Origin of the sequence: Paraburkholderia sediminicola (assembly GCF_046030555.1) — a bacterium.
Classification (GTDB): domain Bacteria; phylum Pseudomonadota; class Gammaproteobacteria; order Burkholderiales; family Burkholderiaceae; genus Paraburkholderia; species Paraburkholderia sediminicola_E.
Genome location: NZ_JAQQCH010000014.1, coordinates 173,015 through 223,205, shown reverse-complemented (window position 1 = coordinate 223,205; position 50,191 = coordinate 173,015). Strand labels below are relative to the sequence as shown.

Sequence of the window (50,191 nt, the reverse complement as noted above, 5' to 3'; positions counted from 1 at the left end):
CGCCCCGCACAGGGGCGACGCTAATAAACCAATAACAATTCAAGCAAAGGCCAACGCCATAAAAACACAGACACCAAGCGCCGCGCAGGCAAAAAAACCTAAATCACATTAACCCACAAACCACAGCGGCAACCACCGAGCCGCCAACCAGCAATACACCTACAACACGCCGCTTATTCAACTCGGTCCACAGCAAAACGCCAGTCAAAGAAAGCAAAATCATCCCGCCAGCAATCGTATCAATCAACAAAACCCACCCAACACTCAACCCCACACCACGATGCAAATTATTCATCGTCGTGAGAAACGAATTCTGCGTGCGTTTCACCGCAACAAACCCATTCCCAACCCAGTACTCGGCCTGCACATTCTGAGTAGGCCCAAACATCCCAACTTGCCAGAATTCCGGCTGCATCGTGCTGCGATCGCCCCACGCCACCGGATGCGCCGGCTCGCGCTTCACCCGCCCCGGCTTGCCGTCGATCTTCAACTCATCCTTGAGCCAATTCGCCATATCCATCGGCGACTTCAGCTTCCCTTGCGGCACGGAAATCTGCATCTGCTCGACCTGCGGCTCACCTGACGACACCTTCAACGGTCCGCCCCGATGGTTCAGCAAAAAACCAGTCGCACCAAACATCAGCCCAAGCACCGCACCCCACAGGCCAACCCATCCGTGCACCTTGCGCAACCACTTGATGAAATTAGACCGCCGCGAACGCCGGCGTCGCGCCGCCTGCTCGGCGTCATCCATCAGATGATGACCGCGCTCCGGCGTATGAGCGGTGTATTGCGTACCGCCACCAGCAGCAGGTTTCATATCGATCGAATCAGGCGCGTTCACATCCAGGCTCCAGGTGCAGCAAGTTAAACCCTCGCCAACGAGCGACAACGAAGCGTTCGCTCATATCAGCGGTCATGGAAAGTTTGAAAGGAAGGGCCGGACAAACCCGGCTTGCGGTCCAGGCCGTCCGGCTGAGAGGCTGGCTGGCAGTCACAGAGGAGGAGAAATGTGACAGAAAGCTGGCGGCGCCTTTCAATTGAGAATGGATATCATTACACAATTATGGCATTTGCTCAATCGCAATGCGTGACATCCGCTTGACATCCAGGCGGCGCAAACCGACTCTAGCTGGCGATCCCGTCAACGTTACCGTTCGGATACCTGCCTGCCATGCGCCTCGCTTCTTTGGTTTGTCTTGCCTCTCTCGGCTGGCTTGCCAGCATCCACGCGGCGAGCGCGAGCATCGCGGCCAAACTGGACGATCCCTATACCAACGAAGGCGAAACGCAGACCTTCACCGTTAACGCCGACGGCTCCTTCTCCAAGCTCGATTCGATGACGCTGCGCGTGAACAACGAAGCAGGCGTCGCGCGGGTGGCGCAGCAATACGTCTGGTTTAACCGCAATATGGCGGACGTGCAGATCATCGAGGCCTATACGATCACCGCCGACGGCGTGCGTCATGACGTGCAGCCCGAGCAAATCCGCGACGTGCAGGAAGCCCGCTCGTTCGACGCGCCGATGTTTCAGGACATCCAGGAAAAGGTGATCGTGTTCCCGGCCGTCGAACCCGGCTCGCGCGTGCACCTCACCTATCGCAAGACGCAAAAGCAACCGATCGTGCCGGGCGAGTTCAGCGACTTCACGCCGCCCGATCTCGCGCCGACCCACAACTTCCATCTCGTCTACGATCTGCCCGCCGACAAACCGCTCTATGCCGATGCGCGCGGGTTCACCGCGCTGCAGCCGGTGACGCGTAACGGTCGCACACGCTACGAATATCGTTACGACAAGGCGCATTTCAGCCGGCTGGAGCGCGGCTCGATTGCCTACGTGTCGTATGGCGACCGCTTGATGGTCTCGACCTTTCCCGACTACGCCGCTTTCGCCGCCAGCTACAGGGCATCCGCTGCCGACCCGAACGCGCATGACGCCGCCGTCACTCGTCTCGCACAAAACCTCACGGCACATGACCGGACACCGCGCGACAAAGCCAAAACGCTGTACGACTGGGTGCGCCGCAACGTCCGCTATGTGGCGATCTATGTCGGGCGTGGCTCGGTGGTGCCGCACAGCGCAAGCGAGATCCTCGCGAACCGCTACGGCGACTGCAAGGATCACGTGGCGTTATATGGCGCGCTGCTCGACGCGGTCGGCGTCCGCAACGAGCCGGTCCTGATCAGCAGCGGCTCGATCTATACGCTGCCCAGCGTGCCGGGCTACGGTGTCATCAATCACGCCATCACGTGGCTGCCGGATTTGCAGCAATACGCCGACTCGACGGCATCGAATGTCGAATTCGGCTTTCTGCCATCGTCCGATATGAACCGGCCCACCGTTCTCGTCAATCAGGGCGTGGTCGCGCAAACGCCGGCCACTGAGTTGATGACGCGCAGCACCGACCTGTCGATCAAGGTCGAACCGGATGGCTCGGCGAGCTTCACCTATAAGCTGGAAGCATCGGGCGCCTCGGCCGAACAGGCGCGCGCGATGTTGCGCACTCAGACGCCCGCGCAACGTGAGGACTCGATCCAGGCGGAATTGCGCAGCGCCAACATGCGTGGCACCGCCACGCTGACCACCAGCGACCTCACCGTTGCGGACGGTCCGCTGGCGATCACGATGAAAGGCACGCTCGAAAGTCTCGTGGTGCCGGGCGCAGCGGCATCGATTCCGGCGCTGACGAGTCTGGCCGGTGGCTTCGCGGCGGACATCCGCTATTGGCTCGGCGAACGGCAGCGCACGCAGCCATTCGTCTGCCATAACCTGACGTTGCATGAACGGGCGCGCATTGAGTTGCCGCCGAATTTCCACGTGCTCGACATGCCGGAAGCGAAACGGACCCAGGACCGTTTCGTCGATTTTCAGTCGCAGTACACGTTTGATCCGCTCAGCAATGTCGTGACGATGACGCGCGACGGCGCAACGCATTTCGACAGCGAGGTGTGCACGCCCGACGACTTCGCCCAGATGCGCCCCGCGATCGAAGCGATCGGGCGCGACGTGCGCGCCGAAGTGATTGTCAAATCGACGCTAGTGGAATCGTCGAGCGTGGCATCGCAGGCACCGTAGGACGGCAAGGGCGTGTCCCGCGCCAGCGCTTTACCTCCGGCTCCATCGGAACAGCGACCGCTCAAACCGGCCAGAGCGGCCCTTCCTGCATCGCGCCGAGCTGCTCGCGCAATTCGAGGATGCGGTCTTCCCAATAGCGCTGCGTGTTGAACCACGGGAAAGCCGCCGGAAACGCCGGGTCGTCCCAGCGGCGCGCGAGCCACGCCTGGTAGTGAATCAGCCGCAGCGTGCGCAACGCTTCGACGAGATGCAGTTCACGCGGCTCGAAGTCGCAAAAGTCTTCGTAGCCGGCGAGCAGATCCGTCAGCGCACGCGAAGCCTCGGCGCGCTGGCCCGGCAGCAGTAGCCATAAGTCCTGCACTGCCGGCCCCATACGGCTATCGTCGAAGTCGACGAAATGCGGGCCCGCGTCAGTCCACAACACATTGCTCGGATGACAATCGCCGTGCATTCGCAACATGCGAATATCGCCGGCGCGCTCGAACGCGCGTTCGACACCTTCGAGCGCGAGATTCACGACGGTTTCCCACGCGGTCCGCACGTCGTCAGGCACGAAGCGTTGCGACAGCAGGAAATCGCGCGGCTCATAGCCGAACGTGTTGATGTCGAGCGTGGGACGCTCAGTGTAGTTTTGCGTCTGCCCAACCGCATGGATGCGGCCGATAAAACGCCCCAGCCACTCAAGCGTATCGCGCCGGTCCAGATCGGGCGCGCGGCCACCGCGGCGTTCGAAAATCGAGAAACGGAAACCGTCGAAGGTATGGAGCGTGCGGCCGTCGAAAACACGCGCGGGTACAGCCGGAATCTCGCGCGCGGCGAGGTCGGCGACAAAGGCGTGTTCTTCGAGAATGGCGGCGTCGGTCCAGCGCTCGGGACGATAGAACTTGGCGACCACGGGCGGCCCGTCTTCCACACCCACCTGGTACACGCGGTTCTCGTAGCTGTTGAGCGGCAGCATGCGGCCGTCGGTGTACACACCGACGCTGCTGAGCACGCTGTCGAGCGCGTCAAGCACGATTTCCGGCTTGAGCCGGGCGAAAGGCACGGCGCTGTTGGCGCCGTCCTGTGGGTCGAGATTGTCGTCGTTCATGCTCGCATTGTGCGCCGCGCCGCCGTCAAAGACGAGGGCGTCGGCTCACCTTGCGGCCTACGGCCACCTGCAACCACCATGAATCGGACTCAAACCAGCCTCAATGCACTTGCGCGCTCGCCGGGCGCACCTGCTCGCCCGTATCAATCAGATCTTCAAGGAAAAAGGGTTCAGTGTTCAGATGCTCCGATGTGCCGGGTTCGCCGGCATACCAGGCCACCATCGCCATGTCGCCAAGAATGCGCATGACAATCCCACGTGCGTCTTTCGGCACAGCGATATGCACCGAGCGGACAATGGAACCGATTTGCATGATGTTTCCCCGTTTCTCCTATAGCCGGCTTTATGGTTTCCGCGCCGGTCAAGGTGATGATAAAAGCGCCGCTTCGCCAATAACGTTGCGTACGCACCCAATCTGCTGCGCGTAAGACGCGTGAGAGGTTCGAGTCATTGTTCCCGTTTTGCGGGGCCATGGAAAGCGCGAACTCAAGGCTGTTTACCCGTCGTTTCGCCCTATTCCCATTACGGCGCGCCGGGCCGATGATCTGGGCGTACAGCGTCGTAACGAGACCATCATAAACCCAGCTGGGGCGATATATCAAAATCATGCACCGCCAGAACGACCCGCTCAATCCGCCTATTGTGCCCGCTGCCGTCCGCCGCGGCATGCGTCGTAACCGCTGTGCGTGCCGCGCCGGCTTTCATCAACCTCATTAACCATGTGGATCGTTCGCCTGGCGCTGCGGCGCCCCTATACCTTCATCGTGCTGGCCCTGCTTTTGCTGATCGTCGGGCCGTTGACGATCCTGCGCACGCCCACCGACATTTTCCCAAATATCGACATTCCGGTGCTGTCGGTGATCTGGTCGTACAACGGCCTGCCCGCCGACGAAATGGAAAAGCGCATCGTGCTCAACTACGAGCGTGGGCTGTCGACCGCGGTCAACGATATCGAGCATACGGAGTCGACTTCGCTGAACGGGATCGCGGTCGTGAAGATCTTTTTTCAGCCGCACGCAAACATTGATGAAGCCCTCGCCGAAGTCACCGCGCTGTCACAGACGCAATTGCGCTCGCTGCCGCCTGGCATCACGCCGCCAAATATCCTGCGCTACAACGCCTCGACGGTGCCGATCCTGCGCCTCGCGCTGTCGTCCGCCTCGCTCACCGAGCAGGAGCTGTTCGACTTCGGCAACAACTTCCTGAAGACGCAGCTAGCCACCGTGCCGGGCGCATCGGCACCCCTGCCGTATGGCGGCAAGCAGCGGCAGATCATGGTCGATATCGATTCGCGCAAGCTGCAGGAGCGCAATCTGTCGCCAATGGACGTGGTGAATGCGGTCACCGCGCAGAATCTGATCTTGCCCTCGGGCACGGCGAAAATCGGTTCGACGGAATATTCGGTGGAGATGAACGGCAGTCCGGATTCGCTCGCCGGCCTCAATAACATCCCGATCAAATCCACCGCCAACGGCACGGTCTATATCCGCGACGTCGCCCATGTGCGCGACGGTTTCCAGCCGCAAACCAACATCGTGCGCGTGAACGGCCAGCGCGCCGCCTTGCTGACCATCAACAAAAGCGGCAACACGTCCACGCTCGAAATCGTCGACCGCATCAAGAAGATGATGCCGACGCTGCGCAATCTCGTGCCCGCTTCGCTGAACATCGATCCAGTCGCAGATCAGTCGCTGTTCGTGCGCGCCTCCGTGCAAGGCGTGCTGCGTGAAGCGCTGATCGCCGCATGCCTCACCGGCTTGATGATTCTGCTGTTCCTCGGCAACTGGCGCGCCACGTTGATCATCGCCGTGTCGATTCCACTGTCGATGATCACCTCGATCATTGCGCTGTCGATGCTCGGTGAAACCATCAACATCATGACGCTCGGCGGCCTCGCGCTCGCGGTCGGTATTCTGGTCGACGACGCGACCGTGGCGATCGAAAACATCAGTCATCAACTCGAGCAAGGCAAGACGCTCGAACAGGCGATTCTCGACGGCGCGCACCAGATCGCGATTCCGACACTGGTCTCGACGCTATCCATCTGTATCGTGTTCGTGCCGATGTTTCTGCTCACGGGCGTCGCGCACTACCTGTTCATTCCGCTTGCCGAAGCAGTGGTATTCGCGATGCTAGCGTCCTACTTCTTCTCGCGTACGCTTGTGCCGACGCTTGCCAAGTACCTGCTGCGGTATCACCACAAACCGGCGGACCCGCATCACGCACCCGTGCAAACACGCAATCCGTTCATGCGCGTGCACTATTCCTTCGAACGCGGCTTCGCCCGTTTTCGCGAGCGCTATCGTGTGTTTCTCGAAGCGCGGGTTGCGCGGCCGGGTCTGTTCGTGACGCTCTTTCTCATCTGCTGTGGCGCGTCGATGCTACTGATGCCGTTTCTCGGCCGCGACTTTTTCCCGCAAGTCGATGCGGGCACCATCGCGTTGCATCTGCGTGCCAAAACCGGCATGCGGGTCGAGGAAACCGCTGTGGTGACCGACCGCGTCGATACGCGGATTCGTCAGCTGATACCGGCGGGCGAGTTGCATTCGCTCATCGACAATATCGGCTTGCCTGTCTCGGGCATTAACCTCTCGTATAGCAACACCGGCACGATCGGCACCTCGGATTCGGACATACTCATCACGCTGAATCCCGATCATCATCCAAGCGCCGACTACGTACGCACCCTGCGCCGAACGCTCACCGATGAATTCCCCGGTGTGCAGTTCGCCTTCCTGCCTGCGGATATCGTTAGCCAGACGCTCAACTTCGGCATGCCCTCGCCGATCGACATTCAGATCGTCGGGCGCGAGGTAGCCGGTAATCGCGCCTTCGCCGCGCAGTTGCTGAACCGGCTGCGCACGGTACCGGGTCTCGCCGATGCGCGCATCCAGCAGCCCGCCGATTTGCCCCGCATCTTTATCGACGTGGACCGCACGCGTGCGCAGCAGGCAGGATTCTCGCAACGCGATATTGCGAGCAATCTGCTGATTACGCTGTCCGGCAGCCAGCAGACCACGCCGACGTTCTGGCTCAATCCGCGCAACGGCGTCAGCTACAACGTGATCACGGAAGCGCCGCAATACACGATCGATTCCCTGCAATCGCTCGCGAACATTCCGCTGAACGCGAACGGCCGCAGCAATATTCTCGGCTCGCTCGCCACGATGAAACGCGAAGCGGGCAACGCGGTGCTCACTCACTACAACGCGCAAACCACCATCGACATCTTCGGCACCGCCGACGGCCGCGATCTCGGCGGCGTATCCGACGACATCAGCAAGATCATCGACGACGCCAAAGCCGATCTCCCCAAAAGCTCGACTATCGAAGTGCGCGGCCAGGTGCAGACAATGAACGATTCGTTCTCGGGTCTGTTCGCCGGCTTGGTATTTGCGATCCTGCTGGTGTATCTGCTGATCGTGGTGAATTTCCAGTCGTGGCTCGATCCCTTCATTATCATCACGGCGCTGCCGGGCGCGTTGGCGGGCATCGTGTGGATGCTGTTTCTCACACACACCACACTGTCGATTCCAGCGCTCACGGGTGCGATCATGTGTATCGGCATCGCCACCGCGAACTCGATTCTCGTGATCAGCTTCGCACGCGAACAGCTGCTCGAACACGGCGACGCGACACGCGCGGCGATCGAAGCGGGCTTCACGCGCTTCCGTCCGGTGCTGATGACGGCGCTCGCGATGGTGATCGGCATGGTGCCGATGGCAATCGGTCTCGGCGAAGGCGGCGAGCAGAATGCGCCGCTTGGGCGCGCGGTGATCGGCGGTTTGACGGTCGGCACGCTGGCTACGCTAATCTTCGTGCCGGTGGTGTTCTCGATGATCTACCGCCGGCTCGCGGCACGGCGTCAGCGGGCAGCCGAGCATGTGGTGCAACGACCATGACGACCAGCACACAACAAACAACACGAAGCACAAGAGGCAGCGTCGACTGCCCAGGCAATCTGATAGGGGATGGTTGATGGAAGGAAAACGTCCAGACGGCTCCAACACTGCGCTCAATCCGTCGAAAGGAAAGCGCTCGCGCTGGATCATCGCGGCAGTGGCCGTGGTCGTCGTTCTGCTCGCGGCGCAAGGCATCTGGTCGCGCCATGACGCACATGCGGCACTCGAGCGCGACGCCGAGCACGCCAGCCAGACGAGCGTCGAAGTCGTGCATCCGCAGAAATCGACAGCGGGACTCGACCTCGTGCTGCCCGGGAACGTGCAGGCGTTTCTCGACACGCCGATTTACGCACGCACCAACGGCTATCTGAAGAAGTGGTACGCGGACATCGGCGCGCACGTCAAGAACGGCCAGTTGCTCGCGGAAATCGACACGCCCGAAGTGGACGATCAACTGCGCGCCGCCCGCGCCGATCTGGCGAATGCCGACGCCAACTACGCGCTCGCGAAAAGCACCGCCGACCGCTGGACCGAGATGCTTAAAAGCAAATCCGTCTCGAAGCAGGAAACCGACGAGAAGGTCGGCGACATGCTCGCGAAGAAAGGCACGCTGGACGCCGCGCGCTTCAACGTGGCACGCCTCGAGAAGACGCAATCGTTCCAGAAGGTCTATGCGCCGTTCGACGGCATCGTGACGGCGCGCAATGTCGATGTCGGAGCGTTGATCGATGCGGGCAGTTCCGGCGGCCCGGCGAAGGAACTGTTCCATGTCGCTCAGGCGGACAGATTGCGTGTGTATGTGAACGTGCCGCAGGCCTACGCTCAACAGGTTCACGCGCAGCAGACGGCGTTTCTGACGCTGACCGAGACACCGTCCAAACATTACCCAGGGAGCGTGGCACGCACCGCGGGCGCCGTCGACCCACAACAACGGACCATGCTCGTCGAAGTCGATGTCGACAATCGCAACGGCGATCTGCTGCCGGGCGCGTACGCGCAGGTACATTTCGCTTTGGGCTCGGGCGCCGCATCGTTTACGCTGCCCGGCAACGCATTGCTGTTTCGCCCGGACGGCGTGAAAGTAGCCACCGTGGATCCACAGCACAAAGTGAAGCTGCTGCCGGTTTCGCTCGGAACTGACTTCGGCACGCGTGTGGCCATCGCATCCGGTTTGCAAGGCGATGAGCAGGTGATTCTGAATCCACAGGATTCAATCGTGGACGGTGCGCCGGTGCGGATCGTGCCGGGCAAAGCGGCGGGTGCTTCGGGTGCGGCGGGTGCAGCGGGTGCAGCCGCGGGTGGCGGCGGTGCGGCAGGCGCTTCGGGCGCAGCCGCGGCTAGTGCGCCTCCTGCGCACGTCGCCAGTCTGCAAACGGTGAGGGACGCATTGTGAACGCGCCGGCATTCCGTCGCCGTTTTGCGCCGCGGGTCACGCTTGTCTCGTTGCTTGCCGCAACGCTGGCGTATACGCTCACTGCCTGCACCGTCGGCCCCGACTACGTCAAGCCGCCTGCCACCACCGCCGCGACCTACAAGGAACTCGAGGGCACCGGCTGGAAGCCCGCGCAACCCGCCGACACCCTCTCGCGCGGCGCGTGGTGGAACGTCTACGCGGACCCGTCGCTCGACGCACTCGAACTGCAGGTTGCCAGCGCGAATCAGAACGTGCAGGCCGCCGAGGCGCGCTTTCGCGCCGCCCGCGCGACAGTCGCCCAATACCGCTCGAACTTTTTTCCTGTCGTCAGCGCGAACGGCGACTATTCACGCGCGCGGACATCGGAAAATGTGCTTCACAAGTCGACCGCCGGTCTCACGCTGAACGACTATCTCGTGCAAGCCGACGCGTCGTGGGAACCGGACTTGTGGGGCCGCGTGTCACGCAGCGTCGAAGGTGCGAAAGCGGAGGCACAGGCAAGCGCCGCCGACGCGCAGGCCGCACTCCTCTCGATGCAGGCCGAACTGGCAACGGACTACTTCGAACTCCGCGGTCTCGATCAGGAGCGTCAACTGCTCGACGACACGATCAAGGCCTACAAGGAAGCACTCGATCTGACGCAACACCGCTACGCCGGCGGCATCGCCACCGACGCCGATGTCGCTCAGGCGCAGACGCAGTTGAACACCACGCAGGCGCAAGCACTCGACCTCGGCGTGCAGCGCGCGCAACTCGAACACGCGATCGCGATCCTGATCGGCCAGACACCTTCGACATTTTCCCTACCGGTTGCACCGCTCGCCGCGGTGCCGGTGGTCGCGGCAGCGGGCGTGCCATCCGCCTTGCTCGAACGACGACCCGATATCGCGTCGGCGGAGCGGCACGTTGCCGACATGAACGCGCAGATCGGCGTGGCGACGGCAGCCTTCTTTCCGAGCCTGATTTTGTCGGTGACGGGTGGACTCGAAGCGACCAACTACAGCCAATGGCTGCTGGCGCCGAGCCGTCTGTGGTCGCTCGGGCCGGCACTGGCCGGCACGCTGCTCGACTTCGGCGGACGTGCGTCGGTGAAAGAACAGGCTCGCGCGCACTATGACGAAAGTGTCGCGCAATACCGCCAAACAGTGCTGACCGCGTTCGGCCAGGTCGAAGACAACCTCGCCGCATTGCGCGTGCTGGAACAGGAAGCCGCCGCACAGGACGACGCCGTGACCGCTGCGCAGCGTTCGCTATCTGTCGTGTCGAACCGCTACAAAAACGGCGCGATCACGTATCTCGACGTCGTGGTCGCGCAAACCACCGCGCTTACCAACGAACGGAACGCAGTGTCGATCGCGCGCCGCCGGATGGCTGCGAGCGTCGCGTTGATCAAGGCATTGGGCGGTGGTTGGGACACGTCCGCGCTACCGACCGACGAACAGATCGTGCATCCCGCAGCGCCTGCGAGCGAGGCTGCGGCGCATGGTTAGTGGTTGGGCCGTTCGGCGTTCGGCGTTCGGCGTTCGGCGTTCGGCGTTCGGCGTTCGGCGTTCGGCGTTCGGACGTTATTCCCAAACGAATGCGGAAGCCACGGCGAGCATGCCACCTGCGCACATCATAGCGACGCCTCGCTGCCCGCCGCAGCTACCCATCGAGCTTTTTCAGCGTATCCTTAACTCCTTTGAGTACTTTGCGCTCCCCAAGGAGATTTTTTCGTGACCGCATCGCCGGAATCCCACCGGACTGCTACTTCAGCTGTTCCCGCGTCATCCGCTTCTTTCACATCCACTGCCGTGCCTGACGTCCCCAACACCCCCTATCTCGAACGCGGCACGCGCGCCTATTGGCGAGCCAGCATCGCGCTGCTGTTCGCCGGTTATGCCACCTTCTCACTGCTGTATTGCGTACAGCCGTTGCTGCCTGCGTTTTCTACGGCGTTCGACGTGACGCCGGCACAGAGCAGCTTGTCGCTCTCGCTGACCACAGCCGCGCTCGCGCTCGCCGTGTTCGTCGCCGGTTTCGTCTCGGAGGGCTGGAGCCGTCACAAACTGATGACCGCGTCGCTCACGTTGTCGGCGCTATTGACGATCGGTGTGTCGATCGCGCCGCACTGGCATCAATTGCTCGTGTTGCGCACGCTCGAAGGACTCGCGCTCGGTGGCGTGCCCGCCGTCGCGATGGCGTACCTCGCGGAAGAAGTGCACCCCGACGGACTGGGTCTGGCGATGGGGCTGTATGTCGGCGGTACGGCGATCGGCGGGATGGCCGGGCGCGTGATTACCGGTGTCGTCGCGGATCTGTTTTCGTGGCGCGTGGCAATCGGCACGATCGGCGTGCTCGGCATTCTCGCGATGCTCGCGTTTCGTGCGTTGCTGCCGCCGTCGCGCCATTTCGTACCGCGTCGCGGGCTTGGCTTTGCCCATCACCGCAGTGCACTACTGATGCAGTTCACGCGACCCGGCTTGCCTCTGCTGTTTTTGCTCGGTTTCGTGCTGATGGGCAGCTTCGTCACGCTGTACAACTACATCGGTTACCGGCTGCTCGCACCGCCTTACCTGTTGAATCAGACGGAGATCGGCGCGATTTTCGTCGTCTATCTGACGGGCGTGGTCGCGTCGCCCTGGTCGGGCCGCATGGCCGACACTTTCGGCCGGGCGCGCGTGCTGACCGCCAGCCTGCTACTGATGATGCTCGGCCTCGCTCTCACGATGCTCCATCCAATCGCCGCAATTGCAATCGGGATCGCGTGCGTGACGTTCGGCTTCTTCGCCGGACACTCGGTGGCGAGCGGCTGGGTCGGGCGCCTCGCGAAAGAAGCCAAGGGGCAAGCGGCCGCGCTGTATCTGCTTGCGTATTACATCGGCTCGAGCGTGGTCGGCTCTTACGGCGGCCATGTGTGGGCCGGTTATGGCTGGAATGGTATTGCTGGACTTGTAGGCGTGCTACTCGTCATCGGTATCGTTGCGGCCATGCGCTTGCGTCAGCGCGAACAGACCGCCGGATGAGAGGACGCGGCTGATCCGCTTCGGGAAAACTGAAGTTGGATGCAGCATCGAATCCGGCTTGTATCGGCGTACCTCGCGTGAGGCAGGAACAATCCGTAGCGCATCGATCAGACTTAAAAAGTAAGGCCCGTGTAAGCAAATACTTCATTTTTAACGGCATTTTTGCTGCGCCGCGCCAATCGCGACCGCCCTTGCAGCATTGGGTTCAGCAGTCTACGAAGACGCGCTGCAGCGCCGCAAAGCATTGTTATGTTGATCTAACCGTCGCCTATACTCGAATCGAGCGTGGCAGTGTATGACTCCAGAAATAGAGCCACTGTCCTCGCCTGTACTACATAAGGAGACGGGTATGACGACCTATTTCACGATCGGCGATTTCATTCTGGTCATTCCGATGGCGCTGGCTGGCGCTCTATTTGTCGGCGCGCTCCCCTGCAAGACGGAATTTCGGCACAACGTGCTACGCGTGCTTGGCGCGCTTATCGGCGTAGTGTTCGCGGTCGTGCTGGTCGAAGGCTTGCCGGCGCTGGTGTAGCGGGGGCCTGACGCAGACGCTCCGGACGCTTCGCCAGTGGTTTGGTTGACTGATCACAGCGCTTCGGCCGCTGCGATGTCTGTTCTCGCCATTGATCTGGACAGCGCTCACGGTCGGACCGCTACTGTTCGCGACCTGATCTGTGCGCATGCGCACCCAAGCTACCGGTCGCAAAAAACCGCGCACCGCTTGAACACGCCAAAGAAAAAGCCGCCTCACCGGCGGCTTTTCTACATCTACTTCCAGGGCACAAAAGAGCCGCCGAATCAGATCGCCTGATCCGTCGACGGTTTTTCCCAGAGGTTAATGCCACCTTCGGTCGCGTAGCGGTCGATCTCCGCCAGTTCTTCCTTCGAGAACGCGAGATTCTTCAGCGCACCGACATTCTCGCGCACCTGTTCCGCTCGGCTCGCGCCGATCAGCACGGACGTGACGCGCGGATCGCGCAGTGTCCAAGCCAGCGCCATCTGCGCGAGGCTTTGCCCGCGGCGCTGTGCGATGTCGTTGAGCTTGCGCACATGCTCAATGTTTTGCGGGCTCAGATGCTCCTGCTTCAACGAACCGCCGCCCGGCTTGTTGACGCGCGCGTCCTCCGGCACACCGTTCAGATACTTGTCGGTGAGCAAACCCTGCGCGAGCGGCGTGAACGCGATGGCGCCGGCGCCAACTTTCTCGAGCGTGTCCAGCAGCTCATGCTCGATCCAGCGGTTGAGCATGTTGTACGCCGGCTGATGAATCAGCAGCGGCACCTTGTACTCGGCGAGCAGCTTGGCCATTTCGAGCGTCTTGGTCGCCGAGTACGACGAAATACCGATGTACAGCGCCTTGCCCTGCTGCACGGCGCTCGCCAGTGCACCCGCGGTTTCTTCGAGCGGCGTATCGGCATCGAAGCGATGCGAATAGAAGATATCGACGTAGTCGAGACCCATGCGCTGCAGGCTCTGATCGAGACTCGCCAGGACGTATTTACGCGAACCACCACCTTGGCCGTACGGACCCGGCCACATGTCCCAACCCGCTTTCGACGAGATCAGAAGTTCGTCGCGATACGGTTTGAAGTCGTCTTTAAAGAGCCGGCCAAAGTTGGTTTCAGCGCTGCCGTACGGGGGGCCGTAGTTGTTGGCGAGGTCGAAGTGCGTGATGCCCAGGTCGAAGGCCGCGCGCAGGATATCGCGCTGCGTGGAAATCGGCGTGGTATCGCCGAAGTTGTGCCACAGGCCCAGCGACAGCGCCGGCAGTTTGAGACCCGACTTGCCGCAGACGCGGTATTGCATGTCCGAATAGCGTTCTGAAGCTGCTTCGTAAGCCATTGCTAGTGTCCTTGATGTTGAAGTCGCCCGGCGATCACGGGCGTGAGGAGATCACGTGCTGCGGGAGGCGTGCAGGTTATTGTTCAGATATGGGTGAGGCCAGACCGCTATGGTAGCCAATTGGCGTGATGCCTGCAGACGCCCAGTATGCGGGATGGACGATTGCTTGCGGCTCCCCTACACTTTGGCCGATCAAAGCTTATCGAAAGGACAGGTTCATGACGAAGGCGATTTCAATCGCGCTGATTGTCGGCGGTATCGTGTTGTTGTATTTCGGTGGACAGGCGTTCAACTCGGTCAGCAGCGAGGTGTCTCGCGTGTTTACCGGATCGCCGACCAACAAGGCGATCACGCTGATCGTTGCCGGCGCTATCGCCACGATTGCCGGTCTGACCGGCGTGGCTGTTTCCGGGCGCAAGCGATAGAGCGCTGGTTGCCTACGCGGCGCGAGACCAACGAACATCCGCGCCGCGCAAGGCAAAGCATCTAAAAGGCAATTTCTGGCTTAGCCGCCGAGCGGGAGCCCGGCAGGGGCACATTGCTCGCCCCGTGATAGGTAAACACCAAAGAGAATTTCACCTGATCGCTGATGTTCTTGCCAGCAGAATGCAGCGTGTTGCAGTGAAAGAACACGACGTCCCCGGCTTTGAGTTCGGGCGAGACCGCCGTGCGAATCCATGCCTGATTCTCTTCCAGATCGGAGCGGAAAAACTTGGCCTCGTCGAACCGGTCGGAAGTGAAGGCGGCGCTGTGCGACTTCGGCACCAACCATAACGCGCCGTTATCGACCGTCTCCGAACCGACCGCAAGCCACACGGACACCAGATCGTCACGCTCGAACGACCAATACCTCACGTCACGATGCCAGCCGGTCAAGCTGCCATAAGCAGGGTGCTTGGTCATCATGCAATTGTGATGCGCCCGCGATAAGCGCGGCTCCTCACCGAAGTACAACTCCATCCAGCCGCGAATTTCCGGCGCGGTCGCCCACTGCGCAAAATGCGGATGGCGCCCATAGGCATCCAGCAGCCGCCGAACCGTATGGCCACCCGGCGCATACTTCGACTCAGGCGCACCTGGATAGCGAAGATCCGCTTCGAACTCGATCGGCGCGACCGCTTCCTTCAACTGCCGCTCCGCAATCTGCTTCAGCTCGCCGCAACGCTCGGGCGACACCAATCCAGGCACAACGACAAATCCTTGCTCCCGCAACGTTTGAATCTGCTCTTTCTTCGAGTGAAGTGACATGGTGTTCCGTTACTTTCGACTGACTGATGCTCGATTGTAAAACGGGCGCGATCGGACTGTGCGCTGTTTCACCTTTCGAGAAACCAGGCTTTACGCACTACTTTCACGCGATATGGCGCTTCGCAAGGCACCCTGTCAGGGCAAGCACGCACGACAATCGCCCGCAAAGGGCGCGACCCCGTCAACGTGCACGCCGCTTTACCCCGTAAAAACCCGTATTCGCAGGGTAAAAACCGACTTTCTGACGTCACGAATCGCGTGTAGCCTGCACACATGTTGATCGCTACTCCCGCACTTGTGCGGCGCGCATGCGCCGCTGTGACCGGCTCCGCCGTCCTCCGTGCCCTTTTCCATCGAATTCCAGGCTTTCGCGCCGTCCATCGCGACACCGCCATTGGCACATTTGGTGCTCTTTCTGGCGCACACTCCGTCGCGCGACACGTTGCCTACTTGTGAAGCCATGCATACTCTTCTGAGCACCCGTCTTACCCGCGCCGCATTGAAAGCGGCGCGTCCGGCACGCCGCCATGTCGTGCGCGCACTGCGTCATCATGCCACCCGCACTCGCGCATTAGGCGAACAGTGGCGCGAAGCCAAAGCGGTCGACGGCATTCGCACGTGGTTCCACACCTTTTTCTCCGCGCTGCGCCTGCAAGGCAGTTCGCGCCGTTTTTCGCTGCGCACGCTGCTGCGCAAACCGACGCCGCTGCGTCTCACCGCTACGCGCAATGCGCCGGTCGCCGCTCCCCAGAGCACGAGCCGCCGCCCGCGCCGTATGTCGACGAACGGCAGCACCGGCTGGTTTGCGTTCGCATTTGCGAGCCGCTGAGTAAGTGGCTAAGCGGGTGGCTGAATAAGCGATTGAATAGGCGGCTGAATGAGTCGCGGCACACCGCAAAGGCAATAAAAAAACCCCGCCCGGCTTACGCCGGCGGGGTTTTTTGCTAAAGCGGACTGCGCGCTTATTCTGCGAGCGCGGCGACCGGTTCGGTGCCTGCTGCTTCGGCGAGCACCAGCGCCTTGTCCGTGGCTTCCCACGTGAATTCCGGCTCTTCGCGGCCGAAGTGACCGTAGGCCGCGCTCTTCTCGTAGATCGGACGCAGCAGGTCGAGCATCTGGATGATGCCCTTCGGACGCAGATCGAAGTGCTCCAGCACCAGCTTCGTGATGACTGCATCCGACACGCGGCCCGTGCCGAACGTGTTGACCATGACCGACGTCGGCTGGGCAACGCCGATCGCGTACGACACCTGAATCAGGCAGCGCGACGCCAAACCGGCAGCCACGATGTTCTTCGCGACATAACGGCCGGCATACGCTGCCGAACGGTCGACCTTCGACGGATCCTTGCCCGAGAACGCGCCGCCGCCGTGCGGCGCAGCGCCGCCGTACGTATCGACGATGATCTTGCGGCCCGTCAGACCGCAATCGCCTTGCGGGCCGCCGATCACGAACCGGCCGGTCGGGTTCACCAGAAACTTGATGTCGCCCTTGATCAGGTCAGCCGGCAGCGTCGGCTTGATGACTTCTTCGATCACGGCTTCGCGCAGCACGGCCAGATCGATGTCCGGCGAATGCTGCGTGGACAGCACGACGGTGTCGATCGAATGCGGCTTGCCGTCGACATAACGCACGGTGACCTGCGACTTCGCATCCGGACGCAGCCAGGGCAGACGGCCGTCGCGGCGCAGATTCGCCTGACGCTCCACCAGACGGTGCGACAGATGGATCGGCAGCGGCATCAGTTCCGGCGTTTCTTCACACGCGTAACCGAACATCAGACCCTGGTCACCGGCGCCCTGATCGAGGTTGTTGTCGTGCGCGCGGTCCACGCCCTGGGCGATGTCCGGCGATTGCTTGTCGTATGCCACCAGCACCGCGCAGCCGCGGTAGTCGATACCGTAATCGGTGTTGTCGTAGCCGATGCGCTTGATCGTATTGCGTGCGACCTGGATGTAATCGACGTTCGCGGTGGTGGTGATTTCACCGGCCAGCACGACGAGACCCGTGTTGCACAGCGTTTCGGCTGCGACACGCGAGTATTTGTCCTGGGTCAGGATGGCGTCGAGGATGGCGTCCGAGATCTGATCCGCGACTTTGTCGGGATGGCCTTCGGACACGGATTCGGAAGTGAAGAGATAATCGTTTGCCACGTTGCAGACTCCTGTTTTGTGGTTACGGTTGAGTTTCACGTAGCCAGCTTCGGGAGCCTTGAAGCGGCGACGCTTTAGCGGATTACCTTACCGGCAGGGGCATATCCCATGGATCGCACCCGCCAGCTTCGCCCCGCAAGTTGTCTATTAACTCGGCGAAGCCCTTATTATAGCGACTTCCTTTGATTGTCACAGAGTGATCACCCGTGGTGTATTTCGACCCGTTTCCAGGTTCCTTGAGCAAAGCGTCGCTCGACGCCCTATACGGAGGGGCGGCATGCTGAGTCGTCTTGGTGCCCATCTGGCCATTGGGCTGCTGAAGTTTTTGGCTTTGTTACCGTACGGTTTCGTTGCCCGACTGGGCGACGGACTGGGCTGGCTGCTCTATCAGGTCCCCAGCAGCCGCAAGCGCATCGTCCACATCAACCTGAGCTTGTGTTTTCCCGAGTGGAGCGCCGAGGACCGCAAAGAGATCGCGCAGAAACACTTCCGCCACGCGATCCGCAGTTATGTCGAGCGCAGCGTCCAGTGGTTCTGGTCTGCAGAGAAGCTGGAAAAGATCGTGCAGGTGGATAGCGAAATCGATCTGCTGGACCCCAACATGCCGCCCACCCTGTTGCTTGGCGCGCATTTCGTCGGTATCGAGGCGGGCTCCGTGTTCATCAATCACGCGCTGCGCCGGCAGTGCGGAGCGCTCTACCAGCCGATGTCCAACAAGGTGCTCGACGACGTGGCGATAGCCGCGCGCGGGCGCTTCGGCGCGGACATGGCAAGCCGCGCCGATAGTGCGCGCATCGTGCTGCGCTGGTTGCGGGCCCGCAAGCCGGTCATGCTCGGCGCCGACATGGACTACGGCATGCGCAACTCGACGTTCGTGCCGTTCTTCGGCGTACCGGCGTGCACGCTGACGGCCGTCGGGCGGCTCGCCGGGGTCGGCCATGCGCAGGTGGTGCCGTTCATCGGCGAAGTGCTGCCGAACTACAAGGGCTACCGGCTAAAGGTCTTCAAGCCGTGGGACAACTACCCCACTGGCAACGACGAAGCCGACGCGCGCCGCATGAACGCCTTCCTCGAAGAGCAGATTCCGCTGATCCCCGAGCAGTACTACTGGGTGCACAAGCGCTTCAAGACCCGTCCGCCGGGCGAGCCGAGCGTGTATTAAGCGAACTTCGAAAAAAGCGCGGGAACGCGGAAATAATGGTGCGTTCAGCCCACCTGCAGGCGCGTCACTTACAATAGCGCGATGAAACTGAAATTCACCAAAATGCACGGCGCGGGTAACGACTTCGTCGTGCTCGACGGCTACACCCAACCGGTCGACCTGGCACCGGCGCAGGTGCGCGCGCTCGCGGACCGGCATTTCGGCGTCGGCGCCGACCAGTTGCTGCTGGTCGAGAAGCCCACCGTCGACGGCGTTGATTTCAGATATCGCATCTTCAATTGCGACGGCGGCGAGGTCGAGCACTGCGGCAACGGCGCGCGCTGCTTCGTCAAGTTCGTGCGCGACCGTGGCCTGACCGACAAGCGCAGCGTGCGCGTGCAAGTGCAGAACGGCACCATTTTGCTGACCATGCAGGAAAACGGCGAAGTGCTGGTTGACATGGGCACGCCCGTGTTTGAACCGGAGCGCGTACCGTTCGCCAACAAAGGCCTCGAAGGTCGCCGCGAGGGCGCGGACACGCTCTGGCCGCTCGACGTGAACGGTGTGACGCGTTGGATTTCGATGGTGTCGATGGGCAATCCGCACGCGGTGCAGGTGGTCGACGACGTCGAAGAGTTTCCGGTACTCGTCGAAGGCCCGGTGATCGAACGGCACGCGCGCTTCCCGCAGCGAGTGAACGCGGGCTTCATGCAGATCGTCGGCCGTAGCGAGGTCAAGCTGCGCGTCTACGAACGCGGCGCCGGCGAAACGCTGGCGTGCGGCACGGGCGCATGTGCGGCAGTCGCTGCCGGCATTCGCCGCGGACTGCTGGATGCGCCGGTGCTGGTGCACACGCACGGCGGCAAGCTGACCATCACGTGGGACTGCACGCAAGGCGGCGCACCGCTGCTAATGGCCGGCCCTGCGGCAACCGTCTTCGAAGGCGAGATCGAACTGGCCGACTGACCCGCGCCAGCGTAATACCCGATTCAGCGGCCGAGCGATCGGCCCAGGAAGTACCAGACACGTGGCCCGAAAAGGCCGATGAAGATGCCGGTGAATAGGCCAATAGGCCGGTGAAAGAGCCGGACCAGGCGGCTCTTTCACCGGCCGACCGAACTCATGACCGATGCGCCGCCCGAAGGCGTCGCCCCGTAGTCCTTTAGCCGAAACCATGAACGATCGCGAAGTCGCCGAATATCTGCTCGCCAACCCCGAATTCTTCGCCGAAAACGCGGAAATGCTCGCGACGATCCGGCTTGCGAACCCGCACGGCAAAGCCGCGGTGTCGCTGCAGGAGCGTCAGATGGAAATGCTGCGCGACAAGAACAAGCACCTCGAACGGCGTCTGGCCGAGCTGCTGCGCTACGGTCACGAAAACGACAGCATTGCCTCGAAATTCAATCGCTGGACCATCCGCGTGATGGCCGAGCGCGATCCTTATGCGCTGCCCCGCACGATTTCCAACGGTTTGCGCGATATCTTCGATGTGCCGCAAGCCGCGCTGCGCGTATGGGACGTCTCCGAGCCCTATTCACAGGCTGAGTTCGCGCGCCATGTCGGCGAGGAAGTGCGAATCTTCGCGAATAGCCTCACCACACCGTACTGTGGCGCGAACACCGGCTTCGAAGCGGCGCAGTGGCTGACGCCGGCGGTATCGGCCGTGAGCGACGATGAGTCCGCAGGCAGCACGAGCGAGTCCGCGCACGCCACCGAATCGATTGCGTTGCTCGCGCTGCGCGACCCCGAAGGGAAGGAAGAAGCGCCCACCTTCGGCCTGCTGGTGATGGGTTCGGCCGACGCGCGCCGCTTCCATGACGGCATGGCGACCGATTTCCTGACGCAGATCGGCGCGTTGGCAAGCGCGGCGCTGAGCCGCCTGCTGCCGCGCTGAGCCACGCGATCCACGAAAATCCATCGTGACCGAAGCCGACCCGATCGCCGCCTATCTGTCGAATCTCGAACATGAGCGGCGGCTGTCGGCGCATACGTTGCGCGGCTACACCCACGAACTTGAGGAGCTCAAGCTGTTGGCCAAAGGTCGGCCGCTTGAAAGCCTCACCGCTGTCGATATTCGCGGCGCGGTTTCGCGGGCGCATGCCGGTGGCCTGACGGCGCGCTCGATCAGTCATCGGCTGTCGTCCTGGCGCGCGTTCTACCGTTGGTTCGCGGGCCGCGTCGATCTGCCGGCCAACCCGGTCGCCACCGTACGGGCGCCGAAGCAGCCGAAAGCGCTGCCAAAAGCACTTTCCGTCGACGACGCCACGCGCCTGATGGAGAGCCCGCCCGCCGCGACGCCCGAAGGTTTGCGCGACCATGCGATCCTCGAACTGTTCTACTCGTCAGGCTTGCGGCTGTCCGAACTGGTCGGCCTCGACGCCCGTTTTGCCGACGCCGGTGGCTACCGTTCCGCGGGCTGGCTCAAGCTCGATTCCGCCGAAGTCGAAGTGCTCGGCAAGGGCAACCGGCGCCGCATCGTGCCGGTTGGCAGCAAGGCGCTCGTCGCCCTGAACGCGTGGCTCGCGGTGCGCGACCAGATGGTCAAGCACGATTCGCATCCGTTGTTTCTGTCGGCGCGCGGCAATCGCCTGTCGCCGAATGTCGTGCGCGAGCGTGTGAAGCGCGCGGCGCTGGTCGCGGGCATTCCCGCCAATGTGCACCCACACGTGCTGCGGCATTCGTTCGCCACGCACGTGCTGCAGTCGAGCGGCGATCTGCGGGCTGTGCAGGAACTGCTCGGGCACGCCAGCATCACCGCCACACAGGTCTACACCGCGCTCGATTTCCAGCATCTCGCGCACGTCTACGATCAGGCGCATCCGCGCGCCAAAAAACGCGACTGATTCCGCTCTTTGCGGCTTGCGGTCTCCACCTTCGCTTCACCTGCCGCGCGACTCTGTTTCCGCGCGGCCTCTTGCTCCAGCTGACACCCTGATGAATACCGTTACGCTCAAACCGTCGAAAGAAAAATCGCTGCTGCGCCGCCATCCGTGGGTCTATGCCAACGTGATCGATCGCGTCGACGGCAATCCCGCGCCCGGCGCGACCGTGCTGGTGCGCGCGCACGACGGCCGCTTCCTCTCCCGCGCGGCCTACAGCCCGCATTCGCAGATTCGCGCACGCGTGTGGAGCTTCGACGAAATGGAGCCGATCGATCACGCGTTCTTCAAGCGCCGCGTGCAGCGGGCACTCGCGCATCGTCAGACGATGGTGCACAACACCGGCGCCGTACGATTGATTTTCGGCGAAGCGGATGGCCTGCCCGGTCTGATCGTCGATCATTACGTGGCCGAGGACGAAGGTCAGCGCAGCCAGCTGGTATGCCAGTTCATGGCGACCGGCGTCGAAGCATGGAAGGAAGCGATCGTCGCCGCCCTGACCGACGCGACCGGCTGCCCGAACGTCTACGAGCGTTCGGACGTGTCGATCCGCCAGAAGGAAGGGCTCGAGCAGATCACCGGCGTACTGGCGGGGGAAGCGCCCTCGGAAGCGCTGATCTCGAACGAAAACGGCGTGAGATATCACGTCGACGTGCGCAATGGCCACAAAACCGGCTTCTACGTCGACCAGCGCGACAACCGCCTGCTGGTGCAGCAGCTCGCGCAGGATCGCGACGTGCTGAACTGCTTCTGCTACACCGGCGGCTTTTCGCTCGCCGCCTTGAAAGGAGGCGCCAAACGTGTTGTGTCGATCGATTCGTCGGGCGAAGCCCTGGCGCTCGCGCAACAGAACGTGACAGCCAACGGTTTCGACGCCGAGCGCGCCACCTGGCTCGACGCAGACGCGTTCAAAACCCTGCGCCGTCTGTACGACGAGGGCGAGCGCTTCGACCTGATCGTGCTCGATCCACCGAAATTCGCGCCGTCGCGTGAACACGTGGACCGCGCCTCGCGCGCCTATAAGGACATCAACCTGACTGGCCTTAAGCTGCTGCGCCCCGGCGGCCTGCTGTTCACCTATTCATGCTCCGGCGCGATCGACTCCGAACTGTTCCAGAAGATCGTGTCCGGCGCGGCGGCCGATGCGCGCGTCGATGCGCGGATTCTCAAGCGCCTCGGCGCCGGGGTTGACCACCCGTTGCTTACCGCATTCCCGGAAGGCGAATACCTGAAAGGCCTGCTGTTGCAAATCGCCTGATCGCCCATAGCTTCGAGGGTATATCCCTTGCGCCGCGGAGGGGTTCGCCCCCGCGGCCAGCGCCGGATTCACAGATATGTTTCAATATCCGGCTAGCTCGGGCCGCGCGCCATCAGGCTGCCGCGCCCGGCAAAGCGGATTCGCAGACGCATTCGCTGCAGAGAATGGGCGGCACATTTCGCGCTGTAAATTCGATTATGCACAGACTTACGTAAAGGCGACCAACATGATCCCAGTCACCATCCTGACCGGCTTTCTCGGCAGCGGCAAAACCACCCTGCTCAAGCGCATCCTGAACGAAAAGCACGGCATGAAGATCGCCGTGATCGAGAACGAGTTCGGCGAAGAGAACATCGACAACGAAATCCTCGTGCAGGACACGAGCGAGCAGATCATCCAGATGAGCAACGGCTGCATCTGCTGCACGATCCGCGGCGACCTTTCACGCGTGCTGGGCGATCTGGCGGCCAAGAAGCAGTCCGGCGAGCTGGATTTCGACCGTGTCGTGATCGAAACCACCGGTCTCGCCAATCCGGGCCCGGTCGCACAGACGTTCTTCATGGACGACCAGATCGCCAACGAATTCCTGCTCGACGCGATCATCACGCTGGTCGACGCGAAGCACGCGAACCATCAGCTCGACGAGCATGAAGTGGTGCAGCGCCAGGTGGGCTTCGCCGATCGCCTGTTCATCACGAAGTCCGATACGGTCGACGAAAAGCACGTGGACGATCTGCGCCATCGCCTGTTGCACATGAATCCGCGGGCGGCGATCAAGATCGTCAATTTCGGTGAAGCGGACATCAAGGAAATCTTCGACCTGCGCGGCTTCAACCTGAATTCGAAGCTCGAAATCGATCCGGACTTCCTCGCTGAAGACGAACATGCGCACAGCCACGCTCACGCGCATGACGAGCACGGCCACACCCATGCGGAGCACGACGATCACGAGAATTGCGATCACGACCATGGCAAATGCGACCACGAAGGTCACGACCACGCGCATCACCATCACGCGCACCATGACGACAAGATCAAATCGTTCGTCTACCGCAGCGACCGCCCGTTCGATCCGAACAAGCTCGAGGACTTCCTCGGCGGCATTCTGCAGATCTATGGCGAGCGCCTGCTGCGCTACAAAGGCGTGCTGTATATGAAGGGCGTCGACCGGAAGGTGGTGTTCCAGGGCGTACATCAGATGATGGGCAGCGATCTGGCCGCGAAATGGCAGCCGATCGAGAAGAAGACCAACAAGATGGTGTTTATCGGCATCGAACTGCCGCAAGACCTGATCACCGACGGCCTGGACGCCTGTCTGGCGTAAGCGTCACGCCTTGCCATGCTGTGGACGTGACGCGGCACGCGGCGTGCTGCAGCGCCCTTGCCACGAACGCGCAGCCTGTGGGCACGAGGCAATCGTCTGCAGAATACGTGGAAGACCGGCCGAAAGCCCGCTGAAATGTCGGGCGTGTGAAAAGCACGTGAAAACCCTGCTGTATTAAACCGTGCACGACCATCGCTTTTTGGTCGTGCGCGCGTTATATTTTCGGGATATCAGTGCGCCGCCAGGGGATTTTCACCAGTTGCGGTGCTGGATTGTGATTCAGTTACAATACGTGCCCACTGGAGAATGACAACGAATTGCCCGGTCAGCGCGTATTCCGCGCCGGGCCTGAAACGGCGCCGGAAAATCTTATCCGGAAATCACGCCGACAATGCCGGCTGGCACAGCAGACAAGGCGCGCTGCCGGCAAGCAATGCCTCAGGAGCATTTGAGAAACGGTTTCCAGAGGAGTTCGGCCCCGCATTGGCGTAGCGACGCCCGGCGCGTGGGCGCAAGGCGCTTCGGCGTCACCGACAGCCCATCGTCCGTGCCCGCCCAGCGCTCCGCGTCCTCGTGGCGCTTTTGCGGGCAATACGAAAGTGCGGGCACTATGTAAGAGTTTTGCCTCACATTGAAGAAGCAAGCCAGATGACGACGAAACGACTCTTGACTGAAGCCGAAATCCTGAAGATGAGCGACAAGGATTACATGAATGCGGATCAGCTCGCCTTCTTCAAGAACAAGCTCGAACAGCTGCAGGCGGACATTCTCCGCAATGCCGGCCAGACGACCGAGAACCTGCGCGAAACAGTAATCGTGCCGGACCCGGCCGACCGTGCAACGATCGAGGAAGAGCATGCGCTGGAACTGCGCACGCGCGACCGCGAGCGCAAGTTGCTGAAGAAGGTGCAGCAATCGATCGCGCGCATCGATTCGGGCGATTACGGCTGGTGCGAAGAAACCGGTGAGCCGATTGGTGTTCCGCGTCTGCTCGCACGGCCTACGGCAACCCTGTCGCTCGAAGCGCAGGAACGCCGCGAACTGCGCCAAAAGCTGTTCGGCGACTGACCGCCTACGGCGCGGCTTCGGCTCCGCGCCCTTTTAAGCTGCTTCGTCGAGAGGCGCACGGTGATCTGTGCGCCTTTTTTCTTTTGTGCGACGCTTTTCGGGCTTTGCCGGGAAACCGCTCTGAGCGCCCGTTTGCGGCAGCTCGAGGGCGCGCCCAGTTGCGCCGACAGCCTCCGGGTGGTTCATATCCCGACGGCGGCCCACCTCAGCGTTGCTCCCGCTCCTCCGTTCTGAACCCCGTGTTTTTGTCTTATGCCATTTGCCGGCTCTTGATATGACCGCGCACGCCCTAAAATAAGTCGAACATGCGTTACACGAGCGCGCGCCGACCGGTTCATCGTTGCGCGCCGTCCGCGTCCAGGATTCATGCGGTGGTCCACGCCATCGCGTCCTACCCGTTTTGCAAAGAGGAACGCATATGGAGCAATTTCACGGCACGACGATCGTTTCCGTGCGCCGCGGCGACAAGGTCGCGCTTGGCGGCGACGGCCAGGTCACGCTGGGTAACATTGTCATGAAAGGCGGGGCGAAGAAAGTCCGGCGTATCTATAACGGCAAGGTGATGGTCGGCTTCGCCGGCGGCACGGCCGACGCCTTCTCGCTGCTCGACCGCTTCGAAGCGAAGCTGGAAAAACACCAAGGCAATCTGACCCGCGCCGCCGTCGAACTCGCCAAAGACTGGCGCACCGACCGCATGCTGCGTCGCCTCGAAGCGATGCTGATCGCCGCGGACGCCACCACCACCCTCGTCATCACCGGCAACGGTGACGTGCTCGATCCGGAAGGCGGCATCTGCGCGATCGGTTCGGGCGGCGCTTACGCGCAAGCCGCCGCAAAGGCGCTGGTTGACAACACCGAGATGTCCCCGCGCGAGATCGTGGAGAAGTCGCTGGAAATTGCCGGCGACATGTGCATCTATACGAACCATAACCGCGTCATCGAGACGATCGAGTAAGGACCCACGATGAGCACCATGACCCCTGCCGAGATCGTCTCGGAACTCGACAAACACATCATCGGCCAAGGCCGCGCAAAGAAAGCAGTGGCCGTGGCGCTGCGCAACCGCTGGCGCCGTCAGCAGGTTGAAGACCCGCTTCGCCAGGAAATCACGCCGAAGAACATTTTGATGATCGGACCGACCGGCGTCGGCAAAACCGAAATCGCGCGGCGTCTGGCGAAACTGGCCGACGCACCGTTCATCAAGATCGAAGCCACCAAATTCACTGAAGTCGGCTACGTTGGCCGCGATGTCGATAGCATCGTGCGCGATCTGATGGAGATCTCCATCAAGCAGACGCGCGAAACGGAAATGCGCAAAGTGCGAACCAAGGCTGAAGATCAGGCCGAAGACCGCATTCTCGATATCCTGCTGCCGAGCGCGCGTCCGGTCGGTTTCGGCGCGAGCTCGAGCGCCGCGGATACCGTCGACGAAGGCAGCACTACACGTCAAACATTCCGCAAGCGTCTGCGCGAGGGCCTGCTCGACGATAAGGAAATCGAGCTCGACGTCGAACAGCCGCAAGTCGGCATGGACATTATGGGTCCGCCGGGCATGGAAGACATGACCGAGCAGATCCGTTCGATGTTCGCGAACATCGGCGGCGGCAAGAAAACGCGCCGCAAGCTGAAGGTGAAGGAAGCGCTCAAGGTCCTCACCGACGAAGAAGCCGGCAAGATGCTCAACGACGAAGAGGTGAAGGCCAAAGCCGTGCAGAACGTCGAGCAGAACGGTATCGTATTCCTCGACGAAATCGACAAGATCGCGTCGCGCAGTGAAGCAGGCGGTGGCGAAGTATCGCGTCAGGGCGTGCAGCGCGATCTGTTGCCGCTCGTGGAAGGCACCACGATCAATACCAAGTACGGCATGGTGAAAACCGATCACATTCTGTTCATCGCGAGCGGTGCGTTTCATCTGGCCAAGCCGAGCGATCTGATTCCGGAACTGCAAGGCCGCTTCCCGATTCGGGTCGAACTGGATTCGCTGTCGGTGGGCGATTTCGAATCGATTCTGGTGTCGACGGACGCGAGCCTCGTCAAACAATACCAGGCACTGCTGGCCACCGAAGACGTGCACCTCGAATTCGCCGACGACGGCATTCGCCGTATGGCCGAAATCGCGTACTCGGTCAACGAGAAGACCGAAAACATCGGCGCACGCCGCCTGTACACGGTGATCGAAAAACTGCTCGAAGATGTCTCGTTCGCAGCGGGCAATCACTCGGGCAAGACCGTGCAGATCGACGCGGCATATGTCGATCGCGCGTTGAACGAAGTAGCGGAAGACGAGGATCTGTCGCGCTACGTGCTGTGATGCGGACACCAGCGTCGATGCTGACGCCGCGTTAAGGCCGCGCGTCTCGCACGTGGCCGATCATACTTAAGGCGTAAAAAAACGGGCTGTCTTGCGAAAGACAGCCCGTTTTGCTTGATGGCCCGCAGTGCACAAACAGGTCCCAAGCAGGTCCAGTGCTTACTGTTTGACCGGCCGTTTCGCCAGCTTGCGTTGCAGCGTGCGACGATGCATGTTCAATGCGCGCGCAGTAGCCGAAATATTGCCGCCGTGCTCCGCAAGCACGCGTTGAATGTGCTCCCATTCCAGGCGCGCAACCGACAACGGCGTGGGATGCTCGATCGCCTCTTCAGCTTGCAGCGAGCTCGCTTCGCTTTGCAGCGCCGACAAGATTGTCTCCACGTTGGCGGGCTTCGCCAGGTAGTTGTCCGCGCCGTCTTTCACCGCCTGCACCGCCGTGGCGATGCTGGCATAACCAGTCAACACCAGCATGCGCGCGTCAGGCTGTAAATCACGCAAGGGGGCGACGAGCGTCAGACCGGAGTCGTTGCCGAGATGCAGGTCTACCGTGATCTGGTTGAACTTCTGCTGGTTCGCCAACTTGATCGCCTCGTCCGCATTGTGCGCTTCGGCCACCGTATAACCGCGCCGCGTCAAACCACGGGCGAGGATGCCGGAGAACACCTCATCGTCGTCGATCACCAGAAAATTCATATCGCTCATGCCTGTTTCTCCGTGTTGGATGGCGTAGTGCCTTGACGGCCCGCACCTGGTAATTTGCGCGCTGCAAGCGGCAGTCTCAACACTGCGCGCGTGCCACGCAGTTTGCTCTCGCTGACATCGGTCAGTTCGATCGATCCCTTCAGACGTGCCGCCGCTGAAAATGCCAGATAGAGGCCCACGCCGTGTCCGCCTTGCGTGCTGTCGACCGGCATTGCACCGAGCGACCCGCGCAGCGCGGCCGGAATACCGGGGCCTGCGTCGCATACTTCGAATACGATCTGGTCGGCGCGAGCCGCAAGCGTGCACGACAGCGTTACGTGATCGCGACTCGCACGCGCGGCGTTGTCGAGCAGAATCGTGAGAATCTGACTGACGGCAACCGTGTCGTCAAGACTGACTCCCGCAGGCGGCTCACCGATCCGCTGGAACTTCACATGCGGATGACGCAAGCGCCATTGCTCGCCAAACGATTCGAGCCATTCGTTGACCGTTTGCCGGTTGGTCGCTGTCGACGCGCGGCTGCGTAGCCGCGCAAGCGCCGACGTACACAGCGTCATTTGCTGTTCGAGCAACTCCAGATCGGCGCTGTATGGCGCAAGCCCTTTGTCGGTTCGCGCGGCATCGCGTAATTCTTCGGACAACATTGCAATTGTAGACAGCGGCGTGCCGATTTCGTGCGCGACAGTGGCAGCCTGCACGCCGAGTGCAACGGCGCGTTCGTCATGAAGCAAGCGCTGCTGCGCCTCTCCGAGCGCTGCGTCACGTAGTCGCAGAGCGCGTGACATACGCGCGACGAACCACGCAATCAGGCCGACGCTGACCATGAAGTTCACCCACATGCCGGCACGGTAGTAGTCGAACAGGTTCGCCGGATTGTCGAGATTCAGTGGCACGGAATCGAAACCGAGCACGGCATAGCAGGCCACGGCGAACGCGGCGAGCCATGCCATCAGATGCCACGGCAACACGGCCGCGGCAATCGCGAGCGATGGCAGGTATAGCGAAACGAATGGGTTGGTCGTGCCGCCGGAGAGGAACAGCAACGCCGACAACGCGCCGAGGTCGACCCAGATCTGGCCGAACAGTTCGAGATTGGACTCGGGCCGCTGCTGCGAGACGCGCCACCACGTAAGTCCGTTGAAGATAACTTCGAGGGCGATCACGAGCAACATGGCGGGCAGCGGCAAATGCACGCCGATGAAGATCTGCACGAACGCGATCGTCACCAGTTGGCCAATGATGGCGAGGCTACGTAGCCAGAACAGATGACCGAGGTTGACCCGGCCGGTGTTGGTTATACGATGCATGACTTTAATTTACCTGTTCGGACTAGTCCGACTTACCTCGCGGCCTCGCGCCGGTAACATGGAATTTTTGCGACAGCGTTGCACAGGCCGATTACGCATCACGGGTTCCTGCACCGCCCAACACCATCCATGCCGCCTACTTCCTATAGCGAGATGCCCGCCTCGTCAGCTTTCCTGACTTTTCTGCGACATGCTGCCGCAGCCCGACAAAACGGCACCGCAGAAGCAGAAGCCACGTGGCTCGATGCCGCTGCGCAACGCCATCCACTCGACGACGAGTCGATTGAATCGCTGATTGCTGCGCTGCTCGAGCAACAACGTCACAACGACGCCATCGAACTCGCCGCCATTATTGCCCAACTCGATCCCTATCGCGCGCTCGCACACTTCCGTTTCGGCTACACGCTGCAGATGGCAAGCCGGCATAGCGAAGCAATCGCGCCATATCGTCGCGCACTTGCCATCGATCCGAAGCTGCCGCAGTTACGCAACAATCTCGCTAGCGCCCTCGTGCTCACAGGCGGCGACCTTGGCGAGCAACTCGCACTACTGGAAAGTGCAGTTCATGACGAACCCGGACACGGCGACGCGTGGACCAATCTCACTCAGGCAAGCCGCGTCAATCTGAATCTGCCGCGCGCGCTCGAAGCCGGTGCGAGCGCCGTGCAATGCGCGCCGCATAGCCCTTTGGCACATAACAACTATGCGCTGGCACTGCGTGAAGCGCAACGCTGGGAAGAAGCGGAGCACGCCGCAAGAACCGCCAGTGCACTAGCGCCCAACGACGCAACCATGCGCGCCAATCTCAGCATGCTGCATCTCATGCGCGGCGATTACGCGCACGGCTGGCAAGCCCATGAAGCGCGCTGGGACGGCTCACTGGAATTGGGCGGCAACCGCCCGGCAATGCCGGCGCCGACCTGGCGAGGCGAACCGCTCGCCGGTAAAACGCTGCTGGTCTGGGGTGAACAAGGCATGGGCGATGTCCTGCAGTTCAGCCGCTATATCCCTCTGCTGGCCGATCGTGTTCATCGCGAGGGCGGCCGTCTCGTCTGGAATTCATTTCCGCAGATGGGTGCGCTGCTCGCTCGCAGCCTCAGTGATCACGTGGACGACTATTCGGCAGGCGGCGGCGTCGAATCTTTGCCGCCGTTCGACTACGAAATTCCGCTGCTTAGCCTGCCTTTGATATTCGACACGCGCGAGGAGACCATTCCCGCTGTGACTTCGTATTTGCGTGCGGATGCTGCAGCCAGTACGTCGTGGCAACAGAGGCTCGCCAGTGAAACGAGGCTCAAGGTCGGACTGACGTGGACCGGCAGCCTTGGCCATCAGCGCAATCCATTCCGTCGGGTGGGGTGGGAACGCTACGCAGAACATTTCGGCGGCATGCGAGACGTGGCGTTCTATTCGCTGCAACCGGGTGCCGGGACGGATGTCGCGGCGGCCCGGGCGGCGGGTTTGCCGATGTCGGACTACACCGCCGAATTCGTCACCTTCGATGACACAGCCGCGTTCGTCAGCGCGCTCGATCTCGTCATTACAGTTTGCACGTCCGCAGCGCATCTGAGTGGCGCGCTCGGCCAGCGCACATGGGTGCTGCTCGACGTTAATCCGCATTGGGTCTGGTTGCTCGACCGGTCCGACAGCCCGTGGTATCCGAGCGCGACACTCTACCGGCAGCCGCAGTTCGGCCAATGGGATCCGGCGCTCGAGGCTGTTGCACGTGACCTCAATATGCTTGCGGCCCGGCACCACGCGGCTTAGTTCGGCAACGTGGCCGCCAAAACCGCGCCACGTTCAAGGTGAGCCGGCTCCCGGCGCCGGCTGCACGGCTCGTGCGATCTCCGCTGCGAGACATTCAGGACACAGGCAGCGGCCGGTCGGATCGAGCCGGTCTGCCGGCATGGCGGGCATCGCTTTGCACCAGCAGTCGAACGGCACTCCGTGCATGGCGCAATCGAATGCCTGACCACAGCGCGGACAAAGCGCGCTGCTTTCGGAGCGGGAAGCTGACAATTTCATAAGGGGCCGGATGGTCTCGCTTAAGCCTGAATCAGGAAATGATGCCACGGCTGGCGGGCCGCGGCGAGTCGGCCGTTCGGCCAATTCACAGGCCTATCCGAACGACGGTAAGCTTGATTGTCGGGCGCTGCTTCCACCTGTCCATTGCGCAGTGCGCAAAGCCTGCGCCGCCCGTCACCGGCGCCGGTGTCGAAAACCCTGTTGCAGCGCGCCAGTCCTGTACAATTCGCCCTGTTTTAACTGTTCCGTGCCTGAGCCTGCCGCCATGTCCGAGCTTCCTGACCTTTCGCAGATCGCGCCCACCCTGAAGGCTGAAATCCTGGCCGAGGCGCTGCCTTACATTCGCCAGTATCACGGTAAGACCGTGGTCATCAAATACGGCGGCAACGCCATGACGGAAGAGCGGCTGAAGCAAGGCTTCGCGCGCGACGTGATTCTGCTGAAGCTGGTCGGTATCAATCCGGTCATCGTGCACGGCGGCGGTCCGCAAATCGACCAGGCGCTGAAAAAGATCGGTAAGCAGGGCACGTTCATTCAGGGTATGCGCGTCACCGACGAAGAGACGATGGAAGTCGTCGAATGGGTACTCGGCGGCGAAGTGCAGCAGGACATCGTCACGCTGATCAACCATTTTGGCGGCCACGCGGTCGGCCTGACCGGTAAAGACGGCGGCCTGATCCACGCGCGCAAGATGCAGATGCCGGATCGCGACAATCCGGGCCAGTACCTCGATATCGGCCAGGTGGGCGAAGTCGAGGCGATCAATCCCGCGGTTGTGAAAGCGCTACAGGACGACGCGTTCATTCCGGTGATTTCGCCGATCGGCTTCGGCGAAGACGGCCTGTCGTACAACATCAATGCGGATCTGGTCGCGGGCAAACTGGCGGTTGTGCTGAACGCCGAAAAGCTCGTGATCATGACCAACATCCCCGGCGTGATGGACAAGGAAGGCAATCTGCTGACCGATCTGTCGGCGCGCGAAATCGACGGCCTGTTCGCAGACGGCACGATCTCCGGCGGCATGCTGCCGAAAATTTCGTCGGCGCTGGATGCCGCGAAGAGCGGCGTACGTTCGGTACACATCATCGACGGGCGCATCGAGCACTCGGTGCTGCTGGAAATTCTCACCGAACAGCCGTTCGGCACGATGATCCGCTCGCATTGATTCCTGCCTCAAACCCGGCCCACACGGCACGCCAGCCTGGCGTGCCGTGTGGGCCGTGCAGATACACCATCACTGCGCCACGTGGTGCACAGCGCACCGCCCTCCGGCGCAAAGACACGCTCTCCTCTTTTACCGCCTTCCGCATCGCGAATCGTCGTCCGCATTCGCTGCGTGAAGCGACTGCTCGCGCCTGAACGGCGTCCTCCATCATGCGCACCCCCGCTTCCCGACGCCGTCGTCCACACATCGCAGGCGGCAGTCCGGTCTGGTTGTTCGATCTCGACAACACGCTGCACCACGCTTCGCACGCGATCTTCCCGGCGATCAATCAGGGCATGACGCAATACATCATCGACGCGCTGGGCGTCGATATCGACGAAGCCAACCGTCTGCGCACCGGCTACACGCAACGTTATGGCGCGACGCTGCTCGGTCTGGCACGCCACCATCCGCTCGACCCGAACGACTTCCTGAAAGTCGTGCACACGTTCTCCGATCTCGGTTCGATGATCCGTCACGAACGCGGCGTCGCGCGTCTCGTCGCGTCGCTGCCCGGTCGCAAGATCGTGCTGACTAACGCGCCCGAGGCCTATGCGCGCGCGGTGCTCCAAAAGCTGCGCATCGAGCGTCTGTTCGAACAGGTGATTGCCATCGAACATATGCGCGATCGCCGCAACTGGCGCGCCAAACCTGACCATGCGATGCTGCGCCGGGCGATGCGCGATGCGCACGTCTCGCTTAAAGATGTGATCCTCGTGGAAGACACGCGCTCACATCTGAAGAACTACCGGCGGCTCGGCATCCGCACCGTGTGGATCACCGGCCATTTGCCGCGCAAACCGCACGCGGACGGCATACCAACGCGTCTGCCGGGCACCGGTCGGCCGCACTATGTCGATCGCTGCATTCGTTCGTTAAAATCGCTACGACTGGGCACCCGCTCGGTTCGATTGAAGGGACAGCATTCGGGACGACAGCCATGCAGCCGATCGACAAGCCTGACGAAGCCGTAGCCGAAGACGAACCCTCCCCGTCGGCCGCCCCACGTGCGGCGCGCCTGAAGCCGGGCGAGCGTCGCGTGCACATCCTGCAGACGCTTGCCGCGATGCTGGAGGCGCCGAAGAGCGAAAAGATCACCACGGCGGCGCTCGCCGCCCGGCTCGGCGTCTCCGAAGCCGCGCTGTATCGCCATTTCGCCAGCAAGGCGCAAATGTTCGAAGGGCTCATCGAGTTCATCGAGCAGACCATCTTCGGCCTGATCAACCAGATCGCCGACAAAGAAAACAACGGCGTGCTGCAAGCCCGTGCAATCGCGCTGATGCTGCTCAACTTCCCGGCAAAGAATCCCGGCATGACGCGCGTGCTGACCTGCGAGGCGCTGGTCGGCGAGCACGAGCGACTGACCGAGCGCGTCAATCAGATGCTGGAGCGGATTGAAGCGTCGTTGAAGCAGTGTTTGCGGCTGGCCCAGATGGAGGCAAACGCAAGCACGGGTGAAAACGCAAGCCAGAGCGCGAATCCGCATGCCGCCTCGCTGCCCACCGGCTACGATCCCGCGATTCGTGCGAGTCTGCTGCTGAGCTACATCATCGGCCGCTGGCATCGATATGTTCGCAGCGGCTTTGCACGGCAGCCCGCCGAACATGCCGATGCACAACTGCTGCTGATTCTTCAGTAGTCCGCGCGGCACGCGGGTTCACGAGGAGCCCCGCCGCTGCCGCATGAAATTTTCCGCTATACTTTGCGCCAGACTTCGGCAACTCGATATTCCTGAGACCGCTGTCCAGAACACCCTGAACACCTATCACGCGCCGATTTGCTGACTCGATTGCGGGCGCGCGAACTGCCGGAAATGTTTCCTGCGGTTCACTATAAATGCGGCTAAAGAGGTCGTCAGCCGCGCACACCGTTTCTCCTTCGTGCCTCGCCGACGCCAATCTAGCCGCCCTGTTTTTGTTAAATGGCGGAATGAATGGAATCGATCGGTATCGTCGCTCCCCAAAAAATGCATTTCACCGAGCCGCTGCTCATGCAGAACGGCAGCTCGCTGGCCGGTTACGACCTGATGGTCGAGACCTACGGCACGCTCAACGCCGCGCGCAGCAATGCCGTGCTGGTGTGTCACGCGCTCAACGCGTCGCATCATGTGGCGGGCGTGTACGCCGACAATCCGAAGGACATCGGCTGGTGGGACAACATGGTCGGCCCGGGCAAGCCGCTCGACACCAATAGGTTCTTTGTGATCGGCGTGAACAACCTGGGCTCGTGCTTCGGCTCGACCGGCCCGATGAGCATCGATCCGGCGACGGGCAAGCCGTACGGCGCGACCTTTCCGGTGGTCACGGTTGAAGACTGGGTGAACGCGCAGGTGCGCGTCGCCGATGAGTTCGGCATCACGCGCTTCGCCGCGGTGATGGGCGGCAGCCTCGGCGGCATGCAGGCGCTCGCGTGGAGCATGATGTATCCGGAACGCGTGGGCCATTGCATCGTGGTGGCGTCCACGCCGAAGCTGTCCGCGCAGAACATCGCGTTCAACGAGGTGGCGCGCTCGGCGATCCTGTCGGACCCGGATTTTCACGGCGGCAACTACTACGCGCACAACGTGAAGCCGAAACGCGGCTTGCGCGTCGCGCGCATGATCGGCCACATCACGTACCTGTCGGACGACGACATGGCCGAGAAATTCGGCCGTTCGCTGCGCCGCGCGGAAGGCGCGGTGGACGCATACAACTTCAACTTCGACGTCGAATTCGAGGTGGAATCGTATCTGCGCTACCAGGGTGACAAATTCGCCGACTACTTCGACGCGAACACGTATCTGCTGATCACCCGCGCGCTCGACTATTTCGATCCGGCCAAAGCCTTCGACGGCGATCTGACCGCCGCCGTCGCGCACACCACGGCGAAATACCTGATCGCCAGTTTCTCGACCGACTGGCGTTTCGCGCCGGCCCGCTCGCGCGAACTGGTGAAGGCGCTGCTCGATCACAAGCGCACCGTGACCTACGCGGAAATCGACGCGCCGCATGGTCACGACGCCTTTCTGCTCGACGACGCGCGCTATCACAACCTGATGCGCGCCTATTACGAACGTATTGCGAACGAGGTGAACGCATGAACCAGCGAGCACTCGATTATCTGGCGCTGCGCCCGGACTTCCGCGCGATTGCCCGCTGGGTTGAACCACGCGCCACCGTGCTCGATCTGGGTTGCGGCGATGGCTCGTTGCTGTCGCTCCTGACCGAAGAACTGGACGTGCAAGGCTACGGTATCGAAATCAACGACGCAGGGGTATTGGCGTCGACGCAGAACGGCGTCAACGTGATCCAGCAGAATCTGGAAGACGGCCTGCGTCTGTTCGAAGACGGCAGCTTCGATTTCGCCGTTCTGTCACAGACGCTGCAAACCATCCACCAGACGGCCGCGATCCTGCGCGAGACAGTGCGGGTGGGCAAGGAATGCATCGTCTCGTTCCCGAATTTCGGTTACTGGGCGCACCGGCTTTCCGTGCTGCAGGGCCGCATGCCGGTGTCGAAGTCGCTGCCTTATCAGTGGCACAACACGCCGAACGTGCGGGTGCTGACGATCAAGGATTTCGAAGCGCTGGCGCCGGAAGTCGGCATCGAGATTCTCGACCGCGTGGTGCTTCACGATGGCCAGGTGGTGCGATGGGGGGTGAACTGGCGTGGTAGTCTTGCGGTCTATCGCGTCAAGAAAAGCTAACACCACTTATCCACATGTCGAACCCGCCGCACGAGGCGCCTGCACTTACCGCTCACGAAGAACATCCCGGCTGGCGCGCGTTTCTGAATACGCGCATGCTGATCTGCGTCTTTCTCGGCTTTACGTCGGGACTGCCGCTGTTCACGCTCGTCTATCTGGTGCAGGCGTGGCTACGTTCCGAAGGCGTCAATCTGAAGGAAATCGGCCTTTTTGCGCTGATTCAGTTCCCGTACACCTGGAAATTCATCTGGGCGCCGTTGATGGACCGCTACGTGCCGCGTTTTCCGGGCTGGCGCCCGGGCAGACGGCGCGGCTGGATGCTGGTCACACAGATTCTCGTTGCGGGCGCGATCGGGACACTAGGTTTCGTGTCGCCGCGCGACTCGATCTGGACAGTGGCGGCATTGACGGCCCTGGTCGCGTTCTTCGGCGCAAGCCAGGACATCGTGATCGACGCCTACCGGCGTGAATTGCTGAGCGACACACAGCAGGGTCTCGGCAACGCGGTGCATGTGAACGCATACAAGATCGCCGCGCTGGTGCCGGGTTCGCTGGCGCTGATTCTGTCCGACCATTTGCCGTGGACCACCGTTTTCATCGTCACCGCCGCATTCATGCTGCCCGGCATGATCATGACGCTGGTGGTGCGCGAACCCGAAGTACACGGCACGCCACCGAAGAATCTGCGCGAAGCGATCGTGCAGCCGTTCAGCGAATTCATCCAGCGCGATGGGTGGCGCGGCGCGCTCTTCGTGCTTGGCTTCATCTTCCTTTACAAGCTCGGCGACACGATGGCGACCACGCTGTCCACGTCGTTCTTTCTCGACATCGGCTTTTCGCGTACGCAGATCGGTGTAATCGCCAAGACCACTGCGTTCGGCGCAAGTCTGGCGGGTGGGCTCGTCGGCGGGATCTGGCTGATGAAGGTCGGCATCGGCCGCGGACTCTGGATCTTCGGCGTCCTGCAGATGGTGTCGACGCTCGGCTTTGCATGGCTCGCGCATCTCGGCCCGGCGTCGCCCGGTCTTGCCGCGATCTATGACATCGCTGTCTGGCTGAGCCAGGGCACCTCAAGGCTGCTCGCGCTGGTCGGCATCGACTGGACCGTGCAGCTCGATCCACGCTCAGTCGCACTGGCGTTGGTCTACGGCCTGGAGACCTTCGCGACCGGTCTGACGATGGCGGCCTTCACCGCGTACATCGCCAGCACCACCGATCCGCGTTACACCGCTACGCAGTTCGCGCTTTTCACGAGTCTCGCCTCCGTGCCGCGCACGTTGGCATCGGCCGCAAGCGGCTATGTGGTCGCACAGATCGGCTGGTTCGATTACTTCATCGTGTGTACCGCGCTGGGGCTGCCCGGCATGCTGCTTCTGCTGCGCATTGCGCCTTGGAGAACCCGGTCGTGACGGCGCTTCTGTCAGCGCGCGTGACGCGCCCGGAATCGAAGGTCTCCGGGATTCCTTCGGCCAAAGCCCGCCGCGCGGTGCTGCGAGTGGCGTTGGCGCTCGGTTGCGCGAGCCTGACGTTGGCGGCGCCGTTGAGCGTCTACGCGACCGCGATGCCTGCGGTCGGCACCAGTGCAGCCGCACCGGCCACCGCTGCCACGACAGTTCCGACGACGGCGGCAAAGTCGGCGACGAACACAGCGAGTCCCGAAAACGCGACATCGGCAACGGCCAGCGCGACCAGCGCCACAAAAGCCGGCAGCGCGCCTGCGGCCGCCACGCCGCCCTCTTCAACGCAGCCACCACCGCCACCGGTAACGGCCAGAACGCCTGCCGCAACCTCGGTGCCGGCAGCGGCCACAAAAGCGCCTGCCGCGACTTCGACGCCCGCCGCCAGCGCGCCCGCTGCCCCGTCTTACAGTAGTCCGAACACACAGTTGCGCTACGGCGGCTACCTCGTATTTCGTAACCTGATCCCGTCGCCCATGCTCGAGGCGCAAGCCGGCGAGGAATTCAGCCAGATCGTGTACGGCGCGGAGCATGCGGACCGCCTGTACGGCGATACCGATGCCCACGTCACTCGCGTTCGTTCGATCGTCGACAAGCTGATTCCCTATTCGCTGAAGTGGAATGAGCGCGCGAAGGGCTGGAAGTGGAATGTGGCGGTGGTGCGCTCGCCCGATATCCGCATGTATTGCCTGCCGGGCGGCAAGATCGTTGTGTATAGCGGCCTGCTCGATCGCACGCGTCTGAATGACAACGAACTCGGCATGTTGATCGGCCACGAGATTGCGCACGCATTGCGCGAGCATGCGCGTGAGCGACTCGGCGAACTCCAGTCCAGCCAGCTCGACTCATCCGGCACGATCCCGCAGCTATTCGGACTCGCCGATCTGGGCGCGGCGCCGCTCGGCATCGGTTCGCGGTTGCTGGAGATGAAGTACGAAAGCACCGACGAAACCGAGGCCGACGTAATTGGCAGCGATATCGCGTCGCGCGCCGGCTTCGATCCGCGCGCGGCGGTCACGCTATGGGACAAGCTGGCCAAGGCGACGCGCAGCAATCGTGACCAGGGCTATATCTACGTGCACCCGTACACGCCGGCGCGCCGCCAGGACATCATCAAGCGTTTGCCCGATATGCTGCCGCTCTATGCGAAGGCCATCGGCAAGAGCGTCGATGCATTGCCGGACTATGCCGGCATGGGCCGCCCGCGCCGCAAACCGATCAGCGAGTGAGTTGCGCGGGCCGCAGCGCTTGCGGCTTGCGGCCCGCCTGCGGCTCACGCGGTTCCGCTGCGGTTCTAGCCGTGCTTACTTCTTGAGCTTGTGGTCGTAATCGATCGTCAGCGGCGCATGGTCGCTGAACTTGATATCGCGGAACACGTCGGTGCGTTTCGCCTTGCTGGCGATACCCTGCGTCGCGATCTGATAGTCGATCCGCCACCCCACGTTCTTCGCATACGCCTGACCGCGGTTGCTCCACCACGTGTACTGTTCCGGCCGCTGATCGAGCGTACGGAACACGTCGACGTAACCCACTTCATCAAACAGCTTGGTGAGCCACTCGCGTTCTTCCGGCAAGCAGCCTGAATTCTTCTGGTTGCTCTTCCAGTTCTTGATGTCGATCTCTTTGTGGACGATGTTCACGTCGCCGCACACAATCACTTCGCGCTCCTTGGCCAGTTCCGCGAGATGCGGCATGAACTCGTCCATGAACCGGAACTTGGCCTGCTGGCGTTCTTCACCACTCGATCCCGACGGCACATATACCGAAATCACCGACAGTTTGCCGAAGCGCAATTCGACATAACGCCCCTCCGGATCGAATTCCTCGCTGCCGAAACCGATAATGACTTCGTCTGGCTCGTGACGCGTGTACACGCCCGCGCCGCTATAGCCCTTCTTCACCGCATGCTGGAAATACCCGGTGAAATCGTGCGGCGACATGAATTCCGGCGTCAAATCGTCCTGCGAGCATTTGATTTCCTGCACGCACAGCACGTCGGCTTTCTGTTCGCCGAACCATTCGAAAAAACCCTTCTTCGCCGCTGAGCGGATGCCATTCAGGTTGGCGGTAATCACACGCAACATGTCGTTCCTTTTATGTTCGATTCGTTTCTGGAGCAAAGGGCCGAAGGTACAGGGTCATTTGACCTTGATGCCCTTCAGCGATTCTTTGGCAGGCGGATATTCGAGCTTTAACGCTTCGAACGTGCGTAGCAACAACTCGGCAACCATCACATTGCGATGGGTCTTCGAATCGGCCGGGATGACGTACCACGGCGCGTAGTCGGTCGAAGTCGCGGCCAGCGCATCGCAGTACGCCGTCTGATATTTGTCCCACTGCTTGCGGGCTTCGAGATCGGCGACGTCGAATTTCCAGTGCTTGCTCGGATCGTCGATGCGCGCCTGCAGACGCGCACGCTGCTCGTCTTTTGAAATGTGCAGCATGCATTTGATGATGGCGGTTCCGCTGTATGCGAGCAGTTCTTCGAACTGACGAATATGGCAACAGCGTCGCTCGAATGCTTCGGCATCCAGATCGCCGAGCACGGTCGGCACCAGCAAATCTTCGTAGTGACTGCGGTTGAAGATGGTCAGTTCTCCAGCAGCGGGCGCCTGTGCATGCACGCGCCAGAGAAAATCGTGCGCCAGTTCGACGGGCGTCGGCGCCTTGAACGGCACGATGCGCAAACCGAGCGGATCAACTTCATGAAACACCGCGCGGATCGTGCCGTCCTTGCCGCTCGTGTCCATGCCTTGCAGCACCAGCAACACCCGACGTCTCTGCTGCGCGTGCAGGCACTCCTGCAGTGTATCGAGCTTCGCGCCGATCTCCGACAAACGCGCCCGGTCGGTATCTTTCGAACCGGTCGAAAAAGGCTTCGCGGCCGGGTCGAGAGCGTCGAGCGAGAATTTGCTGTTCTTCTTGCCCTCGTCGAAATACGGTACGCGGAAATCGTCGAGTTCGGGTTGCTTCGCCATTCACACTCCGTGATCTGCGTTTAAACGAGCCCGCAAAATGAAACGGGCCGTTGCCCCCACTTTCGTTTCCGGCAACAGCCCGTGATGGTAGAAGCTCGCGCTTCGACCGTGGCTTTTTCGACTGAGACTTAGCCCAGTGTCAACTCAGGACAGCTTCTTCTTCAGCAGTTCGTTCACCTGCGCCGGATTGGCCTTGCCCTTGGTCGCTTTCATCGCCTGACCGATCAGTGCGTTGAACGCCTTTTCCTTGCCCGCGCGGAATTCCTCAACCGACTTCTGGTTCGCGGCGAGCACTTCGTCGATGATCGCTTCCAGCGCGCCGGTGTCCGAAATCTGCTTCAAACCCTTCGCTTCGATGATGCGATCGGCAGCGGCTTCGTCGGTGGCCTTCTCTTCCCAGATCGCGAGGAAAATTTCCTTGGCGATCTTGTTCGAGATCGTGCCGTCAGCAATACGTTGCAGCAGCAGCGCGAGTTGCGCCGACGAAACCGGGCTGTCCGCAAAATCCACGCCTTCACGATTCAGTTGCGACGACACCTCACCCATCAGCCAGTTTGCTGCAACCTTGGCTTGAGCCGGGCCGACCTTGAGCACAACCGCTTCGTAGTACGCCGCCATGGCCTTGCTCGACGTCAGCACATTGGCGTCGTACGGCGTCAGGCCATATTGGGTGACGAAGCGCTGTTGAATCGCGACCGGCAGTTCCGGCAGTTCGCCCCTCACGCGCTCGACCCACGCTGCGTCGATCATGAGCGGCATCAGATCGGGATCGGGGAAATAGCGGTAATCGTGCGCGTCTTCCTTGCTGCGCATCGACCGCGTTTCGCGCTTGTCCGGATCGTACAGACGCGTTTCCTGCACCACCGTGCCGCCGTCTTCGATCAATTCGATCTGGCGGCGCACTTCGTACTGGATCGCTTCTTCAAGGAAGCGGAACGAGTTCAGGTTCTTGATCTCGGCACGCGTGCCGAATTCCGCCTGACCGACCGGGCGCACCGACACGTTCGCGTCGCAACGGAACGAGCCTTCCTGCATGTTGCCGTCGCAGATGCCGAGCCAGGTGACCAGCGTGTGCAGCGTCTTCGCATACGCGACCGCCTCAGCCGCGCTGCGCATTTCCGGCTCAGTGACGATTTCGAGCAGCGGTGTGCCGGCGCGATTCAGGTCGATGCCGGTCATGCCCGCGAAGTCTTCGTGCAGCGACTTGCCCGCGTCTTCTTCAAGGTGGGCGCGCGTCAAATTGACGACCTTCTCGTACGCTTCTTTGCCCGCCTTTTCGTTAGCCGGGACCTGAATCGTCACCTGCCCGCCCTGCACGACGGGGATTTCATACTGGCTGATCTGATAGCCCTTCGGCAGATCGGGGTAAAAGTAATTCTTGCGCGCGAAGATGCTGCGCGACGCGATGGTCGAGCCGATTGCGAGCCCGAATTGAATCGCGCGCTCGACAGCGCCGCGGTTCATCACCGGCAGCGTGCCCGGCAATGCCAGATCGACGGGGCATGCTTGCGTGTTCGGCGCAGCGCCGAATTGCGTGGGAGCACCCGAAAAAATCTTCGAAACGGTCGACAGTTGCGCGTGGGTCTCCAGACCGATCACGACTTCCCATTGCTTGGCCATGGTGTTCACACTCCTGCCGGTGCTTGACGGTGCCAGTCGGTCGCGCGCTGGAACGCGTCGGCCACTTGCAGCATCCGGGCTTCATTGAAATAGTTGCCGATGATCTGCAGACCCACCGGACGCTGCGCATTCGCGCCCGCGCCGAAACCGCACGGCACGCTCATGCCCGGCAAGCCGGCGAGGCTCACCGACAGCGTGTAGATGTCGGCCAGATACATCTGCATCGGGTCGTCGCCCTTCGCGCCGAGGTCCCATGCCACCGACGGCGCGACCGGCCCCATGATCACGTCGCACTGCTTGAACGCTTCCTGGAAGTCTTGCGCGATGATGCGGCGAATCTTTTGCGCCTGCAGGTAGTACGCGTCGTAATAGCCATGCGACAGCACATAGGCGCCCACCAGAATGCGGCGCTTCACTTCCGGACCGAAACCTTCCGCACGCGACTTCTTGTACATGTCGAGCAGATCGCGATACTCCGCCGCGCGATGGCCGAAGCGCACGCCGTCGAAACGCGACAGGTTTGACGAAGCTTCCGCCGGCGCGATCACGTAGTACACCGGGATCGACAGTTCGGTTTTCGGCAGGGAGACTTCCACCAGCGTCGCGCCCAAAGCTTCGTATTGCTTCAGCGCGGTGTCGATCGAGGCGCGCACGTCGTCGGCCAGCCCTTCGCCGAAATACTCTTTCGGCAGGCCGATACGCAAGCCGGCGAGCGGTTTGTCAGCGCCGCCGTCTTTCCACGGCTTGCCGATGTAGCGCGTGAAGTCTTCGTCTTCGCGCGTCAGGCTGGTCGAATCGCGTTCGTCGAAACCGGCCATGGCGTTGAGCAGCGTCGCGCAATCCGCGGCGTTTTGGGCCAGCGGGCCGCCCTGATCCAGCGACGACGCGAACGCGATCATCCCGTAACGGGAGACGCGGCCGTACGTCGGCTTGATGCCGGTGATACCGGAGAACGACGCCGGCTGGCGGATCGAGCCGCCGGTATCGGTGCCGGTTGCAGCGGGCGCGAGGCGCGCAGCGACCGCAGCCGCCGAGCCGCCCGATGAACCACCTGGCACAGCCTTACGATCCCACGGATTCTGCACGGGGCCAAAGTACGAATTCTCGTTGGACGAGCCCATCGCGAAGTCGTCCATATTGGTCTTGCCTACGCACACCATGCCGGCGCTCTGCAGACGCGCGACCACCGTTGCATCGAACGGACTTTCGTAGTTCGACAGCATCTTCGAGCCGGCCGTGGAGCGCCAGCCCTTGGTGACGAACACGTCCTTATGCGCGATCGGCAGGCCGACCAGCGGGCCGGCGTGGCCGGTATGCAGCAGCGCGTCCGCGGCTTTCGCCTGCGCGAGCGTGAGGTCCGGGTCGACCTGAATGAACGCATTCAGGCTGTTGGCCGCTTCGATCCGCTTCAGATACAGCTGCGCCAGTTCGACTGCGGAGCATTCCCTGGCCGCCAGTGCGGCGCGCAGTTCGGTCAAGCTTTTTTCATGCATTGCGTTTTATCCTGAGCTTTATTCGCGGGTCTTACTCGATCACCTTCGGCACCAGGTACAGGCCGTCCTGGACGGCCGGCGCCGGGCGCTGGAAAGCTTCGCGTTCGACCGTTTCGGTCACCGCGTCGTCACGCAGGCGCAGCGCGACGTCTTCGATCTGCTCGATCGGATGGGCAAGCGGGGCGATGCCGGTGGTATCGACCGCCTGCATTTGCTCGACAAGGCCGAAAAAATCGTTGAGCTGGACAAGCGTGTGCTCAGCGTCGGCGTCGGCCAGTTCGAGCCGCGCGAGGTGCGCGATGCGTTTAACATCGGTCAGGGTCAGAGCCATGCAGTCACCGGAAAATGTGGTGGACCGCCGCAGCGGGAGAAAACAATGCTGCGACAGCGGGTTACGACACTGGAGGAAGACCTCGAAAAAGGGGCCAGCGGCGGCAAAAAGTGCCTTCCGTTTCCTTCAAAACATCCAAAATTATAAGGTATCATTACGCGTTCGACCCAAACCCGGACCGACTTAACAAGGCCTTTCTGAACAATTCCCAAAGATAGTTCGGATTTTTCTGACCAGGCCTTGCTCCGGCCTCCGGTAGACTCCCTCGCAGCTTCAAGTTCCTGTGGCGCCGCTTCCGCCCGGTTGAAGCTGTTATTTTTTCCGCTGCCGCCCTCTGCGCATACGTTGCGAGGCCCGGCCCCAAGCGAGACAGGATTTTGAATGTTCGGCTTTTTGCGCAGCTACTTCTCCAACGATCTGGCGATTGACCTTGGCACTGCCAACACGCTCATCTATATGCGTGGCAAAGGTATCGTTCTTGATGAACCGTCGGTGGTCTCGATCCGCCAGGAAGGCGGTCCCAACGGTAAGAAAACCATTCAGGCAGTCGGCAAGGAAGCCAAGCAGATGCTTGGTAAGGTGCCGGGCAACATCGAGGCGATCCGCCCGATGAAAGACGGCGTGATCGCCGATTTCACCGTCACCGAACAGATGATCAAGCAGTTCATCAAAACTGCTCACGAATCGCGCATGTTCTCGCCGTCACCACGCATCATCATTTGCGTGCCGTGCGGTTCGACCCAGGTCGAGCGTCGCGCCATCAAGGAAGCGGCGCACGGTGCAGGCGCTTCGCAGGTTTACCTCATTGAAGAACCCATGGCAGCCGCAATCGGCGCCGGCCTGCCGGTGTCGGAAGCAACCGGCTCGATGGTCGTCGACATTGGCGGCGGCACGACTGAAGTCGGCGTGATCTCGCTCGGCGGCATTGTGTACAAGGGTTCGGTGCGCGTAGGCGGCGACAAGTTCGACGAAGCTATCGTCAACTACATCCGCCGCAACTACGGCATGCTGATCGGCGAGCAAACCGCCGAAGCCATCAAGAAAGAAATCGGCTCCGCGTTCCCGGGTTCCGAAGTCAAGGAAATGGAAGTGAAGGGCCGCAACCTGTCGGAAGGCATTCCGCGCAGCTTCACAATCTCCAGCAACGAAATCCTCGAAGCCCTCACCGATCCGCTGAACCAGATCGTGTCGTCGGTGAAGATCGCGCTCGAACAAACGCCGCCGGAACTGGGTGCGGATATCGCCGAGCGCGGCATGATGCTCACGGGTGGTGGCGCACTGCTGCGCGATCTGGACCGCCTGCTCGCCGAAGAAACCGGCCTGCCGGTGCTCGTCGCCGAAGACCCGCTGACCTGCGTTGTGCGCGGCTCGGGCATGGCGCTCGAACGCATGGACAAGCTGGGCAGCATCTTCTCGTACGAGTAAGCGAGCCCGTCTCCATGTCAGTAACGCGGATCAGGCAAACGGCCCCTCGTGGGCCGGTTTGCCGTTGGCTGGGCCTGCCAGCCTCCGCGCGCTGAACGCGCGCCCCCCGCGCGCCGCCGTCTCACCCAACCGCTCACGCCCCCGGCGACCATGGAATACAGTCCGCCGCCCCTGTTCAAGCAAGGCCCGTCCGCTCTCGCACGGCTGGTGTTTTTCGTCGTGCTGGCGCTCGCCCTGCTGATCTCCGATGCACGCTTCAAAACGCTCGAAATCGTGCGCGGCGTGCTCGGCGCGGGTCTTTATCCGTTGCAACGCGCAGCCCTCGTGCCGCGCGACATCTTCATGGGCGCTGCCGACCTGGCCGTGACCAGCGCCACGCTGCGCAGCGAGAATGACAAGTTGCGCACCAAAGACCTTCAGCTCTCGCAGCAAGCCAATACGGCCGCCGAACTGGCTGCCGAAAACACCCATTTGCGCGCGCTGCTGCAACTCTCGCAGCGCTCGACCACAGAATCACTGCCCGCTGAGATCCAGTACGACACGCGCGATCCGTTCACGCAGAAGGTCGTGATCGGCCGCGGTGCCCAGCAAGGCGTCCAGGACGGTTCACCGGTCGTCAATGAAGACGGCGTAATCGGTCAGGTGACGCGCGTGTTCCCGCTGCAAGCCGAGGTAACGCTACTCACCGACAAAGACCAGGCCGTGCCCGTGCAAATCGTGCGCACCGGCTTGCGCAGCGTAATTTACGGCACGCCGAAGGGCGATACGCTCGATCTGCGCTTTGTGCCGATCAGCGCCGATGTGCAAACCGGCGACGAACTGGTCACGAGCGGGCTCGACGGCGTTTACCCACCAGGGTTGCCGGTCGCCAAGGTCGTGCGGGTCGACAAACAGGCCGACACAGCGTTCGCTCGCGTGATCTGCTTGCCGGTTGCACCCGTGCGCGGCGCGCGTCAGTTGCTGGTGCTGCACTATGTGAATAACGTGCCACCGCGCCCGGCGGAAGAGCCCGATGCGGCCACGTCCGCGAAAGACGCGAAAGCGAAGAAGGGCGGCAAACCCACGGACAGCAAGGCCGCGGCGGATAAATCCGCTGCCAAGCCGGCTGAAAAGCCGGCCGCCAAACCCGCCGAGAAAACGCCCGCCAAGCCCGCCGCCGCGGAGAAGAAAGCCACCGCCGAGAAGAAACCGGCCGCGGACAAGAGCGCGAAGCCGCACGCCACGCCGGGGACCCAGCCATGAACCGCCCGCAATACATCCTGCAGCCGGTCAATCCGTACTTCATCGCGTTCAGCCTCGCCGCGGCGTTCTTGCTGAACCTGATGCCGTGGGGGCGTCTCGCCGGCGTGCCGGACTTCGTGGCGCTCGTGCTGCTGTTCTGGAACGTGCACCAGCCACGCAAAGTCGGCATGGGCATCGCATTCTTTCTCGGCCTGCTGATGGACGTGCACAACGCCAGCCTGCTCGGCGAGCACGCGCTGGCGTATACGTTGTTGTCGTATGGCGCGATTACGATCCATCGCCGCGTGCTGTGGATGTCGCTCGGCGTACAGACCTTCGCGGTGATGCCGCTGCTGGTCGTTGCGCAGCTGGTGCCGTTCGTGATCCGTCTGCTGACGGGCGCGGCGTTTCCAGGCTGGAGTTACCTGATCGACGGCTTCGTCGAAGCCGCGCTGTGGCCGGTCGCCAGCATGCTGCTGTTGATGCCGCAGCGCCGCCCTGCCGATCCGGACGATACGCGGCCGATTTAATCACGCATCGAGCGCACCGGCCGTTCGTTCCGATGGAATCCACGTACCCGGCCCGCTCGACGCGCATCGCTGTTCATGCCTCCCGGCTCCGGCCGGATTGGGCGCACACTCATGACGGCCGTCACGCGGCCTTTTGCAGAATCGCATGACCGAATTCAAGGACACTCAGCAACAGCTCTCGAAGTTCCGCCTGCGGGTCGCGGCGGCGGGCGTGTTCGTGTTCGTCTGTTTCGGGCTGATCGGCTTCCGTTTCCTGGTCCTGCAGGTCTGGCACTACAGCAAGTACTCGCTGCAAGCCGACGAAAACCGCATCTCGGTCGCACCGATCGTGCCGAACCGGGGCATCATCACCGACCGTAACGGGGTGGTGCTGGCCAAGAACTACTCGGCCTACACGCTCGAAATCACACCGTCGAAGCTGAACGACACGCTCGAAAACGTCATCGACAATCTGGCTTCCGTGGTCTCGATCGACGCTCGCGACCGCCGCCGCTTCAAAAAGCTGCAGGAAGACTCGAAGAATTTCGAGAGCCTGCCGATCCGCACCCGTCTCACCGACGACGAAGTCGCGCGCTTTACCGCACAACGCTTCCGCTTTCCGGGCGTGGAAGTGCGCGCGCGCCTGTTCCGCCAATACCCGCTCGGACCGACCGCTGCGCACGTGATTGGCTATATCGGCCGGATTTCGCAGCGCGATCAGGACCGTATCGACGACGCCAGCGATCAGAACGACAGCGATCCAGACCACTACGATCCGCGCCTCGACGCGAACAACTACAAGGGCACCGACTACATCGGCAAAATCGGCGTCGAGCAGAGCTATGAGACGGAACTGCACGGCCAGACCGGTTTTGAGGAAGTCGAAGTAACCGCGGGCGGCCGGCCCGTGCGCACGCTGTCGCGCACCCAGGCAACGCCGGGCAATAACCTCGAACTGTCGATCGACATCGGCCTGCAGCAGGTCGCCGAACAGGCGTTTGCGGGCCGCCGCGGGGCGCTGGTCGCGATCGAACCGGCAACCGGCGACGTGCTCGCGTTCGTGTCGGCGCCAAGCTTCGATCCGAATTCGTTTGTCGACGGCATCGATCAGCAGACCTGGGACGAGCTCAATAACTCGCCGGACCACCCGCTCCTGAACCGCCCGCTACACGGCACCTATCCACCGGGCTCGACTTACAAGCCGTTTATGGCGCTCGCCGCCCTGACGCTGCATAAGCGCACACCGGGCTGGGGCTTCCAGGATCCGGGCTCGTACACGTTCGGCGGCCATACGTTCCGTAACGACGTGCGCTCCGGCCAGGGCTGGGTCGACATGAACCGCGCGATCGTGGTGTCGAACGACACGTATTTCTACATGCTCGCGCACGATCTCGGCGTCAACGCGATCGCCGGCTTCATGAAGCCATGGGGCTTCGGCCAGATCACCGGCATCGACATTTCGGGCGAAGCGCGCGGCATCCTGCCTTCGACCGACTGGAAGCGCAAGGCGTACCGCAAGCCCGAACAGCAGCGCTGGTATGAAGGCGAAACGATCAGTCTGGGCATCGGTCAGGGCTATAACTCGTACACCATTCTGCAACTCGCCCACGCCACGGCCACGCTCGCGAACAACGGCGTCGTGATGAAGCCGCACCTCGTGCGCGACATCGAAAATCCGATCACGAAAGATACGCGCCCGGTCGTGCGCGATCCGAGCGACAAGATCGCCGTGAAGCAATCGGACATCGACATCATCAAGCGCGCGATGGAAGGTGTTGTGACCAACGGCACAGCGTCGAAGGTGTTCATCGGCGCACCGTATCAGGCAGCCGCCAAGACCGGCACGGCACAGGTGTATTCATTGCAAGGCGCCAACTACAAAGGCCACGCGGTCGCCGAACATCTGCGCGATCACGCGCTGTTCATCGCGTTCGCGCCGGCCGCACAGCCAAAGATCGCAATTGCGCTGATCGTCGAAAACGGTGGCTGGGGCGCGGAAGCGGCCGGTCCGATCGCACGTCGCGTGCTGGATTACTACCTGGTCGGCAAGAACAAGCCCGGCGCTGAAGCGGCGGCCGTCGCGGCGGCGGCCTCGGCGACGCAGGATGCGTCCGCGCCTGAAGTGGGTGGCGCACCGACGCCACAGGACGCGGCGCAACCGGTCAAGGTCGCGGCGGGCTTCACAGCACTGCCGATGCCGGGCGCCGCTTCGGCCGCGCCGGCGGCTTCTGCTGCCGCGGCTGCATCGGCCCCGGCCACTGCGTCAATGCCTGCGGCCGCGGCTGGTGCGGCCGGCGCGTCGACGGCCGTCGCGGCTTCCGCGTCCGCGCCCGGCGCTGCAAAGAACCCAGCGCCGCGTAAATCCGGCGTCCCGCACAAACCCCGCCCAGGCAGCGAACCGGTGCCTACCGCCGCCGCTCCGTCGCGGGATGACGGCATTCAGCCTACGTCGCCACGCCAGCCGGTTTCCGGCGGCATCGACGAGTAAGGAGAAAGGCATGCAATTCGACAAGCGCGCCTG

45 protein-coding genes (1 of these 45 only partly in view) are annotated in these 50,191 nt (G+C 62.0%); 31 read left to right on the top strand and 14 right to left on the bottom strand.

Annotation, left to right across the window (positions count from 1 at the left end; translation table 11 throughout):
• Nucleotides 1-103: 103 nt before the first annotated feature.
• Nucleotides 104-844, bottom strand: a complete 741-nt coding sequence (locus PQQ52_RS21135; protein WP_408215373.1) for a PepSY-associated TM helix domain-containing protein — start codon at nucleotides 842-844, stop codon at nucleotides 104-106.
• 330 nt (nucleotides 845-1,174) lie between these two features.
• Between PQQ52_RS21135 and PQQ52_RS21130 the strand changes: the two genes are divergently transcribed.
• Nucleotides 1,175-3,076 carry a DUF3857 domain-containing transglutaminase family protein gene (locus PQQ52_RS21130; protein ID WP_408215371.1) on the top strand — a complete coding sequence of 634 codons (1,902 nt, stop codon included), beginning with the start codon at nucleotides 1,175-1,177 and terminating at the stop codon, nucleotides 3,074-3,076.
• A gap of 61 nt (nucleotides 3,077-3,137) precedes the next feature.
• Here PQQ52_RS21130 and PQQ52_RS21125 read toward each other — a convergent pair whose 3' ends face one another.
• Nucleotides 3,138-4,166: a serine/threonine protein kinase gene (locus PQQ52_RS21125; protein WP_408215369.1), complete on the bottom strand. Its 1,029-nt coding sequence runs from the start codon at nucleotides 4,164-4,166 to the stop codon at nucleotides 3,138-3,140.
• 100 nt (nucleotides 4,167-4,266) lie between these two features.
• Entirely contained in the window at nucleotides 4,267-4,479 is a 213-nt protein-coding gene (locus tag PQQ52_RS21120; protein ID WP_063494501.1) for a hypothetical protein, read from the bottom strand.
• Nucleotides 4,480-4,885: 406 nt separating this feature from the next.
• On the opposite strand from PQQ52_RS21120, the gene PQQ52_RS21115 reads away from it, so the two are divergent.
• The 6 genes from PQQ52_RS21115 to PQQ52_RS21090 all read left to right on the top strand — a co-directional run bounded on the left by PQQ52_RS21115 (nucleotide 4,886) and on the right by PQQ52_RS21090 (nucleotide 13,301).
• Entirely contained in the window at nucleotides 4,886-8,068 is a 3,183-nt protein-coding gene (locus tag PQQ52_RS21115) for an efflux RND transporter permease subunit (RefSeq protein ID WP_408215366.1), read from the top strand.
• Between the two features lie 76 nt (nucleotides 8,069-8,144).
• The gene (locus tag PQQ52_RS21110; protein WP_408215364.1) at nucleotides 8,145-9,461 is read left to right on the top strand and encodes an efflux RND transporter periplasmic adaptor subunit; all 1,317 of its coding nucleotides are present in this window, start codon (nucleotides 8,145-8,147) and stop codon (nucleotides 9,459-9,461) included.
• Nucleotides 9,458-10,972 carry an efflux transporter outer membrane subunit gene (locus PQQ52_RS21105; RefSeq protein WP_408215362.1) on the top strand — a complete coding sequence of 505 codons (1,515 nt, stop codon included), beginning with the start codon at nucleotides 9,458-9,460 and terminating at the stop codon, nucleotides 10,970-10,972. The genes PQQ52_RS21110 and PQQ52_RS21105 overlap by 4 nt, the downstream gene beginning before the upstream one ends.
• Before the next feature lie 225 nt (nucleotides 10,973-11,197).
• Complete coding sequence (locus PQQ52_RS21100) at nucleotides 11,198-12,487, top strand: MFS transporter (RefSeq protein ID WP_408215360.1); 1,290 nt, start codon at nucleotides 11,198-11,200, stop codon at nucleotides 12,485-12,487.
• Nucleotides 12,488-12,836: 349 nt separating this feature from the next.
• Nucleotides 12,837-13,022: a hypothetical protein gene (locus tag PQQ52_RS21095; protein WP_179707336.1), complete on the top strand. Its 186-nt coding sequence runs from the start codon at nucleotides 12,837-12,839 to the stop codon at nucleotides 13,020-13,022.
• Between the two features lie 75 nt (nucleotides 13,023-13,097).
• A complete protein-coding gene (locus PQQ52_RS21090) occupies nucleotides 13,098-13,301 on the top strand; it encodes a hypothetical protein (protein ID WP_408215357.1) in 204 nt (67 codons plus the stop codon).
• On the opposite strand, the gene mgrA is transcribed toward PQQ52_RS21090, so the two are convergent.
• Nucleotides 13,289-14,332, bottom strand: coding sequence for an L-glyceraldehyde 3-phosphate reductase (gene mgrA / locus PQQ52_RS21085; RefSeq protein ID WP_408215354.1), 1,044 nt, complete (start codon nucleotides 14,330-14,332; stop codon nucleotides 13,289-13,291). The two genes, PQQ52_RS21090 and mgrA, sit on opposite strands and share 13 nt — an antisense overlap.
• 218 nt (nucleotides 14,333-14,550) lie before the next feature.
• On the opposite strand from mgrA, the gene PQQ52_RS21080 reads away from it, so the two are divergent.
• The gene (locus tag PQQ52_RS21080) at nucleotides 14,551-14,757 is read left to right on the top strand and encodes a DUF3185 family protein (protein ID WP_408215351.1); all 207 of its coding nucleotides are present in this window, start codon (nucleotides 14,551-14,553) and stop codon (nucleotides 14,755-14,757) included.
• Nucleotides 14,758-14,818: 61 nt separating this feature from the next.
• Here PQQ52_RS21080 and PQQ52_RS21075 read toward each other — a convergent pair whose 3' ends face one another.
• Nucleotides 14,819-15,580, bottom strand: a complete 762-nt coding sequence (locus tag PQQ52_RS21075) for a phytanoyl-CoA dioxygenase family protein (protein ID WP_408215349.1) — start codon at nucleotides 15,578-15,580, stop codon at nucleotides 14,819-14,821.
• Nucleotides 15,581-16,040: 460 nt separating this feature from the next.
• Here PQQ52_RS21075 and PQQ52_RS21070 point away from each other — a divergent pair, with 460 nt between their 5' ends.
• The gene (locus tag PQQ52_RS21070) at nucleotides 16,041-16,409 is read left to right on the top strand and encodes a hypothetical protein (RefSeq protein ID WP_408215345.1); all 369 of its coding nucleotides are present in this window, start codon (nucleotides 16,041-16,043) and stop codon (nucleotides 16,407-16,409) included.
• Between the two features lie 133 nt (nucleotides 16,410-16,542).
• Here the strand turns inward: PQQ52_RS21070 and metK are convergent, their stop codons facing one another.
• Nucleotides 16,543-17,733: a methionine adenosyltransferase gene (gene metK, locus PQQ52_RS21065; protein WP_408215342.1), complete on the bottom strand. Its 1,191-nt coding sequence runs from the start codon at nucleotides 17,731-17,733 to the stop codon at nucleotides 16,543-16,545.
• 277 nt (nucleotides 17,734-18,010) lie between these two features.
• On the opposite strand from metK, the gene PQQ52_RS21060 reads away from it, so the two are divergent.
• The 9 genes from PQQ52_RS21060 (at nucleotide 18,011) to hslU (ending at nucleotide 27,714) form a co-directional block, all read left to right on the top strand.
• The gene (locus PQQ52_RS21060) at nucleotides 18,011-18,895 is read left to right on the top strand and encodes a lipid A biosynthesis lauroyl acyltransferase (RefSeq protein ID WP_408215340.1); all 885 of its coding nucleotides are present in this window, start codon (nucleotides 18,011-18,013) and stop codon (nucleotides 18,893-18,895) included.
• Between the two features lie 81 nt (nucleotides 18,896-18,976).
• Nucleotides 18,977-19,840 (top strand): diaminopimelate epimerase, encoded by an 864-nt coding sequence (gene dapF, locus PQQ52_RS21055; RefSeq protein WP_408215337.1) that lies wholly within the window; start codon nucleotides 18,977-18,979, stop codon nucleotides 19,838-19,840.
• 208 nt (nucleotides 19,841-20,048) lie between these two features.
• A complete protein-coding gene (locus PQQ52_RS21050) occupies nucleotides 20,049-20,768 on the top strand; it encodes a DUF484 family protein (protein WP_408215334.1) in 720 nt (239 codons plus the stop codon).
• Nucleotides 20,769-20,793: 25 nt separating this feature from the next.
• The gene (gene xerC / locus PQQ52_RS21045; RefSeq protein WP_408215332.1) at nucleotides 20,794-21,717 is read left to right on the top strand and encodes a tyrosine recombinase XerC; all 924 of its coding nucleotides are present in this window, start codon (nucleotides 20,794-20,796) and stop codon (nucleotides 21,715-21,717) included.
• A 91-nt stretch (nucleotides 21,718-21,808) separates the two neighbouring features.
• A complete protein-coding gene (locus tag PQQ52_RS21040; protein ID WP_408215329.1) occupies nucleotides 21,809-23,011 on the top strand; it encodes a class I SAM-dependent rRNA methyltransferase in 1,203 nt (400 codons plus the stop codon).
• Nucleotides 23,012-23,237: 226 nt separating this feature from the next.
• Entirely contained in the window at nucleotides 23,238-24,335 is a 1,098-nt protein-coding gene (locus tag PQQ52_RS21035; RefSeq protein ID WP_408215326.1) for a CobW family GTP-binding protein, read from the top strand.
• Between the two features lie 648 nt (nucleotides 24,336-24,983).
• Entirely contained in the window at nucleotides 24,984-25,403 is a 420-nt protein-coding gene (gene dksA, locus PQQ52_RS21030) for an RNA polymerase-binding protein DksA (protein WP_408198908.1), read from the top strand.
• A 418-nt stretch (nucleotides 25,404-25,821) separates the two neighbouring features.
• Nucleotides 25,822-26,358, top strand: coding sequence for an ATP-dependent protease subunit HslV (gene hslV / locus PQQ52_RS21025; protein ID WP_097390913.1), 537 nt, complete (start codon nucleotides 25,822-25,824; stop codon nucleotides 26,356-26,358).
• A gap of 9 nt (nucleotides 26,359-26,367) precedes the next feature.
• Entirely contained in the window at nucleotides 26,368-27,714 is a 1,347-nt protein-coding gene (hslU, locus tag PQQ52_RS21020; protein WP_408215323.1) for an ATP-dependent protease ATPase subunit HslU, read from the top strand.
• A gap of 159 nt (nucleotides 27,715-27,873) precedes the next feature.
• Here hslU and PQQ52_RS21015 read toward each other — a convergent pair whose 3' ends face one another.
• Nucleotides 27,874-28,416 (bottom strand): response regulator transcription factor, encoded by a 543-nt coding sequence (locus PQQ52_RS21015; protein ID WP_408215320.1) that lies wholly within the window; start codon nucleotides 28,414-28,416, stop codon nucleotides 27,874-27,876.
• A complete protein-coding gene (locus PQQ52_RS21010; protein ID WP_408215317.1) occupies nucleotides 28,413-29,723 on the bottom strand; it encodes an ATP-binding protein in 1,311 nt (436 codons plus the stop codon). Before PQQ52_RS21010 ends, PQQ52_RS21015 begins: the two co-directional genes overlap by 4 nt.
• Nucleotides 29,724-29,852: 129 nt before the next feature.
• On the opposite strand from PQQ52_RS21010, the gene PQQ52_RS21005 reads away from it, so the two are divergent.
• Nucleotides 29,853-31,490 carry a tetratricopeptide repeat protein gene (locus PQQ52_RS21005; protein WP_408215314.1) on the top strand — a complete coding sequence of 546 codons (1,638 nt, stop codon included), beginning with the start codon at nucleotides 29,853-29,855 and terminating at the stop codon, nucleotides 31,488-31,490.
• Nucleotides 31,491-31,523: 33 nt separating this feature from the next.
• Here the strand turns inward: PQQ52_RS21005 and PQQ52_RS21000 are convergent, their stop codons facing one another.
• Complete coding sequence (locus PQQ52_RS21000; protein ID WP_408215311.1) at nucleotides 31,524-31,748, bottom strand: cysteine-rich CWC family protein; 225 nt, start codon at nucleotides 31,746-31,748, stop codon at nucleotides 31,524-31,526.
• Nucleotides 31,749-32,013: 265 nt separating this feature from the next.
• Between PQQ52_RS21000 and argB the strand changes: the two genes are divergently transcribed.
• The 7 genes from argB (at nucleotide 32,014) to PQQ52_RS20965 (ending at nucleotide 39,322) form a co-directional block, all read left to right on the top strand.
• Nucleotides 32,014-32,913, top strand: a complete 900-nt coding sequence (gene argB / locus PQQ52_RS20995) for an acetylglutamate kinase (protein WP_408215308.1) — start codon at nucleotides 32,014-32,016, stop codon at nucleotides 32,911-32,913.
• A gap of 209 nt (nucleotides 32,914-33,122) precedes the next feature.
• Entirely contained in the window at nucleotides 33,123-33,926 is an 804-nt protein-coding gene (locus PQQ52_RS20990; protein ID WP_408215305.1) for a pyrimidine 5'-nucleotidase, read from the top strand.
• Nucleotides 33,893-34,591 (top strand): nucleoid occlusion factor SlmA, encoded by a 699-nt coding sequence (gene slmA / locus PQQ52_RS20985; protein WP_408215302.1) that lies wholly within the window; start codon nucleotides 33,893-33,895, stop codon nucleotides 34,589-34,591. The genes PQQ52_RS20990 and slmA overlap by 34 nt, the downstream gene beginning before the upstream one ends.
• A gap of 294 nt (nucleotides 34,592-34,885) precedes the next feature.
• Entirely contained in the window at nucleotides 34,886-36,031 is a 1,146-nt protein-coding gene (gene metX, locus PQQ52_RS20980; protein WP_408215299.1) for a homoserine O-succinyltransferase MetX, read from the top strand.
• Nucleotides 36,028-36,636 carry a methionine biosynthesis protein MetW gene (gene metW, locus PQQ52_RS20975; RefSeq protein ID WP_325044186.1) on the top strand — a complete coding sequence of 203 codons (609 nt, stop codon included), beginning with the start codon at nucleotides 36,028-36,030 and terminating at the stop codon, nucleotides 36,634-36,636. The genes metX and metW overlap by 4 nt, the downstream gene beginning before the upstream one ends.
• 14 nt (nucleotides 36,637-36,650) lie before the next feature.
• The gene (locus PQQ52_RS20970; protein ID WP_408215296.1) at nucleotides 36,651-38,045 is read left to right on the top strand and encodes an AmpG family muropeptide MFS transporter; all 1,395 of its coding nucleotides are present in this window, start codon (nucleotides 36,651-36,653) and stop codon (nucleotides 38,043-38,045) included.
• 50 nt (nucleotides 38,046-38,095) lie between these two features.
• Complete coding sequence (locus PQQ52_RS20965) at nucleotides 38,096-39,322, top strand: M48 family metallopeptidase (RefSeq protein ID WP_408215390.1); 1,227 nt, start codon at nucleotides 38,096-38,098, stop codon at nucleotides 39,320-39,322.
• 75 nt (nucleotides 39,323-39,397) lie between these two features.
• On the opposite strand, the gene PQQ52_RS20960 is transcribed toward PQQ52_RS20965, so the two are convergent.
• The 5 genes from PQQ52_RS20960 to gatC all read right to left on the bottom strand — a co-directional run bounded on the left by PQQ52_RS20960 (nucleotide 39,398) and on the right by gatC (nucleotide 44,515).
• Nucleotides 39,398-40,177 (bottom strand): exodeoxyribonuclease III, encoded by a 780-nt coding sequence (locus PQQ52_RS20960; protein WP_408215293.1) that lies wholly within the window; start codon nucleotides 40,175-40,177, stop codon nucleotides 39,398-39,400.
• Nucleotides 40,178-40,231: 54 nt separating this feature from the next.
• Nucleotides 40,232-41,071 (bottom strand): PPK2 family polyphosphate kinase, encoded by an 840-nt coding sequence (locus PQQ52_RS20955; protein WP_408215291.1) that lies wholly within the window; start codon nucleotides 41,069-41,071, stop codon nucleotides 40,232-40,234.
• A 144-nt stretch (nucleotides 41,072-41,215) separates the two neighbouring features.
• Complete coding sequence (gatB, locus tag PQQ52_RS20950; RefSeq protein ID WP_408215288.1) at nucleotides 41,216-42,691, bottom strand: Asp-tRNA(Asn)/Glu-tRNA(Gln) amidotransferase subunit GatB; 1,476 nt, start codon at nucleotides 42,689-42,691, stop codon at nucleotides 41,216-41,218.
• Nucleotides 42,692-42,696: 5 nt separating this feature from the next.
• A complete protein-coding gene (gatA, locus tag PQQ52_RS20945) occupies nucleotides 42,697-44,184 on the bottom strand; it encodes an Asp-tRNA(Asn)/Glu-tRNA(Gln) amidotransferase subunit GatA (protein WP_408215286.1) in 1,488 nt (495 codons plus the stop codon).
• 31 nt (nucleotides 44,185-44,215) lie between these two features.
• A complete protein-coding gene (gatC, locus tag PQQ52_RS20940; RefSeq protein ID WP_095417749.1) occupies nucleotides 44,216-44,515 on the bottom strand; it encodes an Asp-tRNA(Asn)/Glu-tRNA(Gln) amidotransferase subunit GatC in 300 nt (99 codons plus the stop codon).
• Nucleotides 44,516-44,896: 381 nt separating this feature from the next.
• Here gatC and PQQ52_RS20935 point away from each other — a divergent pair, with 381 nt between their 5' ends.
• The 5 genes from PQQ52_RS20935 to rodA all read left to right on the top strand — a co-directional run.
• Nucleotides 44,897-45,940 (top strand): rod shape-determining protein, encoded by a 1,044-nt coding sequence (locus PQQ52_RS20935; RefSeq protein ID WP_004189550.1) that lies wholly within the window; start codon nucleotides 44,897-44,899, stop codon nucleotides 45,938-45,940.
• Between the two features lie 150 nt (nucleotides 45,941-46,090).
• Nucleotides 46,091-47,182, top strand: coding sequence for a rod shape-determining protein MreC (mreC, locus tag PQQ52_RS20930; protein WP_408215283.1), 1,092 nt, complete (start codon nucleotides 46,091-46,093; stop codon nucleotides 47,180-47,182).
• A complete protein-coding gene (mreD, locus tag PQQ52_RS20925; protein ID WP_097390898.1) occupies nucleotides 47,179-47,691 on the top strand; it encodes a rod shape-determining protein MreD in 513 nt (170 codons plus the stop codon). The genes mreC and mreD overlap by 4 nt, the downstream gene beginning before the upstream one ends.
• A gap of 145 nt (nucleotides 47,692-47,836) precedes the next feature.
• The gene (gene mrdA, locus PQQ52_RS20920; RefSeq protein WP_408215281.1) at nucleotides 47,837-50,158 is read left to right on the top strand and encodes a penicillin-binding protein 2; all 2,322 of its coding nucleotides are present in this window, start codon (nucleotides 47,837-47,839) and stop codon (nucleotides 50,156-50,158) included.
• 10 nt (nucleotides 50,159-50,168) lie between these two features.
• On the top strand, nucleotides 50,169-50,191 hold the beginning of the coding sequence (gene rodA / locus PQQ52_RS20915) for a rod shape-determining protein RodA (protein ID WP_408215279.1). Its footprint extends 1,126 nt past the window's final position; 23 of the gene's 1,149 nt are visible here — the first part of the coding sequence; it begins with the start codon at nucleotides 50,169-50,171; its stop codon lies beyond the right edge, outside the window.

Coding starts and splice junctions, on each gene's coding strand:
- mgrA (WP_408215354.1), bottom strand. CDS start 14,332: ATGGCTTACGAAGCAGCTTCAGAACGCTATTCGGACATGCAATACCGC.
- PQQ52_RS21050 (WP_408215334.1), top strand. CDS start 20,049: ATGAACGATCGCGAAGTCGCCGAATATCTGCTCGCCAACCCCGAATTC.
- PQQ52_RS20960 (WP_408215293.1), bottom strand. CDS start 40,177: ATGTTGCGTGTGATTACCGCCAACCTGAATGGCATCCGCTCAGCGGCG.
- dapF (WP_408215337.1), top strand. CDS start 18,977: ATGAAACTGAAATTCACCAAAATGCACGGCGCGGGTAACGACTTCGTC.
- PQQ52_RS21130 (WP_408215371.1), top strand. CDS start 1,175: ATGCGCCTCGCTTCTTTGGTTTGTCTTGCCTCTCTCGGCTGGCTTGCC.
- hslV (WP_097390913.1), top strand. CDS start 25,822: ATGGAGCAATTTCACGGCACGACGATCGTTTCCGTGCGCCGCGGCGAC.
- PQQ52_RS21060 (WP_408215340.1), top strand. CDS start 18,011: ATGCTGAGTCGTCTTGGTGCCCATCTGGCCATTGGGCTGCTGAAGTTT.
- mreC (WP_408215283.1), top strand. CDS start 46,091: ATGGAATACAGTCCGCCGCCCCTGTTCAAGCAAGGCCCGTCCGCTCTC.
- PQQ52_RS21125 (WP_408215369.1), bottom strand. CDS start 4,166: ATGAACGACGACAATCTCGACCCACAGGACGGCGCCAACAGCGCCGTG.
- PQQ52_RS21000 (WP_408215311.1), bottom strand. CDS start 31,748: ATGAAATTGTCAGCTTCCCGCTCCGAAAGCAGCGCGCTTTGTCCGCGC.
- PQQ52_RS20990 (WP_408215305.1), top strand. CDS start 33,123: ATGCGCACCCCCGCTTCCCGACGCCGTCGTCCACACATCGCAGGCGGC.
- PQQ52_RS20935 (WP_004189550.1), top strand. CDS start 44,897: ATGTTCGGCTTTTTGCGCAGCTACTTCTCCAACGATCTGGCGATTGAC.
- PQQ52_RS21095 (WP_179707336.1), top strand. CDS start 12,837: ATGACGACCTATTTCACGATCGGCGATTTCATTCTGGTCATTCCGATG.
- PQQ52_RS21080 (WP_408215351.1), top strand. CDS start 14,551: ATGACGAAGGCGATTTCAATCGCGCTGATTGTCGGCGGTATCGTGTTG.
- hslU (WP_408215323.1), top strand. CDS start 26,368: ATGAGCACCATGACCCCTGCCGAGATCGTCTCGGAACTCGACAAACAC.
- PQQ52_RS21015 (WP_408215320.1), bottom strand. CDS start 28,416: ATGAGCGATATGAATTTTCTGGTGATCGACGACGATGAGGTGTTCTCC.
- argB (WP_408215308.1), top strand. CDS start 32,014: ATGTCCGAGCTTCCTGACCTTTCGCAGATCGCGCCCACCCTGAAGGCT.
- mrdA (WP_408215281.1), top strand. CDS start 47,837: ATGACCGAATTCAAGGACACTCAGCAACAGCTCTCGAAGTTCCGCCTG.
- PQQ52_RS21120 (WP_063494501.1), bottom strand. CDS start 4,479: ATGCAAATCGGTTCCATTGTCCGCTCGGTGCATATCGCTGTGCCGAAA.
- PQQ52_RS21110 (WP_408215364.1), top strand. CDS start 8,145: ATGGAAGGAAAACGTCCAGACGGCTCCAACACTGCGCTCAATCCGTCG.
- gatB (WP_408215288.1), bottom strand. CDS start 42,691: ATGGCCAAGCAATGGGAAGTCGTGATCGGTCTGGAGACCCACGCGCAA.
- PQQ52_RS21035 (WP_408215326.1), top strand. CDS start 23,238: ATGATCCCAGTCACCATCCTGACCGGCTTTCTCGGCAGCGGCAAAACC.
- PQQ52_RS21005 (WP_408215314.1), top strand. CDS start 29,853: ATGCCGCCTACTTCCTATAGCGAGATGCCCGCCTCGTCAGCTTTCCTG.
- PQQ52_RS21010 (WP_408215317.1), bottom strand. CDS start 29,723: ATGCATCGTATAACCAACACCGGCCGGGTCAACCTCGGTCATCTGTTC.
- PQQ52_RS21090 (WP_408215357.1), top strand. CDS start 13,098: ATGTCTGTTCTCGCCATTGATCTGGACAGCGCTCACGGTCGGACCGCT.
- gatA (WP_408215286.1), bottom strand. CDS start 44,184: ATGCATGAAAAAAGCTTGACCGAACTGCGCGCCGCACTGGCGGCCAGG.
- PQQ52_RS21040 (WP_408215329.1), top strand. CDS start 21,809: ATGAATACCGTTACGCTCAAACCGTCGAAAGAAAAATCGCTGCTGCGC.
- dksA (WP_408198908.1), top strand. CDS start 24,984: ATGACGACGAAACGACTCTTGACTGAAGCCGAAATCCTGAAGATGAGC.
- slmA (WP_408215302.1), top strand. CDS start 33,893: ATGCAGCCGATCGACAAGCCTGACGAAGCCGTAGCCGAAGACGAACCC.
- PQQ52_RS20970 (WP_408215296.1), top strand. CDS start 36,651: ATGTCGAACCCGCCGCACGAGGCGCCTGCACTTACCGCTCACGAAGAA.
- metW (WP_325044186.1), top strand. CDS start 36,028: ATGAACCAGCGAGCACTCGATTATCTGGCGCTGCGCCCGGACTTCCGC.
- gatC (WP_095417749.1), bottom strand. CDS start 44,515: ATGGCTCTGACCCTGACCGATGTTAAACGCATCGCGCACCTCGCGCGG.
- metX (WP_408215299.1), top strand. CDS start 34,886: ATGGAATCGATCGGTATCGTCGCTCCCCAAAAAATGCATTTCACCGAG.
- PQQ52_RS21070 (WP_408215345.1), top strand. CDS start 16,041: ATGCATACTCTTCTGAGCACCCGTCTTACCCGCGCCGCATTGAAAGCG.
- mreD (WP_097390898.1), top strand. CDS start 47,179: ATGAACCGCCCGCAATACATCCTGCAGCCGGTCAATCCGTACTTCATC.
- PQQ52_RS21075 (WP_408215349.1), bottom strand. CDS start 15,580: ATGTCACTTCACTCGAAGAAAGAGCAGATTCAAACGTTGCGGGAGCAA.
- PQQ52_RS21115 (WP_408215366.1), top strand. CDS start 4,886: ATGTGGATCGTTCGCCTGGCGCTGCGGCGCCCCTATACCTTCATCGTG.
- PQQ52_RS20955 (WP_408215291.1), bottom strand. CDS start 41,071: ATGGCGAAGCAACCCGAACTCGACGATTTCCGCGTACCGTATTTCGAC.